This window comes from Rhizobium sp. L51/94 (assembly GCF_019355555.1).
Lineage (GTDB): Bacteria > Pseudomonadota > Alphaproteobacteria > Rhizobiales > Rhizobiaceae > Rhizobium > Rhizobium rhododendri.
In genome coordinates this window covers 169,766-226,893 of the sequence record NZ_CP072144.1, presented here as the reverse complement: position 1 = coordinate 226,893, position 57,128 = coordinate 169,766, and the positions used below count along the sequence as shown (strand labels likewise).

The window sequence follows — 57,128 nt, the reverse complement described above, 5'->3', positions numbered from 1 at the left end:
ATCGCGCTACATCTCCACGGACCGTACATGCGGCGACGTGCAGCAGATTATTGCCAGGGAAAAGGCAGTCCTGCTGCGCTATTCTTCGCGCCGCAGCAACATACAGGTCTATGATCGTTACGTAACAGACAGCGCCAAATGCGACTTCGGATCCTATGCCGCCAGCGCCTATGTTCCGACCAGCGACAATCCCAGCTGCCCGGTTCGAAACTGCCGCTCATCCTCGGCTATCCAGCCCCGATAGGCGCTGCGCTCGCTGATCAAAATATATGCGGTTTGTGAAATTTGCATACAGAGCGCGTTTTTTACGCAACAGGTGTCGTTTTTCGAACAAATTTGGCATATATCGTACCGCAGCGTTTTCCTGAGCATTCCAAGTGGCTGAATGTTAGGGTTGTCATCGCCTTTTGATCCAGGAGACTGTGCAGTGACTGCAAAAGTACCAAACCCAATCGACATTTACGTCGGCTCACGAGTTCGTATGCGACGCCTGATGCTGGGTATGAGCCAGGAGAGGCTTGCCGACCAGATCGGCGTTACATTCCAGCAGGTCCAGAAATACGAAAAAGGCACCAACCGCATTGGTGCCAGCAGGCTGCAGACAATTGCCGGCGTTTTGGCGATCCAGGTCAGCTTTTTCTTCCAGCAGGACAATTCCCAGTCCATCACGACGGATGGCATCGGGCACTTGAACGGCCTCGACGACCTCTCCGAATTCCTGACCTCGAAAGAGGGGCTGGGATTGAACAAGGCTTTTATGAAAATCGGTGACGCCGGCATTCGCCAGTCAATCCTGACGCTCGTGACATCCCTTGCCGACGCATCCGAAGCCGCACCGGCAGCAGTCGCTGTGACGACAGAAGCTCCCATTACACTGCACCATTGAACGCACGGTCGTTTGACCGCTGAGCTGATCCAGAACGCGCGCCCTATGAAATCAGGGCGTGCGTTTTTTTTGATAACACCACATGCCTTTACAGGCGTATTGGCGAGTCTCTCATCTATAAATTCCTTTTAAAGTTGTAACTAAAAATGAGCCGCACCCAAACGCTGTGTCACGGCTGTTGTCACGCGCCAATGTCCAGTGTCTGCGCTATAGAAACCGCGGAATGCGAACAACTTCGGCAGCGCATGTGGGGCAGCAATGACAACGATACTTCCTAATGAAAACAGAGAGATCGATTCCGACACCCTAAAGGAACTGGCATCGATTGCGCGGCTCATCACCTATGCCCGCGAGAGCGCCAAGGGAATGAATGCCGAGTTTCCAGTCTGGTGCCTGGATCTGGCGCTTGGCGCCGTGCTGCAGGAAATGTATGCGGCCCGTGATCCAAAGTCTCTGATGGGCGAAATGGACGACGAGGTCTGCGCCATGGCGCAGCGCCACTGATCCGTCCGCATAGCTTCCTCAAGGGCGCGGCAGCGCGCCCTTGAGGAAGACTTCGAAACAACAGCGTAGATGTTCGTTTCTCGCCTCGCGGCTTGGCCAGTGGTCTAGATTGCCCGGCATGGGAGCCAGCGCTCCCATCACCATGCTGAGCAGCATACGGGCACCGCTTTCGGTATTCCGGATGCTGATTCGCCCGCGTTCGTTTTGTATCCGCAGCCATTCCGCAAGGAGGGTTCGCGATTGCTGCAGGCCGTGTTTGTGCAGCAGCCCGCCGATTTCCGGAAACCTCTCCGCCTCTCCCACGATAAAGTGAATGAACGCCTGGCGATCCCTGTCGACCTCCTCATCGATGTCGATCATGAAGATTTGCTCAAGCGTTTCCATCAGCGGCAGTGTCTCTGTCTCGTCGCGCGGAAGTGCCACCATCGATGCGCGATGAAGGTCGATCATCGCCATGAAAAGCTCTGTCTTGCTGGAAAAAAGCTTGTAGAGTGTCTGCTTGGAGACTTTGCAGCGCATTGCGACCAGATCCATTGTCGTACCGGCGTAACCCATCTGGTGGAAGGTGCTGCGAGCCTCGGCAATGATCATCCTGCGCCGTGTGTCGTCGCTTGCAGTCTGCGGACGGCCACGCGGGCGACGGACAGCTTCTGCAGCAACCGTTCCTTGAGTCTGATTTTTCATTGACAAACTCCGGGAGCAATTGACATTAACGGCTACAGATATATTTGCCATACCGTGTCGTACTGTAAATAACAGGACTGGAAACCGCAACGTGCAAAACTCCGCCTCCTCTTCGCATGTGTCGCAACGCTCGTCTGCTCCGACGGCCCGGGGCCGGAGCGCGTCGATTGGCAGGGTAGTTGCGCTCGCTGCGGCTGGCCTTGGTATGGCCCTGTTGGTTGCCGGTTGCAACGAGCAGAAATCCGGACAGAACAACGCGCCGGCGGTTAAGCCCGAGGTTTCCGCGATAGTGCTGCACCCGCAATCCGTCGCGATTACGGCGGAACTGCCGGGAAGAACCTCCGCCTACCTGACGGCAGACGTGCGCCCGCAGGTCGGCGGCATCATTCGCAGCCGAAACTTCAAGGAAGGCAGCGAAGTCAAGCAGGGCGATATCCTGTACGAGATCGACCCCAGGCCTTATCAGGCATCCTACGACAGCGCCGTGGCGGCGCTTCAGAAGGCGCAGGGTGCACTTCCCAGCGCGCAGGCGAAGGTCGATCGCTACAAGGGTTTGAGCCAGCAGAATGCTGTCAGCCAGCAGGATTTCGACGACGCCAACTCGACACTGTTGCAGGCGAAGGCAGACGTCGCGTCGGCCCAGGCCTCACTTGAAACCGCCCGCATCAATCTCGACTATACGAAGATCCGCGCTCCGATCGACGGTCGCGTCGATGCATCCACCGTTACCGTCGGCGCGCTCGTGACTGCCGACCAGACGACAGCGCTGACGACGATCAACAAGCTCGATCCGATGAATGTCGATGTGACGCAGTCAAGCACCAACCTGTTGAAATTCCGCCGGGCTGTCGACGAAGGCCGCCTGAAGACCAGCGGCGACAATGTTGCCGTGCACCTGACGCTGGAAGACGGCTCGACCTACAAGGAAACGGGCAAGTTCCAGTTTGCCAACGCAACTGTGGCTGAAACCGTCGGCACGATCAGCGTCCGGGTTATCTTCCCCAACCCGGACCGCACTCTTCTGCCCGGCATGTACGTGCGGGCGAATATCGAAGAGGGTGTGGCTCCGAACAGCTTCCTCGTTCCGCAGCGCGCCGTGGCTCGCAACACCAAAGGCGAACCGACAGCAATGTTCGTGACGCCCGAAGGCAAGGTCCAGGCCCGGACGCTGGTCGTCCAGCGCAGCTATGGCAACAGCTGGCTTGTCAGCGAAGGCCTGAAGGACGGCGATCGGGTGATCATCGAAGGCGGCCAGCGCGTCAAGGATGGGCAGGACGTCAACGTTTCGATGGTGACCATCGACGACGCGACCGGCAACATCAAGCAGGCTTCGGCTGACCCGAAAAAGTCGACGGATCAGGCTAGCCTCGTAAATACCGACAAGGGTGCCGCCAGCGGCATCGCGGAGTAAGCTGCACGATGTCACGTTTCTTCATCGACCGCCCCATCTTCGCGTGGGTCATCGCCATCGTCGTCATGCTCGCGGGCGCACTTGCGATCACGACACTGTCGATTTCGCAGTATCCGCAGATCGCTCCGACGACAGTGCGCATCACGGCCAACTACACCGGTGCCGATGCGTCGACGGTCGAAAACTCGGTGACCAAGGTCATCGAGCAGGGCATGACAGGTATCGATAACCTGGACTACATGACCTCGACGTCGACCTCGACCGGTCAGACCTCGATTTCGCTGACGTTCACCAATGCCGCCGATCCTGATACCGCACAGGTTCAGGTGCAAAACAAGCTGTCGCTCGTCCAGTCGCAGCTGCCCAATTCCGTTACCAGCACCGGTATTACCGTCTCGAAATCCACCTCCAACTTCCTGATGGTTATCGGCTTCGTGTCGATGGACGACAAGCTTAATGCCAACGATCTGGCCGACTATGTCGACAGCACCCTGAACGATACGATCAAGCGTGTAGAGGGCGTTGGCGACACGACGCTGTTCGGTTCTAACTACGCCATGCGCATCTGGGTCGATCCGGACAAGCTGGCCAAGTACCAGCTGATGGTCAGCGACGTCTCAACCGCCATCGAAGCCCAGAACAGCCAGGTCGCAGCCGGCCAGCTGGGTGCGTTGCCGCAGCGCAAGGGCCAGGAACTGAACGCAACTGTAACGGCCAAGAGCCGCCTGCAGACACCGCAGCAGTTCGAAAACATCATTCTGAAAAGCCTTCCGAACGGTTCGCTTGTCCGCATCAACGACGTGGCGCGCGTCGAACTCGGCGCAAAGAGCTACGCAAGCTCGAGCACATATAACGGCCATCCGTCTGCCGGTCTTGCCATCCAGCTTGCAGCCGGTGCGAATGCTATCAGCACCGCTGAAGCGGTCGAGTCGACCATCAACGCCCTGAAGCAGACGCTGCCGGCCAATGTCGAGGTCGTCTATCCCTACGACACGACGCCTTTCGTGCGGCTGTCGATCGAAGACGTGGTCAAGACGCTGATCGAGGCCATCGTCCTCGTGTTCATCGTGATGTTCGTCTTCCTGCAGAACCTGCGGGCAACCTTGATCCCGACGCTTGCTGTACCGGTGGTGCTGCTCGGAACCTTCGGCATCCTGTCGCTGTTCGGCTACTCGATCAACAACTTGACCATGTTCGGGATGGTGCTGGCGATCGGCCTGCTCGTCGACGATGCCATCGTCGTGGTTGAAAACGTCGAGCGCGTGATGGAAGAGGAAGACCTTTCCCCACGCGATGCGACGATCAAGTCGATGGGCGAAATCACCGGCGCGCTTGTCGGTATCGCGACTGTGCTATCGGCTGTGTTCATCCCGATGGCGTTCTTCGCGGGCTCCGTCGGCGTCATCTACCGCCAGTTCTCCGTGACCATCGTGTCGGCCATGATCCTCTCGGTCATCGTCGCGCTTATCCTGACGCCGGCACTTTGCGCCACTCTGTTGCGCAAGCCGAAGCACGGTTCGAAGACCAAGGGCGTATTTGGCTGGTTCAACCGCAATTTCGATCGCGGCAGCCATGCCTATCAGCGCGGCGTCGGCGGCATTATCCGGCGCAGCTGGGTCGGCCTCGTCGTATTCGTGCTGATCGTCGTCGGTGTCGGCTTTCTGTTCACGCGTCTGCCGAGCTCGTTCCTGCCGGACGAAGACCAGGGCATCCTGATCACCAGCGTCACCTTGCCACCGGGAGCCACCGATGCCCGCGCTAAGGAAGTGCTGGGACAGGTGCGCGATTATTATCTGAATACCGAGAAAGACTATGTGGACGGCGTCTTTGCCGTTGCCGGCTTTGGCTTCGGTGGCCAGGGGCAGAACATCGGTCTCGCCTTCATCAAGCTGAAGGATTTCGCGTCCCGCACGACTCCGCAATCCAAGGCCCAGGCAATTGCTGGTCGCGCCATGGGGGCGTTTTCGAAAATCAAGGACGGTAGCGTCTTCGCGTTGGCGCCACCGGCTATTCCCGGTTTCGGCTCTTCCAGCGGGTTTGACTTCTACCTCCAAGACGTCAACGGCCAAGGCCATGAGAAGTTGATGGCAGCCCGCAACCAGCTGCTCGGCATGGCGTCCAAAAGCCCGCTCTTGGTCGGTACCCGACCGAACGGCCAGGAGGATCAGCCGCAGTATCAGGTGGAGATCGACCAGGAAAAGGCGAGCGCACTGGATATCTCGCTAGCCGACATCGACACCACGCTGGCAACCGCCTGGGGCGGCAGCTACGTCAACGACTTCATCGACAGGGGCCGCGTCAAACAGGTCTATGTTCAGGCCGATGCGGATTTCCGGATGCAGCCTGAGGATTTCGATCGCTGGTATGTTCGAAATTCCGAAGGCTCCATGGTGCCGTTCTCAGCTTTTGCCACGGGAAGCTGGAGCTTCGGTTCTCCTCGTCTCGAGCGATATAACGGCTCTTCCGCAGTCGAGATCCAAGGTGCTGCAGCGCCGGGGGTCAGCTCCGGTGATGCGATGAACGAAGTCAACAAGCTGGTGTCGCAGTTGCCACCTGGCTTCCGCCTGGAATGGACAGGATTGTCCGAGCAGGAAGAGTTGTCAGGCAGCCAGGCGAGCAAGCTTTACGCCATCTCGATCCTTGTGGTCTTCCTGGCGCTTGCAGCCTTGTACGAGAGCTGGTCGATCCCGCTCGCTGTCATGCTGTCGGTGCCGGTCGGCATCTTCGGGGCCCTTTTGGCGGCGACCCTCTTCGGTCAGTCGAATGACGTGTACTTCAAGGTCGGCCTGCTGACGACGATCGGCCTGGCCGCCAAAAACGCCATTCTGATCGTCGAGTTCGCGCTGGAGCAGCAGAAAAATGGCAAGAGCCTGATCGACGGAACGCTCGAAGCCTCGCGGCAACGCTTGCGGCCGATCCTGATGACGTCTCTCGCGTTTATCCTCGGTGTGATGCCGCTTGCCATCGCCAGTGGCGCAGGTTCCGGCAGCCAGAATTCGATCGGTATCGGCGTCATGGGCGGCATGCTTGCGGCCACCATCCTCGGCGTATTCTTCATTCCGTTGCTGTTCGTCACGACACGGCGGATCTTCAAGGGCAAGAAGCCTGAAGAGGATGTCGCAGCACCGGACGTGAAGCCGGAAGCGACCCACTAAAACGAGACTGAAAGCACAGCCCGGGAGCCGTCAAAAGACCGCTCCCGGGCTGTAGCGATTCCGGGAGGAAGTCGCTATGACAGCTTCAGAGGACATGCCCGTTCGGGAGACGTGACGGGACAGGGAGGGATCATGATCAAGGCACTGCGTATCGAAGCGGAAAACGTAACGCGTTTTCAGGAGATCGAGGCCGCGCCTCTCGGGCCCGGCCAAGTGCGCGTCAGCGTCCGCCATATCGGCCTTTGCGGCAGCGATCTCAACACCTTCAAGGGTCTGAACCCGCTGGTCCAGCTTCCGCGCATCCCGGGCCATGAAATTGGCGGTGTGATCATGGAAGTAGGCGAAGGCGTCTCCGCCGACTATGCGGCAGGCCGGCGCGTTATTGTCATGCCCTATACCAGTTGCGGCAAGTGTACCTCTTGCCGAAAAGGCCGGGTGAATGCCTGCCGTTACAACAAGACGCTGGGAGTCCAGCAGGATGGCGGCCTCGCCGAGGAAATCGTCCTGCCGGCTGAAAAGCTCATCCTCAACGACGTGCTGCCGCCCCGCCATCTCGCCTTGGTCGAGCCATTGTCCGTCGGCTTCCACGCCGTCGAGCGCGGCCGCGTTGCCCGTGGCGACCGCGTCGCAGTGCTCGGCTGCGGCATGATCGGCATGGGCGTACTGATCGCCGCCGTCGCCCGTGGTGCTGAAGTTATCGCGGTCGACCTCAGCCCGGAGAAACGTGCTCTCGCCATGCAGTTCGGCGCCGTCGAGACGATCGATGCCGGCAGCGAGGACGTGGTGGCGCGCGTCATGGCGTGGACAAACGAGGATGGCGTCGATGTCGCGTTCGAGGCGGTCGGCCTGCCCGCTACCTTCACCCAGGCTGTCGATATCGCCTGCTTTGGTGGTCGGGTCGTCTATGTCGGTTATTCCAAGGCGCCGGTCACTTACCAGACGCAGTTCTTCAATCTCAAGGAACTTGACATCATGGGGTCTCGCAATGCCATGATGCAGGACTTCCTGGCCGTCGCCACGCATCTCGAAAAAATCGGCGAAAGCGCCGATGCGTTGATCAGCAAGGTGGTAGCCTTCGACGACGCTGAAACGGCCCTTCCCTATTGGGACGGCAACCGCAATGCCCTGAAGATCATCATAGAGCGCAACGTTTAGGGGTTGCGCGCATCTTTGCTTTTAAACGCGCGCCAGGACGCTTGACAAAGACGGCATGCCTGTATTTTACTCAGGCCTGCCGAATAGGCAAATCTTAACACATGACTTCGATGTCGCCGGGCAGTTTCGCCCCCATGATGCCCCATCCAAGATGGGATCCGCGTCGTGGGGTTTTTCGCGTTTGGGTATTGAACAATGATCGACGCACTAAAGATCGGCATCCTCTTTTCGACGACCGGGCCCTATGCGTCGATGGGTCGGGATGCGCGCGACGGTGCCGAATGTGCCATCGAGGAATTTGCTGCCACCGGCGGGCTGCGCTTAGAGCCCGTCTTCGCCGATCCTCGCGCTGATCTTTCCGCCTATCTGGATGGCGCCCGCCATATGCTGCGCAACGAAGGTTGCCGCCATATCGTCGGCACGATCACCTCGGCGGCGCGCAAGGAAATCATTCCGCTGGTCGAAAAGCATGACGGCCTACTCTGGTACATGTGCCCCTACGAGGGTTTCGAGGCCAACGAGAACGTCATTTATATCGGCGGCTGCCCGAACCAGCACCTGCTGCCGCTCTTCCAGCATCTCATCCCCCGGTACGGCAAGCGCCCCTACCTCGTCGGCGCCAACTATGTGTGGGGCTGGGAAATGAACCGGCTGGCCCGCGAGTTGATTTCCACGGCTGGCGGCGAGGTGCTGGGCGAGCGCTATCTGCCGCTCGAGGAGACTGCGGTTGAGCGCATCGTCGCGGATATTGCCGAGCGCCGGCCGAGCTTCATCCTCAACAATTTGATTGGCCCCTCCAGCTATGCATTTCTGGCGGCCATCCGCGGGCTTTCAGACCGGGACCCGGCCTTCCTGCCGGAGAACTGCCCGGTCGTCAGCTGCGATCTGATGGAGTGCGAACTTGCCGATATCGCCGCAGGTGCGGCCGTCGGGCAGCTTTGCGCCGCCTCCTATTTCGCCAGCATCGTGTCGCCCGAAAATGCTGAGTTCAAGAGCCGCGTGGCGGCGGCTTTCGGGCCGGAGCGCGGCGTGTCCAGCGTTTTTGCCAGCGCCTATACTGCTGTCAAACTTTGCGTCGAGGCCATAATCGCAGCCAGTAGCGACGAGCCGCAGGCAGTGCGACGGGCGCTTCATGGCGCGTCTTGGCCGAGCCTGTTCGGTCCGCTCGCGATCGACCGGCAGACCAACCACGCGGCCCTCCCATTTCATCTCGGACGGATCAATGCCGGCAATGGTTTCGATGTCATCGCCTCGCGTTCGGCCATCCCTGCCGACCCATATCTGACTGCGCGTCACACGATTGCGGAGCCGAAGTTGCGGGTGGTTTCATGAGGGAAACACCGAATTTCACTGGCTGGCACGCCGCGATCCTGCACAGGGAAGACAGCAACACCGAGCGCTTGATCCGCCAGCTGACACTTCTCGGCCTCAGCACATCGCTGCGCTGGGAGCCGCTCTCTGCCATGGAACGTCCGGACCTCGTGATCGTCGATGCCGATCAGGGCTGGGACGGGCTGCTCGCCTCGGCACCCGCGCATCCGGCGGTGCCTGTGATTGCGCTGCTGGGTTCGGAAGCACCGGGCCGCATTGCCTGGGCGCTCGAACAGGGTGCCGGCGCGATCATTGCCAAGCCGGTTGCAAGCTCGGCCGTCTATCCGGCGCTGGTCATGGCGGTCTCCATCCACCAGGAGCGAATGGCGACGCGCTCGAAGATGGATCGTCTGGAGGAGCGCGTACGCATGCGACCGCTCGTTCATGCCGCCGTGCAAAAGATCATGGAGGCGCGGGGCGTCGGGGAAGAGCAGGCCTATACGATCCTGCGCGGCTCGGCCATGCAGCGTAGATTGCCAATGGAACAACTGGCGGCCTTCATTCTCGGCGGCTCCGAACCCTTGCCGGAGGCCGTCTGATGCGTGTCCTGAAATCGATGTTTCGCCAGCCCTCGGCGCTGTTCGGGTTGATCATCGTCATCGCCGTTGTCGTTATGGCGATCGCGGCGCCGCTGCTGGCGCCCTTCAGCCCCGATGACCAGATGTTCGATGGCCTGTCGCTGGATGGCGCGCCGTTGCCGCCCGGCGGCCCCTATCTGCTCGGCACCGATACGCTCGGCCGCGACCTGTTCTCCCGGCTGCTGTTCGGCGCTCGCACCTCGCTGGTCATCGGCCTTGTTGCTAATGGCATTGCGGTCGCCATCGGCCTCTTCATTGGTATTGTCGCTGGTTATGTGGGGGGCTTCTTCGGCAATCTGCTGATGCGCTTCACCGACCTGATGATGGCATTTCCGGCCCTGCTGCTTGCCATTGTGCTGGCGGCCCTGCTGCACCCTAGCCTGTGGATCGTGGCGATGGTCATCGCGCTCGTCAACTGGGTGCAGGTCGCGCGCATCGTCTATACCGAGACGCGCGGATTGGTGGAGCGCGACTTCATGATGGCGGAGCGCTCGCTGGGCGCCGGCCACGGCCGTATCCTGCTTCTGCACATCCTGCCGCATCTGATGCCGACGGCGATCGTCTGGGGCACGCTCGGTATCGCAACGACGGTGCTGCTCGAGGCGACGCTGTCCTTCCTCGGCATCGGCGTACAGCCGCCGCAGCCCTCCTGGGGAAATATCATCTTCGAGAGCCAGAGCTACTTCGAATCCGCCCCCTGGTTGGTGTTCATTCCGGGCGCCGTGATCCTGCTGACCGCTTTGTCGTTCAACCTCGTCGGCGATGCGCTGCGCGACATTCTCGATCCGACCCAGAGAGGGCGCGGCTGATGGCCCTTCTCATTCTCCGCCGACTTGTTCAGGCGGCACTCATCCTGCTCGGCGTCGGCGCCATCACCTTCCTGCTGCTCTACGCACTGCCGGCCGATCCTGCCGTACTGATCGCCGGCCGCAGCGCTACACCGGCAACCGTCGCCGCCATTCGCCATGAACTGGGGCTGGACCAGCCGTTGGTGCTGCAGTTCCTGCATTATCTCAGTGGCATCCTGCATGGCGATCTCGGTCGCTCCTATACGCAGAAGACATCCGTGCTGCCGCTGATCCTCGCCCGCCTACCGGCGACGCTGATCCTCATGGCGGCCGGCATCCTGGTCGAAGTTGTCCTCGGTATCACGCTCGGGACCATTGCCGCCGTGCGCCGCGGTGGCTTTGTCGACCGGCTGGTGATGATGGCGTCCTTCGTCGGGGTGTCCGCCCCGCAATTCGTCGTTGCACTGCTGCTCCTCTACGTCTTTGCGGCGACGCTCGGCTGGTTCCCAATGAGCGGCTACGGCACGCCCAATCATGTGGTGCTGCCGGCCGTCACGCTCGGCATCCTCGGTGCCGGCTGGTATGCGCGCATGGTGCGCTCGGCGATGATCGACGTGCTCAACCAGGATTATGTGCGCACGGCGCGCGCTAAGGGCCTGTCGTCGTCGCGGATCATCTTTCGTCATGCCCTGCCCAACGCCATCCTGCCGATCATCGCCATGATCGGCATCGATATCGGCCAGTTCATGAGCGGTGTCGTCGTGGTCGAGGCCGTCTACGGCTGGCCAGGCATCGGCCAGCTCGCATGGCAGGCCATCCAGCAGGTCGATATCCCGATCATCATGGGCGTCACCATCGTCTCGGCCCTCGCCATCGTCATCGGCAACCTGATCGCCGATATCGTCGCTCCGTTCATCGACCCGCGTATCCGCGCGCAATAACCAAGCAAAAACCAACAGAGGAGTTCACCAATGACAAAAACCTTCCTGCGACGTGCAGCTCTGGCTGCCATGCTCGCGACCACCTCCCTGGTGCCGGCGCTCGCCGTCCAGGCTGCCGACAAGCCTGTCGACGGCGGAAAGATAGTCGTCACCTACAAGGACGACATCGCAACGCTCGATCCGGCCATTGGCTATGACTGGCAGAACTGGTCGATGATCAACGCGATGTTCTCGCGCCTTGTCGACTACACGCCCGGCACGACCGAGTTGAAGCCTTCGCTGGCCGAAAGCTACACGGTGTCCGAGGACGGCAAGACATACACCTTCAAGCTGCGCGCTGGCGTTAAATTCACCAACGGCCGCGAAGTGACCGCCGCGGACGTCAAATATTCGATCGAGCGCGCCGTCAATCCGAAGACGCAGGGCCCTGGCGCCGGCTTCTTCCACTCGATTGTCGGCTCCGACGCGATGACCGCCGGCACCTCACAGACGCTCGATGGCATCACTGTCGTTGACGACCACACCGTCAAGTTCACGCTGGTGCAGCCGGACGCGACGTTCCTCAATGTGCTCGCCCTCAACTTCTCTTCCGTCGTTCCGAAGGAAGCAGTCGAGGCGGCGAACGGCGACTTCGGCAAGAAGCCGGTCGGCTCCGGCGCTTTCATCCTGAAGGAATGGACGGTCGGCCAGCGCCTCGTGTTCGAGAAGAACCCTGACTACTTCGTCAAGGACCGCCCGCATATCGATGGCTACACGGTCGAAATCGGCCAGGAGCCGCTCGTGGCGCTGCTGCGTCTGCAGAAGGGCGAAGTCGATGTTGCCGGCGACGGTATCCCGCCTGCCAAATACCTCGAGATGAAGAACTCGAAGGATTTCGAAGGCATGATCGTGGATCGTCAGCAGCTGGAAACGAGCTATGTGACGCTCAACACGCAGGTAAAGCCGCTCGACAACGTCAAGGTCCGCCAGGCGCTGAACATGGCTGTCAACAAGGAGCGCATCGTTCGCATCATCAACGGTCGCGCCGTGCCGGCAAACCAGGTACTGCCGCCGCTGATGCCGGGCTACGACAAGGATTACAAGGGCTATGCCTACAGCGTCGAGAAAGCCAAGGCACTGCTGGCCGAGGCCGGCCTGAAGGATGGCTTCACGACCCAGCTCTACACCTCCAACACCGATCCGCAGCCGCGCATCGCCCAGGCGATCCAGCAGGATCTCGCCGCCGTCGGCGTCAAGGTCGAGATCAAGGCGCTTGCCAATCCGAACGTCATCGCTGCCGGCGGTACGCAGGGCCAGGCGCCGATGGCATGGTCGGGCGGTCTCGGCTGGATCGCCGACTTCCCGGATCCTTCCGACTTCTACGGACCGATCCTCGGCTGCGGCAGTGCCGTCGCCGGTGGCTGGAACTGGTCGTGGTACTGCAACAAGGAAATCGAACCGCGCGCCCAGGCGGCCGACGCCATGCCGCTGCCTGCCAAGGCTGCGGAGCGCAACGAAGCCTGGAAAAAGATCTTCACCGAGATCCAGGAAAAGGATGCGCCGTGGATCCCCGTGTTCAACGAGCGCCGGGTTGTTGCCAAGTCGAAGCGGATGGGCGGACCGGATGAGATCTACATCGATCCGACCCGCGTCATCGATTACGAAGCGATCTTCGTCAAGAAGTAAGCCGATCGGTTCAATACCTCCCTGGGCACTGCCCCGGGGAGGCTCAATCTTCGGAGGCAAGCATGTGCATCGTCTGCACCCACACCATTCACCGCGCCCAGCATAATTTCGGCTGGAACCGGGATTTCGAACCCGCTGTCGTCGCCAAACCCGGTGAAACGATCCATTTCGAATGCATGGATTCGTCCGGCGGACAGCTGGGCGCCGACGCGACCCTGGCATCGCTGAAGGAACTCGATTTCGGCAAGATCAATCCGGTCTCCGGCCCTGTCTATGTGGAGGGCGCGATGCCGGGGGACGCATTGAAGGTCACGCTCCGCCGCTTCGTGCCGTCGGGCCTCGGCTGGACCGCCAATATTCCAGGGTTTGGACTTCTGGCCGACCAGTTTCCCGACCCTGCTTTGCACATGTGGTCCTATGATGCCAACGCCATGACGCCCGCCCTTTATGGCCCCGGCGGTCGCGTACCGCTGAAGCCTTTTGCCGGAACTATCGGTGTCGCCCCTGCCGCCCCAGGTTTGCACTCCGTCGTGCCGCCACGCAATGTCGGCGGCAATCTCGATATCCGGGATCTCAGCGCCGGCGTAACGCTGTACCTGCCGATCGAAGTGGAGGGTGCGCTGTTCTCGATCGGCGATACCCATGCCGCGCAGGGCGACGGCGAGGTCTGTGGCACGGCTATCGAAAGCCAGATGAATGTCGAGGCGACGATCGAGCTGGTCAAGGATGCGCGCCTGAAGAGCCCGCGCTTTACGACAACCGAGCCGGTCACCCGCCATCTCGACGGCGCTGGCTATGAGGTGACGACAGGCATCGGGCCGGACCTGATGACCGGTGCGCGGGAAGCCCTGATGCGGATGATCGACCTGCTCGGCGAAGAGCATGGCATGAGCCCGGTCGATGCCTACATGCTGTGCTCTGTCTGCGGCGACCTCCGGATCAGCGAGATCGTCGACATGCCGAACTGGGTGGTGTCGTTCTACTTCCCGAGGATCGTGTTCGCGTGACGGAAACAGCCTCGTCGCCCGCCGCGCTTTCGGTGAGAAACCTGTGTGTCGATGCCCGCACGCCGGAAGGCCGGCGGCGGGTACTCGACGACATCGATTTCGATCTCATGACCGGCGAGACCCTCTGCCTTGCCGGCGAATCGGGTTCCGGCAAGTCGGTAACCTCGCTCGCCGTCATGGGCTTGCTCCCGAAAGCATCCTTGCAGGTGGCGTCCGGCAAGATCATGCTCGCCGGCCGCGACCTGCTGTCCTTGCCGGAGCGGGCGATGCGCAAGGTGCGCGGCGGCGAGATCGCCATGGTCTTCCAGGAGCCGATGACCTCGCTGAACCCGGTGATATCAGTCGGCGACCAGCTGACAGAGGCGATCCGCGAGCATCAGGACAGCGACACCGCAAGCGCTGTGGCTTCCGCCCTGCGCATGCTCGACGCCGTCCAGATCACCGATCCGGCGCGGCGGCTGAAGCAGTTTCCCCATGAGCTTTCCGGGGGGATGCGACAGCGGGTGATGATCGCCATGGCGCTCTCCTGCCGCCCCAAGGTGCTGATCGCCGACGAACCGACCACGGCGCTTGATGTCACTGTCCAGGCACAGATCCTGAGTTTGATGCGAGAGCTGAAATCGGAGTTCGGGACCTCGATCATCCTCATCACCCATGACATGGGGGTTGTGGCGGAAATGGCGGATCGCGTCGTGATCATGCAAAACGGCCGCATGGTCGAAAAGGGAGCTGCGATCGATATCTTCGAGCGCCCGACCCACGCCTATACGCAGGAGTTGCTGGGGGCCGTGCCGCGTCTTGGCGCCCATGCCGGCACGGACGGTCCACCGCGCGTCACCGCCAGAGGCCTGGTCGCACCGACGCCGCTCGACCGGACGCCGGTGCTCAACGTCAGCAATCTGACCGTTACCTACGGCAGCCAGTCAGGCTGGCTCCTCAAGACAGCCAAGCCGGCGGCAGCGGTCGATGGCGTATCCTTCGACATCCTGCCCGGCAAAACGCTTGGTCTCGTCGGCGAAAGCGGCTCGGGAAAGTCGACGACGGGCAAAGCCGTGCTCGGCCTCATTCCCTACCAGGGCGACGTTGTGATCGACGGTCGCAATATAGGGGGACTCAGCCAGCGCGACATGCAGCCGGTTCGCCGCTCCGCCCAAATGATCTTCCAGGACCCCTATGCATCGCTCGATCCTCGCATGGCGGTGGGGGCTGCGGTTGCCGAGCCGATGATTATCCACGGCATTGGCAGCAAATCGGAGCGTCGCGACCGGGTGGCAGAGCTGCTGCGCCGCGTCGGCCTGACGCCCGATGCCGCAACCCGCTATCCGCACGAGTTCTCCGGCGGCCAGCGCCAGCGCATCTGTATCGCGCGCGCCCTGGCACTGGAACCGAAGCTGATCGTTGCTGACGAAAGCGTGGCAGCGCTCGACGTTTCCGTGCGGGCGCGGGTTCTCGACCTGCTGCTCGAACTGCAAGAGACGATGGGTCTCGCCTATCTCTTCATTTCGCACGACATGGCGGTCATCGAGCGGATGTCGCACCATGTCGTGGTCATGCGCTACGGTAAAATCGTCGAGAGCGGCACGCGCCGCCAGGTGTTCGAGACGCCGAAGGATGCCTATACGCAGGCCCTTCTGGCCGCCGTTCCCGCACCTGATCCGCGCGCCCGTGGCCGCAGGCTGGCAGTCCAGCAGTCATGAGAAAATCCGGAAACCAGACCAATGCCTGGTTTCCGGCCCGGCTTAGCGCTTGCGCCAGGTAATGGCTGAGTTGGTGAAGTAGTTCCAGGCAGCCCCGATGGCGGCACCTGCGAGGCCGGCCAACCACCAGCGTGGTTCACTATTATAGAATGCAGTCGACACGCCGACACCGGCAAAGACGCCGAAACTGCAGAGGGCTGCAAACATGCCGAGCCCGGTCACGAACCGCCACCCGTGCCGGCGCCTGTCCCTGTAGGTGAGAGCGTTGTTCAGGGTGTAGTTCACGACCATGGTGATGAGCATGGCGGCAGTCTGCGCCGTTGGAAAGTCCAGCCCTGCCCCGAGCAGTATGCGCAGAAAGGCGAGGTTGACCACGAGGCCCGTGGAGCCGACCAGGCAGAAGGCCAGGAAGCGCGCAGAGATGAAGTCGCCAGAAGCCTTGGAGATGAGAAGCCCGAGATATTCGAACACCACCGATGCATCGAGTTTGCTGACACCGTGCAAGCGCGGGCTGAATGCGTAGGACACTTCCTCGATTCGCATCTGTTTCGGCGACGACGCGACGATGTCGAGCAATATCTTGAAGCCTTGGTTCGACAGGCGCGGCGCCACTGCCTCGACGAATTCGCGACGGATCATGAAAAACCCGCTCATCGGATCGCTGAGCCGCACTCCCAGCAGTGACTGCGCCATTCCCACCGCAAGCCGGCTGCCGGCATGGCGAATTCTCGAAAGCCCGTCCGATGCGCCGTCCGCTTGAATGTAGCGGCTGGCGACGACGAGGTCAGCGTTGCCGGTGCGCAGAACGTTGAACATTTCCGCCAGCCGGGTTTCATCGTGCTGGAGGTCGGCATCCATGACGGCAACCACGGGTGCGGAGCTGGATAGGATACCTTCTATGCAGGCGCCGGCGAGCCCCCGCCTGCCGACGCGGCGCAAGCCGCGGATGCGCCGGTCGTTGACGGAAAGGGCGCGAACCTGGCCGATGGTGTCGTCGCTGGAATCGTCATCGACGAAAATCACCTCCCAGTCGATACCGGCCAGCGTCGCGCGCAGCCGATCGACGAGAATGGCGACGCTTTCGCGCTCATTCAGCGTTGGAATGACGATGGAAAGCTCGGGACCGATGTGATCGAGGCTAATTTGAGCGCTGATGGCCGAGAGATCGTCCTCGACAAGGCGCGCGGCAGAGACACTTACATTCATCAATCTTACGACCTTCGAGCGTTAATCCGGCGGTGGCATCAGGCCTTTGGATCGGCTGCCGGAATACGAACACCAAGCTCAGTCTCTGTCGGCGACGCGGACTGTCTGATCATGTCACTCTTGCACCCTTACCCTGACGACAAACTGAAGCGCTGCATGCGAATTCGATCGGGGTGCTCATTGCGACGGGCATTGTGCCGCCGGCGAGGCGCAGTCCCGATAGCCATATCCAATGCGGTAGTAGAACTTGCCGATGGTAACGCCATTCCGGCTGACGCCATGCGTCTGGATATCCGTGAGGCGATCGAAGTAGCGTCCCGCGCCGGGTTTATCGACGTCGCTCTTTTTCAGGCTGACCAGCATGATGGTGCGGCCCTGCATTTCCGCAGGCCTGTACCAATATCCGTACATGAGACTATCGTTGCCAAGCGGACCGGCGCCGACGGAGTTGCCCGCAACGTTGCCGTCGCGCCTGTTGTAGAAAGCGAGTTCGCTGGCAACGAAGTATTTGTCCATGCCTGCCACAAGCACGCTCTGGCCCGCCTGCTCCTCGACAGACCGTTCGATCAGGCCGACTTCGCGGCCGAGATCGTCCCAGGCCACCGGCAATGTGCGGATGTTTCCGAGATGGCCCGCGAACGGCAGCCCGAGGACCAGATAGTGCAGACACACGGCGTATATGGCCAGCGTACCAAGCAGCGTCGGCGCCCAGGACCGGCGCAGCGCTGCGGCAATCCTGGAAGAACCGGAATTGGCGTCGATGATGGTCGCGGCGACGGCGGGCAGGATCGCGAGCCACACCGGTCCCGTCCAGTTGAGCTTCACCTCATGCCCGAGACTGAACGCTGCAAAAACCGACAGGGGCGTCAACGTGAACACCAGCATGAACAGCGTCCTTCGTCTCATCTGCACATCGGTTTTCTGCGCCGTGACGAGGCGGCGAAGACATGAGGCCAGCGCTGCGATTGTGACGATGAGCCCAAGCGGCGTTAGCAGCAATGCCGCGCTTGCGACCAGCGCCGGGGGGGAAAAAGCCGGCGTGTCGGCGAGACGCTGGGTGCTCTGGAAGGCGAAAGACGCCCAGCCATGTGTCGCATTCCAGTAGATGACAGGGCTGAACAGGAAAAGCGCCGTCGCAGCTGCAAGATAGGGTTGCGGCCTCATCAGCCATCGCCTTGCTCGCGGGTCGATGAGCATGAAGATCAGGGCTGCGGGGCCGAGCAGCGCAATCGTGTATTTCGACAGCATGCCGAGACCGGCACAGACCCCCACGCCCCACCAGGCATTGCGCTTGTCTGCAACCAGCGCCCGTTCGAGGAAGTACAGCGCCCCTGCCCAGGCCGCAGTCAGGGGCACGTCCGGTGTCATCAGGAACCCGGTGTAAAAGAAGACGGGTAGCACGGCGGTGAGGACAAGCCCGACAATCGCGGTCGTCTTGTCGAAAAGATGGGCTGTCAGGCGGTAGACGAACAAGCACGTAACGATCCACGCAAGGTAGGCCCCGATGCGGACGCCGAATTCGGTATCGCCGAAAAGCGCGGTCCCAAGCCAGATCATCCACGCGGACATCGGTGGGTGATCCAGGTAGCCGATGTCGATATGGCGGGAGAAGTTCCAATAATAGGCCTCTTCCGGCAGAAGATCGACGACGCCGATATATGCGAGACGCAGCGCCAGCATATAGGACAACACGCCAGCTGCCGCCGACTGCCAGCGCGCCAGCGCCGAGGAAGGCCACGTCATCCGGAAGACGAAAAAGTGATTGCCGAAATAGCACGCAATCGCAGAAGCGCCGGCACCGAGGACGATTGCGGCTGACGGCGACCATGTCAGCAACGCCATCGCGTCCGCAAATACCCCGCCGCGTAGTCCGAACCCCAGAAAGCAGATTGCCACGTAGCGGCCAAGCTGATGCCAGACGCCTCCTCCGGCTGCCGCTCTGGAGTGCAGAATGTAGGAAAAGGTCGACACCACAGCAAAGCTCGCGGCCAATGCCACCGGCAGGCTGATGCCGAGACCGAAAAGTATCTCGAAGAGCAGCACGTCGATAGCGTAGGCCGTCAAGCTCACCCAGAGGAGAGGACGTGCTGCGAGCCCGGATCGTTGCTCCACGGAAATGTCGAGCGCTTGCCTGGCAACTGAGCCGGTACCTCCGGCCACCATCGCAGGCGTCGTCACGTCGCGCACGACAGACCGGGGACCAACAGGTTGAAACGGGCAAAACTGGTCATGTTCGGAGTACGGCTTTCTCTGAGGCCAGTCTGTTGGGCTGGCGGCACTTTGAAGTCGACCACAGCAAGACGGACCGATGACGGTTGCCGTTCACTATCTTGCGCAAAGCTGACAGACGCCTGAACCTGCCTGTTCCGGGGAGGCAAACAGCGCGCCCCAGTCGAGTGTCACCGGTATTTGGCGGGGCGCATTGATCGAGAACAATTTCAGGTGAATGTCAGTATAAACGTGCATCTACCGACGCTAATGCTTCGGGGGTAGCGGATTTGCGTATTCTTTTGGTCGAGGACAACTTCCTCATCGGCGATGCGCTGCACGACCACATCGTAGCGGATGGATGGGACGTGGACTGGGTGCTGACCCTTGAGGCCGCCCGCGTCGCCGCAGACGAGGGGTCGTACGCTCTGGTGCTGCTGGATCTGCATCTGCCTGACGGAAGCGGGCTCTGTCTGCTCCGTTCCTTGCAGCAGACGTCGCCGCACATCCCTGTCATTATCCTGTCCGCTTACGACCAAGCTTCCGACAGGATCGAGGGGTTGGAAAACGGTGCGATTGACTACCTGACGAAGCCCTTCGACCTTGGCGATGCTCTTGTCCGTATTCGCCGTTTTGCCAGGCCTCAGGGGATCTCACCCTGGTGGCCGTCGCTGAAGACGATCGCCGGATGCGGATTGCGCACGGTAAATGGCGTTTCAAAGAAGAGCGTCAGTCACTTTGATTGAAAATTTTCTGGCTTGACCGTGGACGCTCAGAGATAGCGGCGGCTGGTCATGCCCTCGGCCACCGCCAGAACTCCCGCAAAAATCACCACGGACGATAACCAGCCAAGGATGACATCCGAGAGATAGTGCGCGCCCGTGAGCACGCGCATCACGGGGATGACGAGGGAGATAAAGGCCATGGGCAATCCCAGCGTCAGGCGCCAGCGTGCCGGCAAAAGAAGGATGAGACAGAAAAGCCATCCCGCCGACGATGCCTCTCCCGACACGAAAGAGCAGTTCTTGAGACATTTCCCTGCGAACGAACCCGCCTGGACAAAATCCAGCTGGCCTCCGAACCAGGACGTCTCGCGCGGGCGTGGGCGGCCTGAAAACGTCTTCAGGAAAAGGTTGACGGTCAGGCCGCAACCGAGCGCGAGAGACATCAGCGCTGTCAGGCTGAGCATCACCCTCGGGCTCTTCCAGTCCGCAGCGGAAGTGAATTTGCAGCGGACAAGGTCGGCAATCAAGACGGCGACTGCGATGTAGGGAAGCACGAAGAGCACGTTGCGCGCGGCTGTGAAAAACGGGCTGGCATCGTAGGCAAAACTGCCGCAGGTCCGGCCGACGGCGTCGAATATGCTGCAATTTGTGCCGGTGAAGAACCGCTGTGCGACGGCGATATCGATGGAAGGAAAGGCGTTGAACAGAGCGAGGATTGCCCACCAGAGAACGAACGTGACCATAAATATGACGCGGCTTCTCGCCGTATAGGCTTGCGGGGCAGCAACGCTCGTCAAATCAGACATCGGCACAATATTCTCGCTTACGGTGTTTTATCCCACCTGCCTTGCTGCGTTCGACGCCCACGATCATCTGCAGCTATACTGCTGGATATCGCTCGACGCTGACAGGAGCCTGAAGCGCCAGAGGAAATCTGGCTGCACCCTTGCACACTGCTGTCAGCCCCCCGCACCCTCGCCCTGCTGTGCCAACCCAGCGGCGTTCCGGCATCTGCCTACCGCGCCCGTGTGAAAGGTTGATGATCCCGTTGGTATCATGCACGTCGGCGTCCTGGTCGCCGCTGCCTGCTGTGCTGGTCCGTTGAAACAGCCATGTCTGGCAGGTATCGGTCTTCGCCGAGAAGCGCTCGATCATAGGCGTGCCGATCAGGTTCGGCGTCGTCCCTTGCGAGGGCCGATAGCAACCGCGCAGACCGGCTGAGCAGACGCGTGATCTCCAGCCATGCCCTGTAGGGCTGGACAGATAGATAATGCCAGCGCGAAAGATGAAACGCCCGACGGTGGCCCTGTATCTGTGATATCAGGCCGATATCCTGAATGACTGGTACGGGAACGACGAAGGCTGCCTTCAGGCCTGCGAAATATTCAAGATCGAAGGCAATGTCGAAGGGAAGGCGCATAGGCATCAGGCCGGTGACGAACCACTCCGCCGCCCGACGGTTGATGACATAGGCACCCGAACCTTTTTCGCGCGTCAGCGCGATCGCCAGGCTCCGGCGGGGCGTGATCTTGCGGAAAACATGCTTTTTGCCGCTGTTGACGCTCGATAGCCGCAGAATATCCCAGGTCTCGCCGGCTTCGATAGCGCCTTGGATCAGGTCGCTGATATCGTCGGGAAGAACCGCGTCGTCCTCGAGCACGAGGGCATGCTCCGACGATGAGGCCAGCAGCCGGCGAGCGCATTCGATGTGGCTGAGATAGCATCCGACCTCGGCCGGGTTCCGCCGCCTGCCGTGGCGCAGGACATAGGCGCGCTCGGCAAAATCGGCGGTCGGGAACTGGATTGCCCTCCCATCGATGGCGGAGACCCTCTCGAACGGCAACGACAGATCCGAAAGCATCGAGGTCATCAGTTCCAGACGGTCGGGCGCCCTGTCCAGATTGATCAGATAGACAGGGACGGTAAGTGTCTCGCGATTGACCCGGTGCATGTCGTCATTACCCGCTGCGATCTCTTGTCGGCACATTCGCCGATTTGCCGCCACAGCTATTGGCGGCAGAAATTACAGCTGACTTACGGAATAGCGGCGACACGGCAGCAGGCCATCCCGCCGCGACTTTCATGCGTGCTAGCGGTCGTCTGAATCGCCATCCGACGCGCCACGCAGAGAGAGTGCTGCGATGGCCGATGGCACATTGGCGGCCGATGAGGCGCCAACGGTCGGCTTTGAAATGTCCGGCGGATTGGCAGATGCAGCTGGCAAAACCGGTGGTCGTGCCTGGACGGGTGCGGTGGTGGAAAGGGCGGCGATGGATGAAATTGCAGACATGGGCGCATCTCCTTTGGCCGGCCTTCGCATCATGCGTCGGGGGCAGCCAGATTGAGCGCACGGTTCATCCATCCGCGTTTGGCGACGGGCTATGAGAGCCAATCGATCGCTTCGCCGGTTATGGCGGCTGCAGCTTACAGGCGACTTACAGAGCTCGAGGAGAAGAGGGTGTCGGAAAGACCATCCGCGCAGACGCTCCGCCGCCGGTCGGGTTAGACAGGATCAGCAATCCCCCATGCGCCATCATTGTTTCGTCGACGATGGAGAGGCCGAGGCCCAGTCCATCGGAACGATCGCTGACGGACTGCTGGGTTCTTCTTGCCACCGGATCGAGCTTGATGGGCGGAAACCCTGTCCCCTCGTCCGTGACTGAGATTTCGCGCTCGTTGCTGACGGTGATCGTCACCGTGCCGGCGACAGGACTGTGTTCGACCGCATTCTCGATCAGGTTTCGCAGCGCCCGGAAGATGAAGTCGTTGGCGCCGCTGATGAGAACAGGGTGGTCTGGCGTGATGATCTCGATCGACCTCCCCTTCTGGATTATGATCGGGGCGAGGAAGGCGCCGACGCGACGGACGATCTCGCAGAGGTCGACGCAGTCGTCCGTTTCGAAATGAAGGCCGCCGAGCCGCACCCTGTCCACCAGCTGCGTGACAATCCGCTCCAGCGCATCGAAGTCTCGTTCGAGATCGCGGGAAAACGCTCCGTCGGATGCCGAAAGCTGCGCCTTGATGATGGTCATCGGCGTGCGCAGCTCGTGGGCGATGTTGCCGGAGAAGCGCTCGAGGGCCAGATAGCCGCCCTGCAGCCTGCCGAGCGCGTTGTTCACAGCCTTGACGATGGCCAGCACATCGGGCGGCATGTCGCCTTCGGTCAGGCGAACGCTGATGCTGGCCGGGCTGATCCCTTCCGCCTCGCGTGCCGCGCGGGTGAGTGGCCGGAGCGCGAGTTTGGCAACCACGATGTTTGTCACGAGGATCGCCACGACGAAGGGCAGCCAGATCCAGGCTATGTCCCCGACGAATTCTTCTAGGACGCTGTCGAACACGAGATGACTGCTGGGAAAGGCAACCTGGACATAGCGAGCCAAGCCTTTGTCGGCAAGGCGCAGCGACAGGCCAAAAAGTCTTGGGATGCCGTCATGGGCAGGCAGTGAGAAATAGCGCTGGTCGACATCGTCGGCGGGCACGAGTGGTCCGGAAACACCGTCGGATGCGCTCAGCAACTCGTTCGCACCGCTCAGCACGGCGTATTGGCCGTGCAGTTCGCCAAGCCGGTTCACCACAAACTTGAAGCCGCCCTGCTGCAAGGGCAGTTCCTTGGCCATTCCCCGGGCAAAGGTCAGCAGCGTCTCCTCGCGAAAGCGATTGTTGGCCGATGCGAAGCGGATGTAGAGAAAACCGATGCTGGCGAAGACCGCAAGCGTCGCCACGAGCGACATGGAGAGCACCAGCCGCGAAAACAGCGATAGTTTTCGGTAGCTCATGGCCGCTTTTCTGCCAGCATGTAGCCGAGGCCGCGCAGATTGTGGATCTCGATCTCCGCCCCTGCCCCTTCCAGCTTCCGTCGAAGGCGGTGGATGAGCACCTCCACCGCGTTGGAGCTGACTTCCTCACCGAAGCCGTACATCGATTCCTCGAAATCGGCGCGCGATATAACGCGCGAGGACCGTCGCATGAGAAGTTCCAGCGCCGAAAGCTCGCGACGGCTGATGTCGAGATCATGCCCGCCGACCCGGACGCGATATTGCGCGGGATCGAGCTCCACGTTGCGCTCGCTGAGGACCGACGTGCGCATGGTTCCCGGCCGGCGCAGCAGCGCGCGAACCCGTGCAATCAGAACATCCATGACGAACGGCTTGCAGAGGTAGTCGTCGGCGCCACGGTTGAGCAGGTCTATCACAGACGAGCTATCGTCGCGGGCTGTCAGGATGAGGATCGGCGCGGATGGCGCGTGCCGCCGGGCGGGCTCCAACAGCGACGCGCCGTCGCGATCCGGCAGGCCGAGATCGAGCACAATCACATCGTAGGCGACGACAGCCATCGCCGCCTCTGCCTCCTCGGCATTCGAAAACAGATCGGCTGCAAAGCCTGCCGCCTTCAGCGCACCGCAGGTCAGTTTGCCGAGGCGGCTGTTGTCTTCGACCAAAAGCAGTCGCATCCAACGGTTCTCCAGATGGCGAAGTTTAAGTTTTGTGGTGCTTTTCTATGCGGGAACGGCTGCTGCCAGCGTCAGCCTACGGTCATCCGGCGCAGGACATTTGTCTTCCAGTAGAACTGGTGGACCAGCGCTCCGAGCACATGGCCGCCGATCAGCACCCAGAGGATAACCTTCAGCACATCCGCATGAATACCGCCTGCGACGTCGATGCCGAAATAGTAGGCCGCCCCACCGGTCAGCGGCATGGCAAGCAGCAGGAGGTAGAGCGTTGCATGCGCGAACTTGGCAGCGATGCTGAAAATCTTCGGTTCCTGCGAAGGCGATGCCGGGGCGCCGCTGGTGAAGCGCGGAAAAGGCGTGCGATGACGATGAAGAATATGGCTATGCCGACATAGGCGTGGATATTGGCGCTTGCGATCTGGTCTGCGCTCGCCGAGCCGGTCTCCTCGATGGCGCGGTTCCACTCGCTCATGCCATCGGGAAGCAACAGGTTGAAGAACACTAGGAGAACCGTCAGCCAGTGAAGCACACGCTGCGGCAGCGAAAACGAATTTGAATGGTGATTTTCCAAGACGGGATCTTTCAGGTTGGGTGATCTGCTTGGTGAAAGCTAAGATACCAAACAGCTGACATCGACCTGAACACTATTCGATAAATTGTAAATTCGTAACGATGCAATAAAGGGTTGATAAGCTGTCTATGTAAGTCTGGCGTAAGTTTTGGCCTTCAATGGCCGTCGCATTTCGGAATCCGGTCTGGTATGGACCCTGCCACCGGACCTATCGAGGGAACGCTTGCGTGTTGGTGAAAAAGACGTGTCTGCATAAGTCCGCCGCGGCAGTTGTTGACGTCCGAACACGCGCGTCCGCAATCCTTAAGGTCATTCCGCGTGCACTATAAAGCCGGCGGGATACGCGTCGGTAACTGGTGGCCGGTCATGCTGCTGGCTGCGGTGCTCGCGGCGTTTCGGCTCTTTGCCATGGCACACACCGACCTCAATTCCGACGAGGCTTATTACTGGCTTTGGTCCCGCGTTCCCTCGGCCGGTTATTACGATCATCCGCCGATGATCGCCTGGTGGATATGGCTGTCCACCCATGTCTTCGGCGATACCGCGCTCGGCGTTCGCGCCTTACCCGTGTTGTCGGTCTCCGTGGCATCGCTGGCGGTGTATGCGACCGTCATCGAACTCTATGACGACACCCGATTGGCTTTTCGTTCTGCGGTCTGGCTGAACGCAATGTTCCTGGTGGGGCTCGAGGCTATTTTCGCGACCCCAGATGCGCCGTCTGTGATGTTCTGGTCCCTGACAATCTGGGCCCTGGCGCGCCTGCGACGCACGGAAAATCCGCTTTGGTGGATCGTTGTCGGTGTACTTGCCGGAGCCGGCTGCGTCGGCAAGTACACCAACTTCTTCATCGGTCCCGGGATCCTGCTGTGGCTCTTACTTGATCCCAGGGCCGTACGCTGGCGCTTTAGCCCATGGATCCTGCTGGGAGGCTTGGCGGCCTTTGCGGTCTTCATGCCGGTGCTGGTCTGGAATGCAGATCATGGCTGGGCGTCCTTTGCCAAGCAGTTCGGCCGGCTCGGCGATCATCATCCGGCGCTCAACTCGCTTGCCACATTCATCGGCGGGCAATTCGGACTGATGAACCCGGTCATCGCCATCTTCGCGGGTATTGCGGTCTGGCGGTTTTGCCGCCATTGCCAAAATCGCCGGTCGGACCCCTTCATCTTTCTGGTCGCACTGACCGCCCCCCTGGTCGCGTATCTGATCATTCACTCGCTGCACGACTGGGTGCATCCGAACTGGCCTGCCCCTGCCTACCCGGCGCTTGCCATTGCCGCAGCGGTGGCAGGTGAGGCTTCGGGCAACGTCCATCTGAGGCGTCTCCGGCTCTGGGTCGTGCCGGTCGGCATAGGACTGTCGTCCCTGCTCCCTCTCTACCTCGCCACGCCGATGGGCGAGCGCGTTCCGTTTACGAGCCCGGCCGACACGGTCATCGGCTGGCAAGACCTGACGACGGAGCTGGAAGGCCGCAGGCAGCAAACCGGTGCCGCATGGATCGCCACGACCGACTATGGGCTCACAGGCGAAATCGCCTTCTATTCGCATCAAGCAGACAAGGTTCAATCGATCGTCGATCGGCAGCGCTACACATTCGAAAGCCCCGACGCCTCTCTTGCGGAAAAGTCTGCCTTGCTGGTGGTGCGCACCGGCGAAGGGCGGCTGGCACAGTATCTGAAATGCTTCCGATCCACCGGCCCCGTCGAGCACGTTGCCCGCCGTGCCGGGACGAGGGTCATCGACGACTATTCGGTCGTTGCCGTCTCCGGGGCTGCAGGCAATATCCTGTCCAGCGGTTGCCAGGCAGCGCAATGATCGGGTTTCAAAGCAAGCGGTTGGGACAAATGACGTCTCGCCCGCGTCACCTCGACGGTATCGCCTTGAGATAGGCGGCGATCGCTTCGCGGTCCGAGGCGGGCAGATGGGCGAGGTTCTGCTGGACCTCCACCATGGAACCGCCGACGCTGTCGAAATCCGGAGTCATGCCGGTTTCCAGATAGCTTGCGATATCGGCTTCGCTCCAGGATCCGATCGACTTTGAGCCGGGCGTGATATCGGGAATGTTGCCCTCTCCCTCAGGATTGGGGGCGCCCGCAAGCCAGCTGTCGGCCTTGAAGCCACCCAGCGGATCGCGCGGGGTATGGCATTCGCCGCAGTGACCGGGTCCCTCGACGATGTATTGTCCGCGCTTCACCTTGTCGCTCGGATTGTCCAGCACGACGCGTGGCTTTTCACTGAAGTACAAGAGTTTCCAGCCGCCGAGCAACAGCCGGATGTTGAAAGGAAACGGCAGCTCGTGGGGTGGTGCGACGTTGCTGCTCTTCGGCAATGTCTTCAGGTAGCCGAACAGGTCGTTCACATCGGCATCGCTCATGCGGCTGTAGGAGCCGTAAGGGAAAGCCGGATAAAGATGTTCGCCGTCGGGTCCAACGCCGCGTTTCATGGCGTTGCCGAACTGCGCAAGTGTCCACTTGCCAAGACCTGCGGTGTCATCCGGGGAGATGTTCGGCACATGAAACGTGCCAAACGGGCTCTTGAGCGCGAGGCCGCCGGAGAGGACGAGCTTTGCATCGCCTTCCGCACCTTTGGCCGCATGGCAGCTCGAACAGCCGCCCGTCCAGAAAACCATCTCGCCCTTCTTGACGTCCGGAGTTCCGAGGTTGGCCCAATGGCTATCGGGAAGTGGAGTTGGCTTGGTCAGGACATAAAATCCCGCCACGCCAGCAAGGGCGGCGCCAGCAATGATTGCCAGGACCCGCCGAAAATTCAGGATCAAGGTCTTCCTCCCATTTCAGTTTCGGCGGATTTGGCGATGTCAGTCAACGCGCCGCTGCAACCGGAGGCGCGCTACTCCTTCTGCCGGTAGACCTGATGACAGCTGCTGCAATCCGCGCCGAGCTGCTTCAATGCCGGGCCGAGGGCTGCAGCGTCTGCCGGCAGTTTCATGGCGATCATCTCGGCATCGGCCGAGAGCTTGTCGGCATGCGCCTTGAAGTCGGCCGGGTTTTCCCAGATCTTCGGGCTTGCAGCCTTGTCGGTCTTGTCCGAATCCGGCTTGAACTGGTCCGGGAAGGCCTTGGCCGTTTCCGAAATCGTCATGAGAGCAGCTTTCACTGCCGCTGCATCGTATGGCTTGTCGCCCTTTGCCATTGCCGCCATGATGCCGACGGAACCGCCGATCTTCTTCATCATGGCCTCGCGGGCAGGCTTGGTTCCCTCGTCAGCAGCGAAGGCGGCAGTCAATCCCATTGCAACGACGAATGTAGTCATCATCATTTTGGCGCGCATAGCTTTGTCTCCGATCATGAGGAACTCTGTCCAGGTGGTGGCCGGAAAGGCACTGTCGGGCGTTTCGCGAACCTGCTGGCTGTCAACGACGAGGGGTCGAGGCCGCGCCATCGAGCGGGGGCGACCTCGGCTGGTTTCAGGGCGTGACTGTCAAGGTTGCAGCCATGCCAGCTTCATAGTGTCCCTTGATGTTGCAGAACACAAGGTAGCTGCCGGGCTTCAGATTGACCTTGAGCTCGCCGTTGGCGCCTGGCTTCAGGTCGGAGACTTCACCAAGGCTCTTCAGCTGCTTCTCGTCGACCCGGTGCTTGGCGGTGTTCAACGGGATCTTCTGGTCGGCCGACTTGAGCTTGACCACGATCATCTCGTGATTTTCCGTCGCTGCATCGTTGTGAACAGAAAGGACAGCCGGGCCGGCCTTGACGGTCATCGGATCGAGCTTGAGACCCATAGCGCCCCCGCCCTCGCCGGTTTCAACCACCTTGATCGTCGTCTCGGCCCATGAGGGCGAAGCAAAGGCGACCAGAGTTACTGCCGCAACAGTGGCAAAAGTCATTTTCAAGACATTCATCGACACGTCCTCCTTTTTGCACGGTGATTACCGTGCAAGCTTCATCGCGAGTGTTTATTACAAGAAGCTTACAGGGGCCAAGTTTAGTTAACAAGTCCCTGATTTCCTTGACTTGCGATGGCGAGCAACCTCGTAGAAACAAATACCGGCTTGCCCGAATACGGATAGTTTTGCCTTCAGATGGTGACGCCTGTACGACGGGCGATGAGATGATCGACGGACAGTCTTCCGGGTCCGCCGGCGATGATGACGAGGAAGCAGACAGCCCATGTGCCGTGGGTTGGCCAAGCGTCGGGATAGACGAAGATCTCGATGACCAAAGTCATCCCCAGCAGTGCCAGTGCCGAGAGCCGGCTGGCAAACCCGATCACCAGCAGCAGGGGGAAAAAATGTTCGGCGAATGCCGACAGGTGGGCTGCAAGCCATGGATCGACGAAAGGCAGCTTGTACTCCGTCTCGAACAGATAGACGGCATTGTCGGTGACATGCCAGCCGTCGACCTTCGTTTCGCCCGATTGCCAGAAGACGGCGGCAATCGACAGCCGCGAAAGCAATGCGATTGCGTCGTGCGGAATACGATCGAGGAGACGCAGTATGGCGCGACTTTTCCCCAGCAGCGTGCGGTCCGGCCTTGCGGCCAGGGTTATATCGTCGGTCATGATGTGTCTCCAGATGGATCAGATGATTGCGGCGAAGGCGCCGGATTGCAGGATGCCCGCGAGATTGGTGGACAGGTCGAAGTCTGGGGCCTCATTGATGGCAGCCACTGCCGCCGTCCCGAGCGTTTGGCCTTCGGCCAGCGCCGTCACGAAGGTTGCTCCGCCCGGTGGCAGGCGATGAATATTGACGATCATTTGCGGCCTGACGATCATCGCGTCTTCACCGCGCCAATCGTCTATCGGCGCGAGCTCCAGTTCCCCCGCATTCATCGCCCAGATGGTAACGGCCGGCGTGGTGAAGCGCAGGACGGACATTGACGGATGCGGTCGGATAATGACCCCGGCGAGATGCTCCGGCGCAACCGTTGCAAGCTCTGCGCCGTCGAGCGGCATGCTGTCCCCGGCGTTATAGGCCATGCTGCGGGCAGCCTCCAGGCGGATGACATCGGGCAGATAGGTCAATTCCCGGGCCGGTTCGAACTCAACCACGAAGGCGGCAAAATCGTCACCGTAGGCCAGAAGCAGAGGCGAAAGTGGTGGATGGCAGCGGACGAATTCAAGCGCCATGGCTGTAAAGAATGCCTCGCCGACGATCTCGACAGTGACCGGAAACCGCGCCGACAACGCGCCTGTCAGGGCCATGGCGACGTTGTTGCGGTAGACGTCGAACCGCCGTGCGGGGTGCCGCCCGTTCCAGGCGGTCAGGCCGTCCGGCATGTCGCGGCGCGGGTCGCCCAGGGCGTTAGCAAACTGGGCCTGTGTGTCGAGGGACATGGCGACCTCAGGCTGCTTGGCGGGCAGCGGCCCGTTGCAGGATTGCATCGGCCATTTCCGCTTCGGCACGCAAGATAGCCCAGGACGGAACGTCGTTGTCCCATTCCACCAGGCTCGCTACGGGGCCGGTGCGGGCAATTACCTCTTCGTAGAGCGCCCAGACGGGATCCTTGACCGGCGTGTCGTGGCTATCGATCAGCAGCGGCGCGCCGGCGTCGTCGGTGGTTTCGGAATGGCCGCTCAGATGAATTTCGCGCACGGCCTGCAGCGGGAAGCGGGCAAGGTACTCGCGGGGGTTCATGTGATGGTTGGTGGAGGCGACGAAGACGTTGTTGACGTCCAGCAACAGGCCGCAGCCGGTGCGACGGACCAGTTCCGCAAGGAACTCGGTTTCGTCGATGCAACTCTCCTCGAACAGCAGGTAGGTGGCCGGATTTTCCAGCAGCATCTGGCGCTTCATCGTCGTCTGCACCTCGTCTATATGTTCCGCGACACGGGCCAGCGTCTCCTCCGTATAGGGAAGCGGTAGCAGGTCGTTGAGGAAAACGCTGTCGTGGCTCGACCAGGCCAGGTGCTCGGAAAAGCTCTCCGGCTCGTAGCGATCGCAGAGCATCTTGAGCCTGTAGAGATGCGCGGTGTCGAGCGCCTGCATCGAGCCGATGGAGAGGCCGACGCCATGGATCGACAGGGCATAATCCTCGCGCAGGCGGCTAAGGCGGGCATGCGGCGGTCCGCCGGCACCCATGTAGTTTTCGGCATGCACCTCGAAGAAGCCGATCGGCTGTCGCTCGGCATCGATGGCGGAAAAATGCTCCGGTTTGAAGCCGACGCCGGCACGGCCCGGCAGTGTGGGGGATTTCATGGCACTCTCCCTTCGATAACGGGGGCGGCACGACAATCGTGCCGCCGCTCTTGGCTGAGGTCGCCTCGCAGTAGGCTCAGATCGGGGCCGGACCCTGGGTCAGCGTGCCGTGGCCCTTGGGTGTCGTCATCGTGACGCAGCTGCCGGCGGGAACGAGCTTCCAGGAGTTCTGCTGGTAGTCGACCTTGGAGGTACCGGCGCATGTGGTGCCGGCACCGGCGGCGCAATCGTTCTGGCCCTTGAGGGCGACGCCGTAGCATTTTTCCTTCTTGGCATCGGCGGCCGAGGCCGAGACGGCGCCGATGAGGCTCAAGGCCGTTGCCAGAGAGGCGACGACGACGGTTGTCGTAAGGTTGGTCATATCAAACTCCGATGAATGGATCGCTGTGCGGGCGTTTCGGCTCAGACCGGCTTCAGCATGCCATGGCCATGCGGCGTCTTCATCGAAACGCAGGTGCCGGTCGGTACGAGCTTGAAGGATGCCTTGTCGTAGCTCATCGTCGACTTGCCGGCGCAATCGTGCTTGCCGGCAGCGCAGTCGTTCTGGCCTTTCATGGCGACGCCGTAGCACTTTTCCTTGGTGTCGGCGGCGAAGGCTGCAGGGGCGGTAATGGTTGCGAGTGCCGATGCCAGCGAGCCGGCCAGTGCCAGTGTAGCGATGCTGTTCTTCATAATTTTGTCTCCCGTCGATGAGCCGTGATTGGCTCGCAACAGGGACTACGGCGACGACCCGAGGGTTGTTACAGGCCGTTCGAAATCTTTTTGCAAACGGCCCTTGCCGTCCTGGCGAATGCGCGGGACAAGGCTTGCCTGCAAGGATATTGGCAGAGTGCAAAAGATTGTAGCAGCATCGGTAACAAGATTGTGCGTCTCGCCGTAGGGGATGATGTGGGTTGAATTATTCAGCGCGCGAAGAGCAATGGGCGGAGTGGATGCGCAGCGCCATCGAAGGCGACACGCAGGCCTACACCCGATTTCTGACGGCAGTGACACCTTATCTGCGAGCCATGGCGAGAAGACGCTGCGAGCAGCTTGGCGCGCCGCCGAGCGAAGCGGAAGATGTCGTTCAGGAAGTGCTTCTTGCTGTGCACCTGAAGCGGGGAACCTGGGACCCTGCCCGCCCCATCGGTCCATGGCTGTCGGTCATCGTCCGCAACAAGCTGATCGACAGCCTTAGGCGAAGGGGCCGCAGGGTCAACGTGCCGATCGAGGACGTCATCGAAACGCTCGAAGCCGAGCCGTCGAGCGATGGGTTCGACCGGCTCGACGCGGAACGGATTCTGCAGCATCTGAAGGATCCGCAGCGCGACATAGTCCGCTCTATCTCCCTGCAGGGAACGAGCATCGGCGAAACGGCCGCAAGGCTTAAAATGACGGAAGGTGCGGTGCGCGTTGCGCTGCATCGGGCCTTGAAGTCCCTGGCCCTGTTCTATCGGAGTGAAACGCGTGAAGACGAATGACCTGATCAGCCTCCTGGCGGAAGACGCCCCGGTCCGTGTACGGCTCGGCCGCAGACTGGCGCTGGCGTTGGCGATCGGCATCGTTGGATCCGCCGTCCTGCTACTGTCGACCATCGGCATGCGTGCCGATATGGCGGATGCGATCGATACGGTGCGTGTCGCTTTCAAGCTGCTCTTGACACTGACATTGGCAATTATCGCCTGCGTCCTCGTCTTTCGGATCGGCCGCCCCGGTGCATCGCTGACGATCTCGCGCTGGTTGTTGCTGCCGCTTGCGGCGTTGGTCGTGGCAGTCGCCAGCGAACTGATGGTCGTTCCCGAGGTCGTGTGGAAATCCAGCATGATGGGTCAACACGCCGCATTCTGCCTCATATTCATCCCGGTATTGTCGCTGGTGCCGCTCGCGGGCTTCATGCTCGCCCTCCGCCATGGAGCGCCGGAAAGTCCGCGGCTGGCGGGCGCTGTCGCCGGCCTTGCGGCTGGCGGTATCGCGGCTGCCATCTATGCCTGGCACTGCCCCGACGACAGCCCTCTGTTCGTCGCATCCTGGTACATGATGGCCGTCACCCTCGTCACCGGCATCGGCGCACTGCTCGGCAACCGCTTGCTCCGGTGGTGAAATTACCAGGTGGGCGCCGCAGCATAGCTGCGACGCCCATTCTTCGGGGAGGAGAGCGGTAGATCAGGCCGCCTGTGCGGCTTTTTTGGTGCGGGCCCATTCCGGCAGCCATTCGCCGTGGGCTGCCAGCAGGTCATCGACCAGCGACCAGATCTGGTCGAGATCGAGTTCGGCGGCTGTGTGCGGGTCCATCATGGCGGCATGGTATATGTGCTCGCGGTTCTCCGTCATCAGCGCCTGGACCGTGAGTTCCTGCACGTTGATGTTGGTGCGCATCAGGGCCGTCAGCTGTGGCGGCAGGGCGCCGATGTAGGTGGGCTGGATCCCCGACGCATCGACCAGGCAAGGGACCTCGGCGGCGCAATTGGTCGGCAGCGAGGTGATGCAGCCGTTGTTGCGGACGTTGCCGTAGATCACCGAGGGTTCGCCGGTCCAGACCGAGTTGATGATCGACGAGGCGTATTCCTTCGACTGCGCGACTTCGATCTTGTCGGCGCTCCGGTATGTATCCGCCTGGCTTTGCCACTTGGCGATCTGCTCGATGCAGCGTTTCGGGTATTCATCGAGCGGAATGCCGAACTTCTCGATCAGGTCTTCGCGGCCTTCCTTGATGAAGTAGGGGGTGTACTCCGCGAAATGCTCCGAACTCTCGGTGACGAAGTAGCCGAGCCGCGTCAGCATCTCGTAGCGCACCTTGTTAGGGCAGCGCGGGTTCCATGTCGGCTTCGGCGCCCGGCCTTCGCGGTAGCCGCGCAGCAGGTCCGGATAGAGATCGCGGTAGGAGCCATCCGGCTGGCGATGCTCGAACTTCAGGAAGAAGGCCATGTGGTTGATGCCGGCCGAGCGATAGCGGATTTCCTCGTAGGGAATCTCGAGATCCTCGGCGAGTTCCATTGCCGTGCCCTGTACGGAATGGCAGAGGCCGACCTGCTTGATGGTCGGGTATTTCTCGGAAATTGCCCAGGTGTTGATCGCCATCGGGTTGACGTATTGCAGCAGGATCGCGTCCGGGCAGACGGCCAGCATGTCCTCGCAGATCTTCCACAGATGGGGGACGGTGCGCAGGCCGCGCATGATGCCGCCAACGCCGAGCGTGTCGGCAATGGTCTGGCGCAGGCCGTATTTCTTCGGCACCTCGAAGTCGGTGACAGTGCAGGGCTCGTAGCCGCCGATCTGGAAGGCGACGACCACGAAAGCCGCCTTGTCCAGCGCCCGGCGTTGATCGGTAAAGGTTTCGACCGTGGCCGAGGCGCCTAGTGTCGACGCCAGCTTGCGGGCAACGATGGCGCTCTCTTCGAGACGCTGTGGATTGAGATCCATCAGCGCGATCCTGGCGCCTGACAGGGCGGGACGCTGCAGCACGTCGCCGATGATATTCTTCATGAAGACGGTTGAACCGGCGCCGATGAAAGTGATTTTGGGGTTGTTTGCCATGTAAGCCTCCGGACAAAAAATGTTCAAGCTACCTCGAATGCGGCTTTGACGAGCCGTTCGGTGTAGGCGGTCTTGGGGTGGGAGAGGACGTCTTCGACGGGGCCCTGCTCGACGATATTGCCATTCTGCATGACGATCACGCGGTGGCAAAGAGCGCGCACGACTTTCAGATCGTGCGAAATAAAGAGATAGCTGAGGCCGCGCTCGTCCTGCAGCTTGCGCAGCAGGTCGATGATCTGGGCCTGGACGGAAAGGTCCAGCGCCGATGTCGGTTCGTCGAGCAGGATGAATTCCGGCTCGAGAGCGATGGCCCGCGCGATTGCGATGCGCTGGCGCTGGCCACCGGAAAATTCATGCGGGAAGCGCGACAGTATGTTGGACGGCATGCCGGCCGATACCAGTGCCTCCTTCACCCGTGCCAGCCGTTCCGCCTTGTTGGCGCCGATGTTGTTGACGATCAGCCCTTCCTCGATGATCTGCCCGACCGGCATGCGCGGATTGAGCGATGAAAACGGATCCTGGAAGACGATCTGCATGCGTGAGCGCAGGGGCCGCATGTCGTTGCGCGAATGATCGTGGATCGGCTGGCGGTCGAAATAGATCTCGCCGCTATCGGCATTGATCAGCCGCAGCAGCGCTTGCCCGAACGTGGTCTTGCCGGAGCCGGATTCGCCGACGATGCCGAGCGTTTCATGCCGGCGCAATTCGAGGTCGAGGCCGCCGACGGCGACCAGCTCGCGCATTTCCGGCTTGAAGAAGGTGCCGTGCTTCAACATGAAGGAAACGCGCACGGACTTGGCTTCGAGGATCGGCTCGCAACCTTCCGGCAGCGGCTTGGCGTGCCCCTTTGGCTCGGAGCCGAGCAGATGGCGGGTGTACGGGTGCTGCGGATTGGCGAACAGCTGCGCCGTCGTGTTGTGCTCGCGCATTTCGCCAAGCTGCATCACGTAGACGTAGTCGGAAAACTGTTTGACCACTGTCAGGTCGTGGGTGATCAGGATCACCGCCATGCCGAGTTGCTTCTGCAGGTCGCGGATCAGGTTGAGGATCTGCGCCTGCACCGTGACGTCAAGCGCCGTCGTCGGCTCGTCGGCGATCAGCACGTCCGGATCGTTAGCAAGCGCCATCGCGATCATCACCCGCTGCCGCTGGCCGCCCGAAAGTTGATGCGGATACTGGTTGAGCCGGGCCTTCGGGTCTGGAATCTGTACCTTTTCCAGTAGTTCAAGCGCCCGCTTGTAGGCGTCCTGCCGGCTGACGCGGCGATGGACGCGGATGGCTTCGACGATCTGGCTGCCGATGGTGTAGATCGGGTTCAGTGAACTCATCGGCTCCTGGAAGATCATCGAGATCCTGTCGCCGCGCAGCTTGCGGCGTTCGCGCTCGGAGAATTTCAGCACGTTGCGCCCGTCATAGGCGACGGTCGACTGCGGTGCGACGATGGCACGCTTGGTGAGCAGGCCCATGACGGTGCGGGCGGTGACGGACTTGCCGGACCCGGATTCGCCGACGATCGCAATGGTCTCGCCGCGGTAGAGTTGAAAGGAGATATCCTTCACAGCCTCGACTATACCGTCCTCGACCTTGAAGTTGACCGCGACATTGCGGGCATCGATGATCGGCGCTGTCGTTCGGCTTGGATGATCGAGCCGCAGCACGGGAGCGAAATTTTCGACGACGGAAAGAGCCATGGTGCGTCTTCCTTCAGTAGGGATCGACAGCATCGCGCAGACCGTCGCCGAGCGCATTGAACGCAAAGACGGTGACGAGCACGAAGGCGACGGGGGTGAGGATCCAGGGATAGGAGCCAATGACCGAATAGGTCGAGGTATCCTGCAGCATCAGGCCCCAGGAGATCAGCGGCGGCTTGACGGCGAAACCGAGGAAGCCAAGGAAGGATTCGAGCAGCACGACGCTCGGGATGGCGAGCGTCACGGAGACGATGACATGGCTCATGACGTTGGGAAAAATGTGCTGCATGATGATGCGCCGGTCGGTGGCGCCGACGGCCATTGCCGCCCGGACATAGTCGATGCGGGCGAGCGCCAGCGTCTTGCCGCGCACCTCGCGCGACATCTGCGCCCAGCCGAGTGCCGACATGACGAAGATGACGAAGGCGAGGAAGACATTGGTCGGCGCGGTGACGGGGATCAGCGACGTCAGCGCCAGGTAGAGCGGCAATTGCGGAAAGGCCAGTACGAGGTCGACGAAGCGCTGCATCCAGGCATCGAACGTGCCGCCGAAATAGCCGGACACCATGCCAACAGTCGTGCCGACGACGGTGACGATGAACACGACGGTCAGCGCGATCATCAGCGACACGCGCGATCCGTAGATGGCGCGCGACAGCACGTCGCGGCCGAACTTGTCGGTGCCTAGGAAATGTACCGCCTGGCCGTCCGTCGAGCCGAACAGATGGCGGTTGCCGGGGATCAGGCCGAACAGGTCGTACCTGTCGCCCTTGACGAACAGGCCGATCAGTCGCGGATTGCTGTAGTCCGGACCGACGACGGGCTGGAACGTGACAGGATCGAGGGCATCGGTTTCAGCCAGCGCGTAAACGCGTGGCTGGAGCACAAGGCCGCCATCCTTATCGTGGAAGCTGATGATCTGCGGCGGTGCGAAGCCGCTGTCGGTGGCCTTCGGATCCATCGGCGCCACGAATTCGGCAAAGATCGACATCAGCAGCAGCAGTGCAACCAGGATCAACCCGCCCATGCCTGTCCACGAGCGCTTCAGCCGGCGCCAGACGAGGGCCGGGTAACTCTCGTTGCCGCCTCTCAACTTGACCTTCTCGACCTGAGGCTCGACGACTGGCTGGGGCAAGTCCGTTTTGATGAAGGCACCCATCAGAAAGCTCCTCCCTGTTGGCGGACGCGGGGATCGAGCAGGGCCAGCAGCAGGTCGGCGATGATGTTGCCGACGATTAGGGTGGCTGACAGCACCATCATGAAGGTCGCCGTGACATAGACGTCGCCGACGGCCATAGACCCGACAATGGCCGGGCCGACGGTCGGGAGCGCGAAGATAATCGCCGTCTCGATTTCGCCGGTGAGCATATAAGGCAGCACGACGCCCTGATACATGACCAGCGGATGCAGTGCATTCGGCACTGCGTGGCGCATGACGACGGCAGCGCCGCTCAATCCCTTCGCGCGTGCAGTCTCGACATACTGGGCATTCAGCGTATCCAGCAGATTACCGCGCATGATGCGCATGTTGTACGCAAGACCGCCGAAAGTGGCGATGGCGACAACCGGCCAGACGTGATGGATGAGGTCTCCGAGTTTGGCGAATGACCACGGTGCGCCGCCATATTGCGGCGAATAGAAGCTGCCGATTTCCGCGACATTGAGCTGGAAGACCAGGAGATAGACGATGATCAGCGCCATCAGGAAGCGCGGCACCGTCATGCCGAGGAAGGCGACCGCCGAGAGCACGCTGTCGATCCAGCTATACTGGCGGGTGGCGGCGATGATGCCGAAAGAAATGCCGAGGATCGACGCGAGGATATGACAGACAAGCGCCAGTATCAGCGTTCTCGGAAGACGCTCGCCGACCACATCGGCCACCGGCTTGTTGTAATACATGCTGTAGCCGAAATCGCCGCGCGTGACGATGCCGCCGATCCAGTTCAGGTATTGCACCGGCAGCGATTTATCGAGGCCGTGCTCCGTGCGATAGGCCTGCGCCTGCGCATCGGCCTGCGCGAAGGATGCGCCGCCCTGGTTCATAGCCTGCGAGCGGATGTAGTCGGCGTAGTCGCCCGGCGGCGCCTGGATGATCGTGAAGGTCACCAGGCTGAGGATGAACAGGATCGGTATCGCCGAGGCGATGCGGACCATTAGAAATCGCAACATGGGATTTTTCGCTTCTCTTGTTGCCGTCTGACAGTTCGGGTTTGTGGAACGGACTGCATGTTTCAGAGATATCCGGCCGCCTTGCTCTGCGGCCGGATACCTCACTGCCTTGGGAGGCTAGTCTATCGGCCCCTTGCCGCCCGGCGCGCCCGGTAGTTGTTGCGGGAAGAGCTCGTATTTGCCCTGCTTGTCGGCTGCCACGAAGATGCGCTCGCGGATGATCGCGTCCTCGGCCCAGTTGAACATGAAGATCGGCGTTCCCTGAGGGATGTTCGAGAAGCGCTTGTTGATGATCAGCGCGCCCGGATACTCGGTCAGGCCGACCGTGTTGACGTTCTCGGTGTAGATCTTCTGGTACTGCTTCATCAGGCTGGTGCGCTCATCGTTGTCCTGGGTGGTGATGAACTTGCGGACGATGTCGACGAGCTGCTGCTCGAAGGGCATCAGGTCGAGCTCGCCGCTTTCCGGCGACCGGTGATGGAAGCTCGTCCGTGGGCCGATTGGCGCAAGCTGCTCGGTGTTCTGGACCACCGAAGACAGTTCGGTGTGATTGCGCATGATCATCCAGTCAAAACGACCGGCGTAATTGGCGTCGTCGCGCTTGGTGCCCGTCTGGGAGTTGAGGATCACGCGGATCCCGAGCTTCTCCATCTGGGCTATCACGCCCTCGGCAAGGCTCTTGTCGGTGCCGTAGTCGTTGTTGACCAGCAGCACGATCTCGACATCCTTGCCGCCTGCAGTGCCAGCCGGAAAGTTGACGATGCCGTCGCCATCGGTATCCTTCAGCCCGGCCTTGGCGAGTTCGGCCTTGGCTGCGGCGAGATCATAAGGGTAGTAAACCGTGGACTGGCGGTCGTAAAAGCTGGTGCCGGAGGAGAGCCCGCCGGGATAGATCGCCGTGAACGGCCCCTTGACCAGGGACTCGCCGATGGCCTTGCGATCGAGCGCCATCGTCACCGCCTTGCGGAAGTCGAGATTGCGGTTCAGTTCGCGGATGGCCTGCTCGCGTGCATCCGGCTGTCCCCAGCCGTTGGCGGAGAAGTTCATGGAGAGATTATAGCCCGTCAGGCGCGGACCGAAGGCGAGGCGCGCCGGTGCGTCAGGCTGCGCGGCACGCTTCAGCGAGGCAACGAAATTTTCAGGCTGCTCGAGGTTGGAGATATCGCCGGAGCCGGCCACGGCCTGCACGTCGCGATCCGCCCATGTCGAGAGCTTGTAGTGGGCCTCGTTGAGATAGGGCAGCTGGTTACCCTTCTCGTCGACCTTCCAGTAATAGGGATTGCGGCGCATGACGATGATGTCGTCAGGGCGGTATTCGACCGGCACCCAGGCGCCCATCACAGGCATGTTCATGAATTCCGGCGGGAAGGCATTCTTGAATTGATCGTAGGTGTTCTTCGAGTATTTCGGATGCTGCGGCTTCAAGATATGCGACGGACCCGGGCAGAAGGTGCCGTAGGCCATGGCGAACAGATATTGCCGCGGGAATGCTTCCTTGAACGTCCACTCGACGGTATAGTCATCGACCTTCTTGAGCGTCGTGCCTACTCCGAAGGTCTCGGGCGTGGCTCCGTTCAGCGGCGAGACGTTGGGGTCCACCACTTCGTCGTCCCAGTAGAACATCACGTCGTCGGCGTTGAAAGCGACGCCATCGGACCATTTGGCGCCCTCGATCAGGTGCATGGTCAGCTTATGGCCATCCGGCGACCACTCCCAGCTCTTGGCAAGGTTCGGCAGCGGCTCGGTATCCTTGGCCTCGACCTGGAACAGCGGCGCGGTGCGGGTCAGGCACTCGGACAGGCCGATATCGATGCCGCCCCAGCCCTGGCTCTGTCCGGCACCGTAGTTCCAGCCCTCCGGCCGACCGCCGATGACATGGCGCAGCGTATCGCCGTAGACGCCGATGCCGTCGGTCATGTTGCCGGTCTTGTAGACCATCGGCTCCTTCGGCAGGCGGTCCTTGACGGGCGGCAGCTTGCCCGTCTTGACGAACTTTTCCGTCACCCAGTCCGGCTCGTGATATTCGGGCAGCGCCTTGAATTCGAGGATGGAGTCGCGCGCGACATACTTGATCTTGCCTTCGGCCGGAAAAGTCGGCGCGACCGGCGCAATTGTCGGCTCGGCGGCATGGGCGTTCATCGCGATGACGGACGCCGCAAGCGCCAGACCCGCTGCCAGGCTGATGGATCGGAAATGGCTCATTGTCTCTCCCCTTGTCGTGAACTGCCTCCTTCAAAGACAGCTCCGCTCCTCCAAATCAGGGCGTACGGTATGAGCGGGCGCCTCTCCTCAAGCGCTCCGCCACCGTTCGTCCCTGCAATCTCAACTGGCCTGTTTCAGGCTGGCCTTTTCTACGCGCAGTTCCTCGATCGACCGGACATTGCGTGTCGCCGCGCCCTTCCAGTCGCCTGTCTTGACCTTCGATCGCGAAAGCCTTTCCTTCGCAGGCTCGATGGCATCGGCATATTGCGGCAACCAGCGCGCCTGGGCGACCACCATTTCGTCGACCATCTGCCAGACCTCTTCCGGCGTCGAGACAGCACCGACGAGCGGATCGTGCAAGACGGCCAGCTTCAAAAGGTCGATGTCGCCGGTGACGGCAGCATGGACAGACATCCGCTGGACGTTGATCGAGGCGATGCAGGTGGCGGCGCAAGCTTCCGGCAGCGTGATGCCGGCCACCATGTTGATGCCGAAGCGATCGACGAAGCCGGGCGACTCGATAATCGCATCTGACGGCAGATTGGTAATGATGCCATTGTTCTTGACGTTGAAGTGGCCGCGATAGACCCGGTTGGTCTCCAGCGCTTCGAGGATATGGCTCGCATGCTCGTTGGAGCGGCGGGCCGGATCTATCGGTGCGGAGGCGGATTCGAGGATCTGATCGAATTCGGTTTCGAACCAGTTGCGCGTCTCCGTCGAGTGGCGCAGGTAGCCGCCAGTCTCGCCGTGGATCCAGTCCGACATGTCGATCCACTTGCCGATCTCTTCAGGCCGCTTGCGGTACCACGGCAGGTATTCGGACAGATGGCCGTTGCTCTCGGTCGAATAGACCCCGAAGCGCTTCAGCACGTCGATGCGCAGCTTTTCCTGCTGCGAGAAGACGGGATGCGCTTCGAAAGCGGCGACCAATTCGTCCTTGCCGATCTTGCGGCCCCTGAGCCTGAGGTCGACGAACCAGGTCTGGTGGTTGATCCCCGAGCAGATGTAGTCCAGTTCGTCCTTGGACGTGGCTCCAAGCACTTCGGCGATCTGTTCCGCGCCGTGCTGGACGCCGTGGCAGAGACCGACGGTGTCGACCTTGCCGTATTCGATAGCCGCCCAGGTGTTCATCGCCATCGGGTTGGCGTAGTTCAGGAACTTCGCACCGGGCTCGGCAACCTCGCGGATATCCTTGCAGAAATCGAGTATGACAGGAATATTGCGCTGGCCGTAAAGAATGCCGCCGGCGCAGATCGTATCGCCAACGCACTGGTCGATGCCGTATTTCAAAGGGATGCGGATATCGTCGGCATAGGCTTCGAGGCCACCGACGCGCACGCAACTGATGATGTAGCGGGCACCCTCGATCGCCTCGCGACGATTGGTCGTGGCGGTCACCCGGGTCGGCAGCTTGCTGCTTTCGACGATGCGATCGAGGATCGCCTTGATCATCCCGAGATTGTGTTCGCTGAGGTCCGTGAGAGCGAATTCGACGTCGTGGAACTCTGGAATGCAAAGGATGTCGGTGAAAAGCTTCTTCGTGAAGCCGACACTGCCTGCGCCGATAATAGCGATTTTGAAACTCATGATCCTCACCCTGTCTGTCAAGCGAACGATGCGCGACTGCATCTGCTGCAACCTTGCCCGTGGTCTCCAACGGCCTTGCATCGCTGCAGGCTCGCGTCCTCCCGCCTCTCCTCGGCGGATCGTTCGGCACTCTTGTCTGGCCGGGATTATGCCGATTATGCATCGTGCGACCAGAGAACTATTATGCTTTCAAGGGTAATTTTGTGCTGTCGAAACGATCTCCCATTACCCGCCTGATCGCCGCCGGTGGAAGGGCAATCGAGCCTTTTCTCGCCGCAACGCAATCTCTGGACAGACGGCGCGCTCGTCCCGTAAGCTGTCTCATCGGTACTTCAAAACAACAGCCTGGCACCGCAGATGAACAAGATGGACAAACCGGCAGCCCACGACGGCCAGACCTTCGCGCCTTCGCAACTCGGCGTGCGGCTGCGGCTGGCGCGGCAGACATTGGGAATGACGCTGAAGGCGCTGTCGACAGCTGCGGACTGCTCGGAAAGCCTGTTGTCGAAGATCGAGAACGGCAAGGCGTCGCCATCGTTGCCGATGCTGCACCGGCTGGTGGGCGTGCTGGGCACCAATATCGGCTGGATGTTCGAGGAAGCCGACGGCGACGAGGGCATCATTTTCCGGGCCGGCGACAGGCCGCTGATCGCGCTCGATCCGCTGCGCCGTGGCGAAGGCATTTCCCTCGAGCGCGTCATCCCCTATTCGGCAGGCCACCTGCTTCAGTGCAACATCCATCACATCGAGGCCGGCGGCGAGAGTGCCGGTCCCATCCAGCATGCGGGCGAGGAAGTCGGATATCTCCTTGCCGGGGAAATCGAGTTGATGGTCGGCGAGCGGACCTTTCGGCTTGCGCAAGGCGATAGTTTCGTCTTCAAATCGGAAATGCCGCACTGGTACCGCAACGTCGGTAGCGAGCGAGCCAGTATTTTCTGGGTCAACACACCGGCGACCTTCTAGCTTCCGGGAGGTTCTTCATTTCGGCGGCTAAAGCTAATTCAAGTATCTTGACAATCATTCAAGTCTCTTGAATTATGATTGGGCTTGAAGCCAATGAGCCCGGTCACGGGCCTATCCGAAAAGGGGAACTACATGCGATTTTCCAGATATCTGATGGCCTGCACGGCAGCCATCGCGGTGACGATGGCCGTCGGTTCGGCCGCAGCCTCCGCCAAGACGTTCGCGCTCGTCACTATCAACCAGCAGGCGCTGTTCTTCAACCAGATCAATGACGGTGCCAAGGCTGCTGCCAAGACCGCCGGTGCCGACCTGGTCATCTTCAACGCCAACAACGTGCCCAGCGCCCAGAACGACGCAATCGAAAATTACATCACCCAGAAGGTCGACGGTATCATTCTCGTCGCTATCGACGTCAACGGCGTCAAGCCGGCCGTCACTGCCGCCAAGAAAGCCGGCATCCCGGTCATCGCCATCGATGCGCAGATCCCGGACGGCGACAACATCGCCTTCGTCGGCGTCGACAACACCAAGGCTGGCAGCGATATCGGCAAGTTCTACGCGGACTATGTCAAGACCAATATGAAGGCGTCGGCGAAGATCGGCGTCGTCGGCGCGCTCAACTCGTTCATCCAGAACCAGCGCCTCGACGGCTTCAAGAAGGCTGTTACCGACAGCGGCGAGAAGGTCACCTTCCTCGACACCGTCGATGGCCAGAATGTCCAGGACGTGGCCTTGAGCGCCGCTGAAAACCTGATGACCGCCAATCCCGACATGACGACGCTCTATGCCACCGGCGAACCGGCCCTGCTCGGCGCCGTTTCGGCCGTCACCAGCCAGGGTCGCACCGGCGACATCAAGGTCTTCGGTTGGGACCTCACCAAGCAGGCGATCGAAGGCATCGATGCCGGTTGGGTTGCGGGCGTGATCCAGCAGGATCCGGCCGGCGAAGGCAAGGCTGCCGTCGAAGCGTTGGACAAGATCTCCAAGGGCGGCTCGGTCGACAAGATCATCAACGTCCCGGTCACCATTGTCACCAAGGACAATGTCGACAAGTTCAAGGACATGTTCAAGTAAGATCTCCCGAACCGTGTGACCGCGGCCGGCAACAGCCGCGGTCAAATTGACAGCCGTGGAGCAACGCTCCCTGTCAGGTGAAATCATATGACCAATGCCGATACCTACCGCGTCAGGATGACCGGTATCTCCAAGCGCTACAACACGATCCAGACTCTCGACAATGTGTCGCTGAACCTGAAGCCGGGAGAAGTCCTCGGTCTCGTCGGCGACAACGGGGCGGGCAAGTCGACCCTGAGCAAGGTACTCTCGGGCGCCGTTATTCCCGACGCTGGCACCATCGAGATAGACGGCAAGACCGTCAGCTTCGCCTCGCCGGCCGATTCCCGTGCTGCACGCGTCGGGATGGTCTACCAGGACCTCTCGCTCTGCGACAGCGTCGACGTTGCCGGTAACATATTCCTCGGTCGCGAGCCGCGGCGACACATCGCCGGCGTCCCGTTCCTCGACAACAGGAAAATGCACGACGAGGCCCGCGACATGCTCGAGCGGCTTGGCATCGTCATTGCCGATACGCGGCTGAAGGTTGAAAATCTCTCCGGCGGGCAGCGCCAGTCGATCGCCATCGGCCGTGCGGCGTCCTTTAATCCTTCGGTGCTGATCATGGACGAACCGACGGCAGCGCTTGCCGTTGCCGAGGTCGAGGCCGTGCTGGAGCTGATCCGCACCGTCAGCGCCCGTGGCGTCAGCGTCATTCTCATCACCCACCGCCTGCAGGACCTGTTCCTCGTCTGCGACCGCATTCAGGTGATGTACGAGGGCCGCAACGTTGCAGAGCGGCGGATCGAGGACACCAGCATCGAAGAGGTCGTCAACCTGATTGTCGGCCGCAAGTTCAACGCCCGCTCCGCCGGCCACAAAGACCAGGGGATCCCGGCATGACCGTCTCCACCACTGAACCTTCCCTGCACGCCGCTGCACCGCCGCGTGTTCACAAGACCCGGCTGCGCGACAAGGCGATGGCGAATGGCAGCATCATCTCGATTGCGCTGTTCTTCCTCGTCGTCTGTATCGTCTTCTCGGTTGCAACAGGGGCTTTCCTGACGGCGCCCAATCTGCTCAACGTCGTGCGCCAGTCGGCACCGCTGCTGATCGTCGCCGCTGCCATGACATTCGTCATCACCACGGGTGGCATCGATCTCTCCGTCGGTTCCGTGCTGGCGCTGACATCAACGCTCTCGGCGGCCTCGCTGCAGGCGGGTATTCCGTGGGCTGTGGTCGTGGTGCTGATGCTGGCCCTCGGCGGCTTCGTCGGTGCGCTGCAGGGCTTCTTCATCGCCTATGAGCGCATCCCGTCCTTCATCGTCACGTTGGCCGGCCTCTCGGTCATTCGCGGGCTCGCCCTGCTAATCACCGGCGGCTATTCGATCCCGGTCGATGCGGAAAACCCGTTCACCGCTCTCGGCCGGGCCTGGTTCCTCGGTGTCCCCGTGCCGGCGCTGATCGCTCTCGTCATTCTCGTCGTCAGTTTTATCGTCTTCAACCAGACGCCGTTCGGTCGCTATGTGACCGGCGTCGGGGCCAATGCCGAGGCAGTGCGCCGCGCCGGCGTCAATACCCGCCTGACGACGCTGCTGGTCTACGTCATTTCCGGCACCGCTGCTGCTGCTGCTGGCATCATCCTTGCTGCCCGTCTGGGTTCCGGTTCGTCGAATGCTGGCCAAGGCTTCGAACTGGACGTCATCGCCGCTGTGGTGCTCGGGGGTACCAGCCTGTTCGGCGGTCGCGGCACGATCCTCGGCACCGTGCTCGGCGCCCTCACTGTTGCGGTCATCGCCAACGGCTTGATCCTTGCGCACATGTCTCCCTTCCTGACGCCGATCGTCACCGGCTCCATCATCCTGATCGCCATCTGGCTGAATTTCCGCATCTTCAAGGGTGCGGTGAGGAGCCGCTGAGCCATGGATCACCTGTTCGATACAAAGCCCGCCGAGCGCGCCGAAATCGGCGTCCGCTCCGGGACGGCCATGACGGTTCTCGGGCCCGTCGCGGTGGACGACCTCGGAATCACGCTGATGCACGAGCACATCCTGCTCGATGGCGCCAGCACCTGGAAATGCCCGTGTCATCCCGACGAAAAGCTGATCGCCGAGCAACCGGTCAACATCGAGATCGTCGGCGAGCTCAGGATGAACCCCTACATGAACCGCGACAACGTCTCGCTCGACGACAGCGACCTGGCGCTCACGGAACTGAAGAAGTTCCAGGCGCTCGGTGGCCATACCGTCGTCGAGGCGACGAATATCGGCATCGGCCGCGACCCCCCGAAGCTCGCCCGTATATCGCGCATGTCCGGCATGAAGATCATCATGGGCACCGGCTTCTATCTGCAGCATACGCATCCGGAATGGCTGAGGGCGATGGATGTCGAGGCGGTGACCCAGTTCATCGTCAACGATGTCGGCGGTGGCGAGACGCAGCCGGAAATCATGGCCGGCATTATCGGTGAGGTCGGCGTCAGCAAGGACTTCACCTCCGAGGAGCTGAAGTCGCTGCGGGCCTCGGCGCGCGCATCGCGGATCACCGGCCTGCCCCTGACCATCCACCTGCCCGGCTGGGAGCGGCTCGCTCACAAGGTGCTCGACGTCGTCGAGGAGGAAGGGGCCGATCTCAGGCATACCGTGCTCTGTCATATGAACCCCAGTCACAGCGACCTGCCTTACCAGAAGAGCCTCGCCGAGCGCGGCGCCTTCCTGGAATACGACATGATCGGCATGGACTATTACTACGCCGACCAGGATGCACAGTCGCCGTCCGACGAGGAGAATGCCCGCGCTCTGCGCTCGCTGATCGACATGGGTTTCGTCGACCGGCTGCTGCTGTCGCAAGACGTGTTCCTGAAGATCATGCTGACCCGCTATGGCGGGTTCGGATATGGCTTCATCCTCAAGCATTTCGTGCCGCGGCTGAAGCGCCACGGCGTCGATCAGGCCTCCATCGACCGGATGCTGGTCGATAATCCGAAATCGGTTTTTTCCGCGGCCACCTGAGCCGCAATCGCAATCTATCGAAGGAGTAAAGCATGCCCAAGAAGAAGGTTCTTCTCGCCGGCGAATCCTGGGTGTCGACCGCCACCCACATCAAGGGCTTCGACCAGTTCCCGACCGTCACCTACCACACCGGCGCCGACGAGTTGCTGACCGCCCTGAAGGACAGCGATTTCGACGTCACCTTCATGCCGGCCCATGAGGCCCAGCGGGATTTCCCGCAGACCATCGAGGCGCTTTCGGCCTACGATGCCATCGTTCTGTCGGATATCGGCGCCAACACGCTGCTGCTGCATCCCGATACATGGATCCATTCCAAGCCGACCCCAAACCGCCTGCGCCTGCTGCGCGACTACGTCGGCAACGGCGGTGGCCTGCTGATGTTCGGCGGCTACTACAGCTTCCAGGGTATCAATGGCGGCGCCCGCTATCACAATACGCCGATCGAGGATGTGCTGCCGGTCGATTGCCTCTCGGTCGATGACCGCGTCGAGGTACCGGAAGGCTTTGCACCGGCGGTCAACGGTTCAGAGGACCACCCCATCCTCAAGGGTCTCGGCAAGGACTGGCCAATCCTGCTCGGTTTCAACGAAGTTACGGTGAAGCCCGGTGCCGAAGTTTTGGCGACCGTTTCGACGGACTATGGTTCGCTGCCGCTGCTGGTTGCCGGCTCTTACGGCAAGGGTCGGACCGTCGCCTGGACATCGGATGTCGGCCCCCACTGGCTACCGCAGAGCTTCATTGCGTGGAGTGGCTACAAGACGCTGTTCGAGCAGATGCTGGCCTGGGCAACCACCAAGGATTGATCCATGCGCGTCCACGTCGTCGGCAATGTCTGCATCGACACCACGTTCCGCCTCGGCCGTTTTGCGCGGCCGGGGGAAACGCTGAATGCGGACGGCCATAGCGACGGTATCGGCGGCAAGGGGGCCAACCAGGCGGTCGCGGCCGCCCGGACAGGTGCTCCGGTCGACTTTCTCGCTGCCACCGGCACGGATGCTGCGGCCAGAACTATCCGCGAGATGCTGTCGGAGGAATTCGACACAGCACTGATGCCGGCCCTGGAGCTGCCGACCGACCGCTCGACGATCATGGTCGATGCCAGCGGTGAAAACATCATCGTCAGCGGCGTCACATGCGCTGAGGCGTTTGATCCCCTGCTTCAAACCGGCCTCGCGACCTCGATCGGGGATCAGGATATCGTGCTGTTGCAAGGAAACCTGCGCGCCGATGTCACAATCGCCTGTCTGAAGGCCGCCAAGGCGAGCGGGGCAACGACAGTGTTCAATCCAAGCCCACTCGCACCGGGCAGCAGTCCGGACCTTACGGCGGCCGATATCGTGATTGTCAACGAGGGTGAGGCTACCGGGATTTCGGGGCATGCCGATCCGCTGGAGGCCGCCCGCAACCTCATCTCCCGGGGCGCAGGCTCCGTCGTCGTTACGCTCGGCGCGCGCGGTTGCCTTGTTGTCAACAGGGCGGGCGGTGCGCCGCAGTGGGTCGAGGGACTGCGCGCCGATGTCGTCGATACCAGCGGTGCCGGCGATGTCTTTTGCGGCTGTGTCGCCGGATGTCTTGCGCAAAAGATCCCACTCGGTCATGCCGTCCGCATTGCCACGGCTGCTGCGGCACTGTCCGTCGGCCGCACCGGTACAATGCAGTCCTGCCCCAGCCAGCAGGAGATGGCACACCTTATCGATATGGAAATGGAAACGGAAAACACATGACAGCCCCTACGAACCGCATCGGCCAGGTTGCCGACAACGTGCTGGTCTCCCTGTTCGGAAAGCCCAAGGCCGTTATCGGTGTCGTCCATCTGATGCCGCTGCCGGGATCGCCCCGCTACGACGGCGAGACGGTGGAAGCGATCTACCAGCGCGGCCTCGATGACGCAAAAGCCTATCTGCACGGCGGATGCGACGGTGTGATCGTCGAGAACCACGGCGACATTCCCTTTGCCAAGCCGGACGATATCGGCCCGGAAACGTCGGCCTACATGTCTGTGGTTTCCGACCGCATCCGCCGCGAACTCGGCCGACCCATCGGCATCAATGTGCTGGCCAATGCCTCGATCCCGGCGCTGTCGATTGCCAGCGCCTCGGGTGCCGGCTTCGTACGCGTCAATCAATGGGCTAACGCCTATGTCGCCAATGAAGGCTTCATTGAGGGCGAGGCCGCGCGCGCCATGCGGTTTCGCGCCAAATTGCGCGCCAACGGCATCCGTATTTTCGCCGATGCCCATGTCAAGCACGGCGCCCACGCCATCGTTGCCGACCGCCCGGTCGAGGAGCAAGTCAAGGATCTCGTGTTCTTCGACGCCGATGCGATTATCGCCACCGGACAGCGCACGGGCCATGCGGCTGACCTCGGCTACATCAGGATGATCAAGGAGGCGGCCGGCCTGCCGACATTGGTGGGCAGCGGCGTCACGCCCGACAACGTCAACGACATTCTCGGCATCGTCGACGGCGTCATCGTCGCAAGTTCGCTGAAGTATGACGGCGTCTGGTGGAACCCGGTCGAACTGTCGCGCGTCCAGTCATTCATAACGGGCATCAGGGCGTGACATCGGCTTCCATCAACGGCGAACGGTTGCTGGCCCGAATGCAGGCCTTTGCCGCAATCGGAGCCACGCCTGCCGGTGGTGTCAACCGCCAGGCGCTGAGCGATGGCGATCGCCAGGCTCGCCGGCTGCTGGCGGAACTCGCGCTGGCACGCGGTTTCGGCGTTTTCCAGGACAGCATGGCCAATCTGTTCATCCGGCGCGAAGGACGCAACGCGGTGCATGCGCCGGTGCTGATTGGAAGTCACCTCGACAGCCAGCCGACGGGCGGCCGGTTCGATGGTGCGCTCGGCACGCTGTCGGCGTTCGAGGTACTGGAATCGCTGGAAGATTTCGACGTAGATACCGAAGTTCCAGTCGAAGTCGTCGCCTGGACCAACGAAGAGGGCAGCCGATTTTCTCCTGGGGCGATGGGCTCGATGGCCTTCGCGGGCGTCGCCGATCCCGCCGGGTGGAATTTTCTCTCCGGCGCCGACGGTGGTTCCTTTGCCGACGAACTCGCCGCTACGCTCTCGGCGCTGCCGGAAGCCACCATGCGCCCGCTCGGCACGCCGGTGTCGCGTTATCTCGAATTGCACATCGAACAGGGTCCTTCCCTCGAGAAGGAAAACATTCCTATTGGCGTCGTCATCGGTGTGCAGGGCACGCGCTGGCTGCAGGTTACGTTCTCCGGGCAGGCCGGACACGCCGGCACCACGGCACTGGCCTACAGGCGCGATCCGATGGTGGCAGCCGCTTCCGCCCTCCACGAGTTGCAGGCAACCGTGATGCAGAACGACGCGGATGCGCGCCTGACCGTCGGTCGGATAGCCATCCATCCGGGCTCCATAAACGCCATTCCGGACTCGGTCGCCTTCAGCGTCGATATCCGCCATCCCGATCCGGACAGGCTGGATCGCATCGAGGCCGAGGTCCGGCGTGTTTGCGACAGTCGAGCCATTGCCGAGAGATGTAGCTACAGTATCCTGCAGACCTTCGACATGCCGTCGGCGACGTTCTCGCCGATTGTCACCGGTGCCGTCGAGGCAGCAGCGACAAGCCTGTCCCTGACAGCCAAGCGCATGGTATCCGGCGCCTTTCATGATGCCCTGTTTCTCGCCCGCGTGGCGCCATCGGCCATGATTTTCGTCCCCTGCCGCGATGGCTTGAGCCACAACGAGGCGGAATATGTTGCCCCAGAGCACATCGTGACGGGCGCCCGCGTGATGTTTGAAGCAACCCTGTCGCTGGCCAATTCGACGGCCGCGCGCATTTGATCCATCGTCTGCGATGAACCGGCAATTCCGGTCGGGCGTAGTTCGTTCGAACTCGAGTTGCGTCTGCTATTCCGCAGATCCCACCTCCGCCGGCACGCAATCTGCAAACGACGTGTTGACGCGGCCTCAAAACTGAGGCGTCATCAGCGCTTGCGTCTCGTACCCGCAGGCGTCCGGGTCGGCCAAGGCGTCATGACAGGGTCAGTTTGCAACGGGGGAGTTCGGAACCTATCGTCGAAGCTGTAGTTTAATTTTCAACCGCTGCAGAAACTGCGTCAATTCCGGGCTCGCGTCCGAGGCCAGAGATCAATCAATGTCGCTTGTGCTCCCCAGACCCGAAATATCGGTGCCGCAAATGGCATTGATGACCGACGACGCCCAGGAGATCCTGCAATTCGCGGCCGACTCTTTTGACGAAGGCTTCGAGACGGCGCTTGTCACGCTAGTCGAGATCCGTGGCGGTGCAGCGCGGGCGCTCGGGGCACAAATGGCAGTTCGCCGGGACGGCCTTTATTGCGGCTACGTTTCGGGCGGATGTACGGAGGCTGCCGTTGCGGCAGAGGCTCTGCAGGCCATCGCTGGTGGCAATGACCGGTTCCTGCGATTGGGGGAAGGGTCGCGTTTCTTCGATATCGTCCTGCCTTGCGGCGGCGGCATCACGCTGGCCATCCATGTGCTCAGGGACAATCTCAGTCTGCGCACCGTGCTGGAAGGCCTGAAATTACGGCGTCGGATGGGGCTGAAATACGATGCTGGCGCGCAGTCACTCGAGGTTGCAGCATTTCCGGCAAAGGACGCCTGGGACGGAGAGCATTTGTCGAGAGGCTATCGTCCGCGTCCTCGTCTGTTGCTGAGCGGCAGGTCCATTGAGGCCGAGCGCACGGCCAAACTCGCAGCCTCCACCGGCTATGAGGTCGTTCGCCGGCAAGATGGTGCAAATTTGCTGGACGGAGCTTTGCCCGACCCCGATATAGCGGTTGTCCTCCTGCACCATGATCTCGATCTCGAACTGCCGGTCCTTCGTGCAGCGCTGGACGGAAACCCGTTTTACATCGGTGCTCTCGGCAGTAGTAAAACCCACGAGCGGCGCTCGGCGGCGCTGAAAGAGCTTGGATACGAGCAAGCTGCCATCGACCGGATCAAGGCGCCGATCGGCGTGATCGCCAAGGCCCGGGACGCCAATACGCTGGCACTCTCCGTACTGGGTGATGTCGCTGCTGCCTACGCGATCTCGCGCTGACAGGGCAATTTTTTCCAATATTGGACTACGGACCGAACCTCAGTTTGGGCAGCCCGGGCGGCGGTCTGACTGGTTGCCTGGACATTGCTTGCCCGACTGGTTGGTATCCTGGGGAAAGCCTGCAGCGCCTGCGGTATCGCCAACGGATCCCAGCGTGTTGCCGACCGATCGGCCGAGGCGCTGAACCTGCTCACCATAGTTGCGCCGCGTGCGCGGATCGAACACGGCAATCGGCGCGCTGACGGCGACGCTTGCCGCATTGCCAACGGTGTTGGAAACACCGAGCGCCACGGCGCCGACGGCTTCGCCGAGACCGACATCGGAATCGGTGATGGTCTGCCCGGATATCAGCCGCTGGCCGATCAACTTGACCACGTCGGCGCTCTCGGCAAATTTGCCGTGGTTCAGGCTGTCGCCGGATTTTAGCTTGGTTAGGTCGATAACGCTGATACCGGCTTTTTCGAACTGGGTGCGGTAAGGCTCGGCATTGGCATCCACCTGGCCGAGACGATCGACATTGCCTGAAATGCGTCTTGACACGCTGAGCGCCCGGTCATCCTGGGATACGAACAGCGTGAAATGTGGCGGGTTCTTTCCCAGTGCAAGAAACTGCCGGCTGAAAACATCGACGTCGAGATCGGGAGAGGCAAGAATGACGTTCTTGATCTTCGGCAGTGTCCTGCCATCGCGGATCGCCATCTGACGAAGCGCTTCCACTGCCAGCCAGGTCCCCATCGAATGGGCCATCACGGTGACTTCGCTGATCGACGGATCGGCGCTGATCCGCCGCAGCAGATCCTCCAGCGCGTCGCGTGAATAGTTGGTGCTTTCCTTGTCGTAGTTATAGTCGAAAATGCTGGCGCGTGATGGCCATGTGAAGACAACAGGAACGACATCGGCGCCGGAATCGTGGACGATCTGTGCGAAGCGATAGACGGCATCCTCGTAGCGATTGTTGAATCCATGCACGAAGACAAGCGCGCGATGGCTTTTCGTAAGATTCTGCTTCAACCAGCGTTCGTCTTCCGCCTTCGAGACGAGAGGCACGACATTGACGGTCGAGAACTCCTTGAGCGGATTGGCAGGCAGGCGCGCCGGCCATTGCACCTGGCCAACCGTGCGGTTGGCTTCGGGCGGAATGGAGACGGTGATCGCATCGATCTTCAGGTCGCTGCCGCGCTCGCCGCTGAACAGGATGGCCTTGTCGTCAGACGGCGCTCTCGTGGTTGCTGCCAGCAGGCGGACCTGCGAGGTGCCCCTGACGACTGTGCCGCTCGGCGTCATGACGCCGATCAGGCGCCCACCGCAGCCGGAAAGTAGCAACAGGGTCGCCACGATTGCCAGAGCACGCATCATAGCCACGCATGCGCGGGCTGCTTTACGACCTGGCTGTCCCACACTTGCCACCAATGATATGTCCCGCCGCTCTAATTTAGCCCCTCATACATTTCCGGCCGTCCGGGTTCCAGACTTTTCCGCAAAAGGAAGCAAATGAGACTGAGCAGCTGTGTGGGACCGACGCCGCTCTGTGGATATCCAGAAGCGAAGCGTCGAACATACGAAGCCGCAGCAAACGGCTCCTCCGGCCTCTAGATGCCGATGAAAGGTTGGATGAAACGCAGGATGCGACTGGTAAACCGCAGGGGGGCTTCCGTGATGGCAAGGCAGATGCAGTCTTCCCCCGGCGTTGCCGCCGGCTGATGCGTCAGTTCGTCGTCGGCGAGCTCCACGTCGCCGCGGTTGAAGACGGAAACCGAATCACCAAAGCTACCGGCCAGCACCAGCGTCAGTTCCCGGCCCCGATGTCCATGTTCGGGAACGGGCTTGCCGGCCGGTATCTTCAGGAGCCTGACGATGGTGCTCGGGTCGGATGTCGGTATCTTCATCTGCGATGCGCCGCTGCCGAGCGAGCGCCACTTCAGTCCGCCAGCGGCATCCACGTAGGAGAGCAGCGGCTGCGGAAGCAGCGGGTCCAAGCGTTTCGGCGCGGGCACCGACGGTTGCTCGGGAATTTCCATGCGCTTCTTCATGTCTTCCCATGCGACCGGTTCGGCGGGCGTGACCTCCTCGCACTCGAGAAAATATCCGCCTATCGTCTCGAACTCGGCCAGGCGCTCGCGACAGCCAGGGCAAAACGACAGATGCGTCGCGACCCCGATGTTCCATCCCTCCGACAGCGTTCCCGCAGCATAGGACATCAGCAGTTCGTCACCGAGGTGATGCACGACGATCAATCGTCCTTGAGTATGTTGCGCAGCTTCAGACATGCATTCCTTATCCTTGATTTAACAGTCCCGATGGGGATGCCCAGCGAAGCGGCAATTGCCGGATGCGCCATGTCCTCGAAGAAAGACATCTTCAGCGCCTTAATCTCGTCCGGCTTCAGCGAGGCCATCGCCCGCCTGAGCCTGTCGGCATCCTGCTCCTTGTCGAACGCGACATCGGCGGCAGGCGTATCGTCGGGAACGAAGGCCGGGTCGTTCGGGTCGAAATCCGGTCGGGGCCCACGACGCAACGCATCGATGCGAACGTTTCGGGCGATCGTGTAAATCCAGGTCGAGGCAGCGCCCCTTTCCGGATCGAACTGGTTGGCTTTTCGCCACACGGACAACATGGCTTCCTGCGCCATTTCTTCAGCCATGATGCGATCGCCGCCGATCTTGAACATATAGGAGCGGACCTTCGGTACGAAATACTTGTACAGCATCTCGTACGAATCCACGTCCCGATGCTCGGCGACCGCTGCCATCAGTTCGTTGATGCGCTTGCGGTCGAGTGCGGCTTGTGTTTCTGCCAAAGGCAGGACCTTCCTAAACGGCGGTGCCGTCCGCCCCATCCCCATACTGGCGGCCGACACGGGAAGCGAGACAGATTGGGCGGGCTCCGATATTGTCATAGCCGATATACGCCATTTATCAAAAGACGGATCATAGGCGTCGTTGTGCCGACCGACGGCCATGATTACCAGCAGGGACCGAGAACGTAGTGCAGCAGCATGATGTCGTAGGCGAACGACACGACCAGCGTCACCCAGAGGCGCAGCTTCCAGTACCATCGCTGCTCCGGGTTGCCGGCATAGACGCGGTAATCGGCAAAAAGCAGCAGTCCAAAGACAGCAAGCTGGGTCACCAGCGCGACAGGCGATAGCGAAAAGACGGCGGTCGCGAAGGAGGCGAGCGCCAGCACGTTGCTGGAGAGAAGCAGGGCGATGTCCGCCTTGCCATTCTGGGCACGTCCCCAGAGGGCTCCCGCCATGAACGAACTGATGATGGCGCCGTAGGTGACGAAGACGGAGGCGGAGTTCAATCCGGCGATGGTCTCCGGGGCGAGCGCGAAGAACCAGAACGGCAAGGCGCCCGCAAAGGCAAGCGCTGTCGATACCTTGCGTAAAACGCCGTTCACTCCGCCGCTCCCATGACTGCGCCCAAGGCATCGCCGAGGCCGGCTGCGCTCAGAAATGCGGCTTCCACCCTCCCCGCGATGCACCAGTCGCCGCAAGCGGCAAGCTGCGAATCCTTGTCGAGCAGATAAGGCTCGCCAGCCGGACGTTCGACATTTGCATATCGCCAGCGATGAACGATGGCGGTATCGGCCTCTCCTGCATCGATCTGCACGTAGTGCCGTATCGCCTCGATCAACGCCTGCCTGACCTTTTCGAGGGGCATATCCATGTTGAGGTCAGCCCAGACCGCGTTGGAATTGACCACCAGGCAGGGCGAAGCCGGGCGGCCCGGCTTGCTGTTGTTGAGCGAGATCCAGTTGATGACGGGATCGTCGACATGGGCTGCGGCGAAAGGGATCCGTGCTCTCTGCTTCATAGCGATATTGACCATCAGCGTGAAACATCCGTTCATCCGGACATGGCCGAGCTTGTCGTGATGAGCGAACCTCGCCGGAAGCATGAGGGCGGACTGCGGGGCCGGTGCTGTGGCAATCACCCAGTCGAAGGGGCCTTCCGTCCGGTCGCGGATGTTGACGAACCATCGGCCGGGTTCGCCGGTGATCGCGCCGACAGTGCTCTCCGGCTGGATATCGAGGCCGACGGACATCGATTTCGGCAACGCGTTCATCGAAGGGGTGCCGACATATCTGACGGTGTCCGACTTCGGTCTTTCCAGCAGGCCGTCCTCTGTCAGAGAAACCACATGGCCGTTCCAGGGTTCGACCACGCCGTTCGCGCGCGCTGTTTCCAGTGCATCGTGGAAACGGTCATTCCTGATCGTGAAGTACTGTGCGCCGTGGTCGTAGGAGACGGCATCGATCCATCTGGTTGCCATCCGGCCGCCGACGCCGTGGCTCTTCTCGAACACACGCACGGATGCGACCTCGGAAATGGCTTTGGCCAACGTCAGTCCCGCCATTCCCGCGCCGATGATGCCAACTCGTGGTCGTATTGCCATATGGTTTCCGGTTTGCTGGACCTGCAGTCTTGCTTGGTGGCTCTGTCAGGTCGGATGGGCAGGTCGGTCTCGGTCTGTCAGGCGTCGCATTCCGCGTATCGGAAATCGTTTGCCGCAAGCCGCCTGATACGGCCCTCCGCGATGAAGCGTTCGACCAGGATGCGCTCCGCATCGAAAGGATGTCCGTTCCATCCCTTGTGGTCAAAACCTGCCAGGATGACCCTATCGTCCGGGCCTGCGGCTTCTTCCATCACATAGGCGAGTGCCATCAGTCCGGAACTCGGCACGATGTAGCTGCCCGACATGATGCGCTGTAACTCGACGTCGATC

At 61.3% G+C, this 57,128-nt stretch carries 55 protein-coding genes and 1 pseudogene (2 of these 56 running past the window's edge); 27 read left to right on the top strand and 29 right to left on the bottom strand.

The window, feature by feature from the left end; all coding sequences use genetic code 11:
* The 3 genes from J5274_RS26845 to J5274_RS26835 all read left to right on the top strand — a co-directional run.
* Window positions 1–244 carry the 3' portion of a hypothetical protein gene (locus J5274_RS26845; RefSeq protein ID WP_142825056.1) on the top strand. The gene continues 59 nt to the left of window position 1, outside the view, so only the last 244 of its 303 coding nucleotides appear in the window; the start codon falls outside the window, past its left edge; it ends in the stop codon at window positions 242–244.
* Window positions 245–427: 183 nt separating this feature from the next.
* Window positions 428–886, top strand: a complete 459-nt coding sequence (locus J5274_RS26840) for a helix-turn-helix domain-containing protein (RefSeq protein ID WP_111221020.1) — start codon at window positions 428–430, stop codon at window positions 884–886.
* Window positions 887–1,144: 258 nt separating this feature from the next.
* On the top strand, window positions 1,145–1,390 hold the full coding sequence (locus J5274_RS26835; protein ID WP_142825057.1) for a hypothetical protein: 246 nt from the start codon (window positions 1,145–1,147) through the stop codon (window positions 1,388–1,390).
* Between the two features lie 18 nt (window positions 1,391–1,408).
* Here the strand turns inward: J5274_RS26835 and J5274_RS26830 are convergent, their stop codons facing one another.
* Window positions 1,409–2,074, bottom strand: a complete 666-nt coding sequence (locus J5274_RS26830) for a TetR/AcrR family transcriptional regulator (RefSeq protein WP_142825058.1) — start codon at window positions 2,072–2,074, stop codon at window positions 1,409–1,411.
* 205 nt (window positions 2,075–2,279) lie between these two features.
* Here J5274_RS26830 and J5274_RS26825 point away from each other — a divergent pair, with 205 nt between their 5' ends.
* From J5274_RS26825 to J5274_RS26780, 10 genes are all read left to right on the top strand, one after another.
* Window positions 2,280–3,485 (top strand): efflux RND transporter periplasmic adaptor subunit, encoded by a 1,206-nt coding sequence (locus J5274_RS26825; protein WP_142825059.1) that lies wholly within the window; start codon window positions 2,280–2,282, stop codon window positions 3,483–3,485.
* Between the two features lie 8 nt (window positions 3,486–3,493).
* Window positions 3,494–6,640 (top strand): efflux RND transporter permease subunit, encoded by a 3,147-nt coding sequence (locus J5274_RS26820; protein WP_142825060.1) that lies wholly within the window; start codon window positions 3,494–3,496, stop codon window positions 6,638–6,640.
* 132 nt (window positions 6,641–6,772) lie between these two features.
* Complete coding sequence (locus tag J5274_RS26815) at window positions 6,773–7,795, top strand: zinc-binding alcohol dehydrogenase family protein (RefSeq protein WP_142825061.1); 1,023 nt, start codon at window positions 6,773–6,775, stop codon at window positions 7,793–7,795.
* Window positions 7,796–7,990: 195 nt separating this feature from the next.
* Window positions 7,991–9,127, top strand: a complete 1,137-nt coding sequence (locus J5274_RS26810; RefSeq protein WP_142825062.1) for a transporter substrate-binding protein — start codon at window positions 7,991–7,993, stop codon at window positions 9,125–9,127.
* Window positions 9,124–9,705 (top strand): ANTAR domain-containing response regulator, encoded by a 582-nt coding sequence (locus J5274_RS26805; RefSeq protein ID WP_142825063.1) that lies wholly within the window; start codon window positions 9,124–9,126, stop codon window positions 9,703–9,705. Before J5274_RS26810 ends, J5274_RS26805 begins: the two co-directional genes overlap by 4 nt.
* Window positions 9,705–10,553, top strand: a complete 849-nt coding sequence (locus tag J5274_RS26800; protein ID WP_142825064.1) for an ABC transporter permease — start codon at window positions 9,705–9,707, stop codon at window positions 10,551–10,553. The genes J5274_RS26805 and J5274_RS26800 overlap by 1 nt, the downstream gene beginning before the upstream one ends.
* Complete coding sequence (locus J5274_RS26795; protein WP_142825065.1) at window positions 10,553–11,473, top strand: ABC transporter permease; 921 nt, start codon at window positions 10,553–10,555, stop codon at window positions 11,471–11,473. Before J5274_RS26800 ends, J5274_RS26795 begins: the two co-directional genes overlap by 1 nt.
* Window positions 11,474–11,503: 30 nt before the next feature.
* The gene (locus tag J5274_RS26790; RefSeq protein ID WP_142825066.1) at window positions 11,504–13,138 is read left to right on the top strand and encodes an ABC transporter substrate-binding protein; all 1,635 of its coding nucleotides are present in this window, start codon (window positions 11,504–11,506) and stop codon (window positions 13,136–13,138) included.
* Window positions 13,139–13,200: 62 nt separating this feature from the next.
* Complete coding sequence (locus J5274_RS26785; RefSeq protein ID WP_142825067.1) at window positions 13,201–14,145, top strand: acetamidase/formamidase family protein; 945 nt, start codon at window positions 13,201–13,203, stop codon at window positions 14,143–14,145.
* Window positions 14,142–15,842, top strand: coding sequence for an ABC transporter ATP-binding protein (locus J5274_RS26780; RefSeq protein WP_142825068.1), 1,701 nt, complete (start codon window positions 14,142–14,144; stop codon window positions 15,840–15,842). The genes J5274_RS26785 and J5274_RS26780 overlap by 4 nt, the downstream gene beginning before the upstream one ends.
* 42 nt (window positions 15,843–15,884) lie before the next feature.
* Here the strand turns inward: J5274_RS26780 and J5274_RS26775 are convergent, their stop codons facing one another.
* Window positions 15,885–17,048 carry a glycosyltransferase gene (locus tag J5274_RS26775; protein WP_142825069.1) on the bottom strand — a complete coding sequence of 388 codons (1,164 nt, stop codon included), beginning with the start codon at window positions 17,046–17,048 and terminating at the stop codon, window positions 15,885–15,887.
* A 177-nt stretch (window positions 17,049–17,225) separates the two neighbouring features.
* The gene (locus tag J5274_RS26770) at window positions 17,226–19,226 is read right to left on the bottom strand and encodes a glycosyltransferase family 39 protein (protein ID WP_142825070.1); all 2,001 of its coding nucleotides are present in this window, start codon (window positions 19,224–19,226) and stop codon (window positions 17,226–17,228) included.
* 332 nt (window positions 19,227–19,558) lie between these two features.
* Here J5274_RS26770 and J5274_RS26765 point away from each other — a divergent pair, with 332 nt between their 5' ends.
* Complete coding sequence (locus J5274_RS26765) at window positions 19,559–20,002, top strand: response regulator (RefSeq protein ID WP_224127996.1); 444 nt, start codon at window positions 19,559–19,561, stop codon at window positions 20,000–20,002.
* Window positions 20,003–20,028: 26 nt separating this feature from the next.
* Here the strand turns inward: J5274_RS26765 and J5274_RS26760 are convergent, their stop codons facing one another.
* The 6 genes and pseudogenes from J5274_RS26760 to J5274_RS26735 form a co-directional block, all read right to left on the bottom strand.
* A complete protein-coding gene (locus J5274_RS26760) occupies window positions 20,029–20,787 on the bottom strand; it encodes a phosphatase PAP2 family protein (RefSeq protein ID WP_142825072.1) in 759 nt (252 codons plus the stop codon).
* A gap of 248 nt (window positions 20,788–21,035) precedes the next feature.
* Entirely contained in the window at window positions 21,036–21,932 is an 897-nt protein-coding gene (locus J5274_RS26755) for a glycosyltransferase family 25 protein (protein ID WP_219276062.1), read from the bottom strand.
* A 138-nt stretch (window positions 21,933–22,070) separates the two neighbouring features.
* Window positions 22,071–22,271: a hypothetical protein gene (locus J5274_RS26750; protein ID WP_142825074.1), complete on the bottom strand. Its 201-nt coding sequence runs from the start codon at window positions 22,269–22,271 to the stop codon at window positions 22,071–22,073.
* Between the two features lie 145 nt (window positions 22,272–22,416).
* Complete coding sequence (locus J5274_RS26745) at window positions 22,417–23,757, bottom strand: HAMP domain-containing sensor histidine kinase (RefSeq protein ID WP_142825075.1); 1,341 nt, start codon at window positions 23,755–23,757, stop codon at window positions 22,417–22,419.
* Window positions 23,754–24,431: a response regulator transcription factor gene (locus J5274_RS26740; RefSeq protein ID WP_111221038.1), complete on the bottom strand. Its 678-nt coding sequence runs from the start codon at window positions 24,429–24,431 to the stop codon at window positions 23,754–23,756. Before J5274_RS26740 ends, J5274_RS26745 begins: the two co-directional genes overlap by 4 nt.
* Before the next feature lie 71 nt (window positions 24,432–24,502).
* Window positions 24,503–24,933: pseudogene (locus tag J5274_RS26735) on the bottom strand (cytochrome b).
* Window positions 24,934–25,320: 387 nt separating this feature from the next.
* Between J5274_RS26735 and J5274_RS26730 the strand changes: the two are divergent.
* A complete protein-coding gene (locus J5274_RS26730; RefSeq protein WP_142825077.1) occupies window positions 25,321–26,814 on the top strand; it encodes a glycosyltransferase family 39 protein in 1,494 nt (497 codons plus the stop codon).
* 46 nt (window positions 26,815–26,860) lie between these two features.
* Here J5274_RS26730 and J5274_RS26725 read toward each other — a convergent pair whose 3' ends face one another.
* From J5274_RS26725 to J5274_RS26690, 8 genes are all read right to left on the bottom strand, one after another.
* Window positions 26,861–27,769 (bottom strand): cytochrome c, encoded by a 909-nt coding sequence (locus tag J5274_RS26725; RefSeq protein ID WP_374108341.1) that lies wholly within the window; start codon window positions 27,767–27,769, stop codon window positions 26,861–26,863.
* 77 nt (window positions 27,770–27,846) lie between these two features.
* Window positions 27,847–28,287, bottom strand: a complete 441-nt coding sequence (locus J5274_RS26720) for a cytochrome c (RefSeq protein WP_142825079.1) — start codon at window positions 28,285–28,287, stop codon at window positions 27,847–27,849.
* A 136-nt stretch (window positions 28,288–28,423) separates the two neighbouring features.
* Complete coding sequence (locus J5274_RS26715; protein WP_142829468.1) at window positions 28,424–28,843, bottom strand: plastocyanin/azurin family copper-binding protein; 420 nt, start codon at window positions 28,841–28,843, stop codon at window positions 28,424–28,426.
* A gap of 191 nt (window positions 28,844–29,034) precedes the next feature.
* Window positions 29,035–29,517, bottom strand: a complete 483-nt coding sequence (locus J5274_RS26710; protein ID WP_142825080.1) for a DoxX family protein — start codon at window positions 29,515–29,517, stop codon at window positions 29,035–29,037.
* A gap of 18 nt (window positions 29,518–29,535) precedes the next feature.
* A complete protein-coding gene (locus J5274_RS26705; protein WP_224127998.1) occupies window positions 29,536–30,339 on the bottom strand; it encodes a DNA-binding domain-containing protein in 804 nt (267 codons plus the stop codon).
* The gene (locus J5274_RS26700) at window positions 30,299–31,153 is read right to left on the bottom strand and encodes a DUF692 family multinuclear iron-containing protein (RefSeq protein WP_142825081.1); all 855 of its coding nucleotides are present in this window, start codon (window positions 31,151–31,153) and stop codon (window positions 30,299–30,301) included. The genes J5274_RS26705 and J5274_RS26700 overlap by 41 nt, the downstream gene beginning before the upstream one ends.
* A gap of 76 nt (window positions 31,154–31,229) precedes the next feature.
* Window positions 31,230–31,514 carry a DUF2282 domain-containing protein gene (locus J5274_RS26695; RefSeq protein ID WP_142825082.1) on the bottom strand — a complete coding sequence of 95 codons (285 nt, stop codon included), beginning with the start codon at window positions 31,512–31,514 and terminating at the stop codon, window positions 31,230–31,232.
* Between the two features lie 41 nt (window positions 31,515–31,555).
* The gene (locus J5274_RS26690) at window positions 31,556–31,825 is read right to left on the bottom strand and encodes a DUF2282 domain-containing protein (protein WP_142825083.1); all 270 of its coding nucleotides are present in this window, start codon (window positions 31,823–31,825) and stop codon (window positions 31,556–31,558) included.
* Window positions 31,826–32,046: 221 nt separating this feature from the next.
* Here J5274_RS26690 and J5274_RS26685 point away from each other — a divergent pair, with 221 nt between their 5' ends.
* Window positions 32,047–32,613, top strand: a complete 567-nt coding sequence (locus J5274_RS26685; RefSeq protein WP_142825084.1) for a sigma-70 family RNA polymerase sigma factor — start codon at window positions 32,047–32,049, stop codon at window positions 32,611–32,613.
* On the top strand, window positions 32,600–33,232 hold the full coding sequence (locus tag J5274_RS26680; protein WP_142829408.1) for an NrsF family protein: 633 nt from the start codon (window positions 32,600–32,602) through the stop codon (window positions 33,230–33,232). The genes J5274_RS26685 and J5274_RS26680 overlap by 14 nt, the downstream gene beginning before the upstream one ends.
* A 63-nt stretch (window positions 33,233–33,295) precedes the next feature.
* Here the strand turns inward: J5274_RS26680 and J5274_RS26675 are convergent, their stop codons facing one another.
* The 6 genes from J5274_RS26675 to J5274_RS26650 form a co-directional block, all read right to left on the bottom strand.
* Window positions 33,296–34,666 (bottom strand): alpha-glucosidase/alpha-galactosidase, encoded by a 1,371-nt coding sequence (locus J5274_RS26675; RefSeq protein WP_142829406.1) that lies wholly within the window; start codon window positions 34,664–34,666, stop codon window positions 33,296–33,298.
* A 23-nt stretch (window positions 34,667–34,689) separates the two neighbouring features.
* Complete coding sequence (locus J5274_RS26670; RefSeq protein ID WP_142829405.1) at window positions 34,690–36,357, bottom strand: ABC transporter ATP-binding protein; 1,668 nt, start codon at window positions 36,355–36,357, stop codon at window positions 34,690–34,692.
* Window positions 36,358–36,370: 13 nt separating this feature from the next.
* Window positions 36,371–37,516 (bottom strand): ABC transporter permease, encoded by a 1,146-nt coding sequence (locus J5274_RS26665; protein ID WP_224128000.1) that lies wholly within the window; start codon window positions 37,514–37,516, stop codon window positions 36,371–36,373.
* Complete coding sequence (locus J5274_RS26660) at window positions 37,516–38,526, bottom strand: ABC transporter permease (protein WP_142829403.1); 1,011 nt, start codon at window positions 38,524–38,526, stop codon at window positions 37,516–37,518. The genes J5274_RS26665 and J5274_RS26660 overlap by 1 nt, the downstream gene beginning before the upstream one ends.
* A 117-nt stretch (window positions 38,527–38,643) precedes the next feature.
* Window positions 38,644–40,728, bottom strand: coding sequence for an ABC transporter substrate-binding protein (locus tag J5274_RS26655; RefSeq protein WP_219276060.1), 2,085 nt, complete (start codon window positions 40,726–40,728; stop codon window positions 38,644–38,646).
* 120 nt (window positions 40,729–40,848) lie between these two features.
* The gene (locus tag J5274_RS26650) at window positions 40,849–42,315 is read right to left on the bottom strand and encodes an alpha-glucosidase/alpha-galactosidase (protein ID WP_142829400.1); all 1,467 of its coding nucleotides are present in this window, start codon (window positions 42,313–42,315) and stop codon (window positions 40,849–40,851) included.
* A 357-nt stretch (window positions 42,316–42,672) separates the two neighbouring features.
* Between J5274_RS26650 and J5274_RS26645 the strand changes: the two genes are divergently transcribed.
* From J5274_RS26645 to J5274_RS26600, 10 genes are all read left to right on the top strand, one after another.
* On the top strand, window positions 42,673–43,278 hold the full coding sequence (locus J5274_RS26645; protein ID WP_142829398.1) for a cupin domain-containing protein: 606 nt from the start codon (window positions 42,673–42,675) through the stop codon (window positions 43,276–43,278).
* Between the two features lie 132 nt (window positions 43,279–43,410).
* Window positions 43,411–44,352, top strand: a complete 942-nt coding sequence (locus tag J5274_RS26640; RefSeq protein WP_142829396.1) for a substrate-binding domain-containing protein — start codon at window positions 43,411–43,413, stop codon at window positions 44,350–44,352.
* A gap of 87 nt (window positions 44,353–44,439) precedes the next feature.
* On the top strand, window positions 44,440–45,234 hold the full coding sequence (locus tag J5274_RS26635) for an ATP-binding cassette domain-containing protein (protein ID WP_219276058.1): 795 nt from the start codon (window positions 44,440–44,442) through the stop codon (window positions 45,232–45,234).
* 77 nt (window positions 45,235–45,311) lie between these two features.
* On the top strand, window positions 45,312–46,250 hold the full coding sequence (locus tag J5274_RS26630) for an ABC transporter permease (protein ID WP_257625767.1): 939 nt from the start codon (window positions 45,312–45,314) through the stop codon (window positions 46,248–46,250).
* Window positions 46,251–46,253: 3 nt separating this feature from the next.
* The gene (locus J5274_RS26625; RefSeq protein ID WP_142829390.1) at window positions 46,254–47,342 is read left to right on the top strand and encodes a phosphotriesterase; all 1,089 of its coding nucleotides are present in this window, start codon (window positions 46,254–46,256) and stop codon (window positions 47,340–47,342) included.
* A 32-nt stretch (window positions 47,343–47,374) separates the two neighbouring features.
* On the top strand, window positions 47,375–48,145 hold the full coding sequence (locus J5274_RS26620) for a glutamine amidotransferase (RefSeq protein WP_142829388.1): 771 nt from the start codon (window positions 47,375–47,377) through the stop codon (window positions 48,143–48,145).
* 3 nt (window positions 48,146–48,148) lie between these two features.
* On the top strand, window positions 48,149–49,066 hold the full coding sequence (locus J5274_RS26615) for a ribokinase (RefSeq protein WP_142829386.1): 918 nt from the start codon (window positions 48,149–48,151) through the stop codon (window positions 49,064–49,066).
* A complete protein-coding gene (locus tag J5274_RS26610) occupies window positions 49,063–49,905 on the top strand; it encodes a BtpA/SgcQ family protein (protein ID WP_142829384.1) in 843 nt (280 codons plus the stop codon). The genes J5274_RS26615 and J5274_RS26610 overlap by 4 nt, the downstream gene beginning before the upstream one ends.
* Before the next feature lie 38 nt (window positions 49,906–49,943).
* Entirely contained in the window at window positions 49,944–51,158 is a 1,215-nt protein-coding gene (locus J5274_RS26605; protein WP_244615333.1) for a Zn-dependent hydrolase, read from the top strand.
* Between the two features lie 355 nt (window positions 51,159–51,513).
* Complete coding sequence (locus tag J5274_RS26600) at window positions 51,514–52,398, top strand: XdhC family protein (RefSeq protein WP_279309159.1); 885 nt, start codon at window positions 51,514–51,516, stop codon at window positions 52,396–52,398.
* A gap of 39 nt (window positions 52,399–52,437) precedes the next feature.
* Here the strand turns inward: J5274_RS26600 and J5274_RS26595 are convergent, their stop codons facing one another.
* The 6 genes from J5274_RS26595 to J5274_RS26570 form a co-directional block, all read right to left on the bottom strand.
* On the bottom strand, window positions 52,438–53,754 hold the full coding sequence (locus J5274_RS26595) for an alpha/beta hydrolase (protein WP_142829462.1): 1,317 nt from the start codon (window positions 53,752–53,754) through the stop codon (window positions 52,438–52,440).
* Between the two features lie 233 nt (window positions 53,755–53,987).
* Entirely contained in the window at window positions 53,988–54,665 is a 678-nt protein-coding gene (locus J5274_RS26590) for a ChrR family anti-sigma-E factor (protein ID WP_224128002.1), read from the bottom strand.
* Window positions 54,629–55,195 (bottom strand): sigma-70 family RNA polymerase sigma factor, encoded by a 567-nt coding sequence (locus J5274_RS26585; protein ID WP_224128004.1) that lies wholly within the window; start codon window positions 55,193–55,195, stop codon window positions 54,629–54,631. Before J5274_RS26585 ends, J5274_RS26590 begins: the two co-directional genes overlap by 37 nt.
* Window positions 55,196–55,359: 164 nt before the next feature.
* Window positions 55,360–55,800 (bottom strand): DUF3429 domain-containing protein, encoded by a 441-nt coding sequence (locus J5274_RS26580; RefSeq protein WP_161990949.1) that lies wholly within the window; start codon window positions 55,798–55,800, stop codon window positions 55,360–55,362.
* Window positions 55,797–56,798: an NAD(P)/FAD-dependent oxidoreductase gene (locus tag J5274_RS26575; protein WP_219276056.1), complete on the bottom strand. Its 1,002-nt coding sequence runs from the start codon at window positions 56,796–56,798 to the stop codon at window positions 55,797–55,799. The genes J5274_RS26580 and J5274_RS26575 overlap by 4 nt, the downstream gene beginning before the upstream one ends.
* Window positions 56,799–56,875: 77 nt before the next feature.
* Window positions 56,876–57,128, bottom strand: the final stretch of a protein-coding gene (locus tag J5274_RS26570; protein WP_142829456.1) for a Urease operon accessory protein. Its footprint extends 383 nt past the window's final position; the window shows 253 of its 636 coding nt (coding positions 384–636); the start codon falls outside the window, past its right edge; its stop codon occupies window positions 56,876–56,878.

What these genes read in the sequence shown, in the direction of transcription:
- J5274_RS26835 (WP_142825057.1), top strand. Translation starts at nt 1,145, where the DNA reads ATGACAACGATACTTCCTAATGAAAACAGAGAGATCGATTCCGACACC.
- J5274_RS26830 (WP_142825058.1), bottom strand. Translation starts at nt 2,074, where the DNA reads ATGAAAAATCAGACTCAAGGAACGGTTGCTGCAGAAGCTGTCCGTCGC.
- J5274_RS26825 (WP_142825059.1), top strand. Translation starts at nt 2,280, where the DNA reads ATGGCCCTGTTGGTTGCCGGTTGCAACGAGCAGAAATCCGGACAGAAC.
- J5274_RS26820 (WP_142825060.1), top strand. Translation starts at nt 3,494, where the DNA reads ATGTCACGTTTCTTCATCGACCGCCCCATCTTCGCGTGGGTCATCGCC.
- J5274_RS26815 (WP_142825061.1), top strand. Translation starts at nt 6,773, where the DNA reads ATGATCAAGGCACTGCGTATCGAAGCGGAAAACGTAACGCGTTTTCAG.
- J5274_RS26810 (WP_142825062.1), top strand. Translation starts at nt 7,991, where the DNA reads ATGATCGACGCACTAAAGATCGGCATCCTCTTTTCGACGACCGGGCCC.
- J5274_RS26805 (WP_142825063.1), top strand. Translation starts at nt 9,124, where the DNA reads ATGAGGGAAACACCGAATTTCACTGGCTGGCACGCCGCGATCCTGCAC.
- J5274_RS26800 (WP_142825064.1), top strand. Translation starts at nt 9,705, where the DNA reads ATGCGTGTCCTGAAATCGATGTTTCGCCAGCCCTCGGCGCTGTTCGGG.
- J5274_RS26795 (WP_142825065.1), top strand. Translation starts at nt 10,553, where the DNA reads ATGGCCCTTCTCATTCTCCGCCGACTTGTTCAGGCGGCACTCATCCTG.
- J5274_RS26790 (WP_142825066.1), top strand. Translation starts at nt 11,504, where the DNA reads ATGACAAAAACCTTCCTGCGACGTGCAGCTCTGGCTGCCATGCTCGCG.
- J5274_RS26785 (WP_142825067.1), top strand. Translation starts at nt 13,201, where the DNA reads ATGTGCATCGTCTGCACCCACACCATTCACCGCGCCCAGCATAATTTC.
- J5274_RS26775 (WP_142825069.1), bottom strand. Translation starts at nt 17,048, where the DNA reads ATGAATGTAAGTGTCTCTGCCGCGCGCCTTGTCGAGGACGATCTCTCG.
- J5274_RS26760 (WP_142825072.1), bottom strand. Translation starts at nt 20,787, where the DNA reads ATGTCTGATTTGACGAGCGTTGCTGCCCCGCAAGCCTATACGGCGAGA.
- J5274_RS26755 (WP_219276062.1), bottom strand. Translation starts at nt 21,932, where the DNA reads ATGCACCGGGTCAATCGCGAGACACTTACCGTCCCTGTCTATCTGATC.
- J5274_RS26750 (WP_142825074.1), bottom strand. Translation starts at nt 22,271, where the DNA reads ATGTCTGCAATTTCATCCATCGCCGCCCTTTCCACCACCGCACCCGTC.
- J5274_RS26745 (WP_142825075.1), bottom strand. Translation starts at nt 23,757, where the DNA reads ATGAGCTACCGAAAACTATCGCTGTTTTCGCGGCTGGTGCTCTCCATG.
- J5274_RS26740 (WP_111221038.1), bottom strand. Translation starts at nt 24,431, where the DNA reads ATGCGACTGCTTTTGGTCGAAGACAACAGCCGCCTCGGCAAACTGACC.
- J5274_RS26720 (WP_142825079.1), bottom strand. Translation starts at nt 28,287, where the DNA reads ATGCGCGCCAAAATGATGATGACTACATTCGTCGTTGCAATGGGATTG.
- J5274_RS26715 (WP_142829468.1), bottom strand. Translation starts at nt 28,843, where the DNA reads ATGACTTTTGCCACTGTTGCGGCAGTAACTCTGGTCGCCTTTGCTTCG.
- J5274_RS26710 (WP_142825080.1), bottom strand. Translation starts at nt 29,517, where the DNA reads ATGACCGACGATATAACCCTGGCCGCAAGGCCGGACCGCACGCTGCTG.
- J5274_RS26705 (WP_224127998.1), bottom strand. Translation starts at nt 30,339, where the DNA reads ATGCAATCCTGCAACGGGCCGCTGCCCGCCAAGCAGCCTGAGGTCGCC.
- J5274_RS26700 (WP_142825081.1), bottom strand. Translation starts at nt 31,153, where the DNA reads ATGAAATCCCCCACACTGCCGGGCCGTGCCGGCGTCGGCTTCAAACCG.
- J5274_RS26695 (WP_142825082.1), bottom strand. Translation starts at nt 31,514, where the DNA reads ATGACCAACCTTACGACAACCGTCGTCGTCGCCTCTCTGGCAACGGCC.
- J5274_RS26690 (WP_142825083.1), bottom strand. Translation starts at nt 31,825, where the DNA reads ATGAAGAACAGCATCGCTACACTGGCACTGGCCGGCTCGCTGGCATCG.
- J5274_RS26675 (WP_142829406.1), bottom strand. Translation starts at nt 34,666, where the DNA reads ATGGCAAACAACCCCAAAATCACTTTCATCGGCGCCGGTTCAACCGTC.
- J5274_RS26670 (WP_142829405.1), bottom strand. Translation starts at nt 36,357, where the DNA reads ATGGCTCTTTCCGTCGTCGAAAATTTCGCTCCCGTGCTGCGGCTCGAT.
- J5274_RS26665 (WP_224128000.1), bottom strand. Translation starts at nt 37,516, where the DNA reads ATGGGTGCCTTCATCAAAACGGACTTGCCCCAGCCAGTCGTCGAGCCT.
- J5274_RS26660 (WP_142829403.1), bottom strand. Translation starts at nt 38,526, where the DNA reads ATGTTGCGATTTCTAATGGTCCGCATCGCCTCGGCGATACCGATCCTG.
- J5274_RS26655 (WP_219276060.1), bottom strand. Translation starts at nt 40,728, where the DNA reads ATGAGCCATTTCCGATCCATCAGCCTGGCAGCGGGTCTGGCGCTTGCG.
- J5274_RS26650 (WP_142829400.1), bottom strand. Translation starts at nt 42,315, where the DNA reads ATGAGTTTCAAAATCGCTATTATCGGCGCAGGCAGTGTCGGCTTCACG.
- J5274_RS26645 (WP_142829398.1), top strand. Translation starts at nt 42,673, where the DNA reads ATGAACAAGATGGACAAACCGGCAGCCCACGACGGCCAGACCTTCGCG.
- J5274_RS26640 (WP_142829396.1), top strand. Translation starts at nt 43,411, where the DNA reads ATGCGATTTTCCAGATATCTGATGGCCTGCACGGCAGCCATCGCGGTG.
- J5274_RS26635 (WP_219276058.1), top strand. Translation starts at nt 44,440, where the DNA reads ATGACCAATGCCGATACCTACCGCGTCAGGATGACCGGTATCTCCAAG.
- J5274_RS26630 (WP_257625767.1), top strand. Translation starts at nt 45,312, where the DNA reads ATGGCGAATGGCAGCATCATCTCGATTGCGCTGTTCTTCCTCGTCGTC.
- J5274_RS26625 (WP_142829390.1), top strand. Translation starts at nt 46,254, where the DNA reads ATGGATCACCTGTTCGATACAAAGCCCGCCGAGCGCGCCGAAATCGGC.
- J5274_RS26620 (WP_142829388.1), top strand. Translation starts at nt 47,375, where the DNA reads ATGCCCAAGAAGAAGGTTCTTCTCGCCGGCGAATCCTGGGTGTCGACC.
- J5274_RS26615 (WP_142829386.1), top strand. Translation starts at nt 48,149, where the DNA reads ATGCGCGTCCACGTCGTCGGCAATGTCTGCATCGACACCACGTTCCGC.
- J5274_RS26610 (WP_142829384.1), top strand. Translation starts at nt 49,063, where the DNA reads ATGACAGCCCCTACGAACCGCATCGGCCAGGTTGCCGACAACGTGCTG.
- J5274_RS26605 (WP_244615333.1), top strand. Translation starts at nt 49,944, where the DNA reads ATGCAGGCCTTTGCCGCAATCGGAGCCACGCCTGCCGGTGGTGTCAAC.
- J5274_RS26600 (WP_279309159.1), top strand. Translation starts at nt 51,514, where the DNA reads ATGGCATTGATGACCGACGACGCCCAGGAGATCCTGCAATTCGCGGCC.
- J5274_RS26595 (WP_142829462.1), bottom strand. Translation starts at nt 53,754, where the DNA reads ATGATGCGTGCTCTGGCAATCGTGGCGACCCTGTTGCTACTTTCCGGC.
- J5274_RS26590 (WP_224128002.1), bottom strand. Translation starts at nt 54,665, where the DNA reads ATGTCTGAAGCTGCGCAACATACTCAAGGACGATTGATCGTCGTGCAT.
- J5274_RS26575 (WP_219276056.1), bottom strand. Translation starts at nt 56,798, where the DNA reads ATGGCAATACGACCACGAGTTGGCATCATCGGCGCGGGAATGGCGGGA.